The sequence below is a fragment of the Alicyclobacillus sp. SP_1 genome (assembly GCF_024706985.1).
Taxonomy (GTDB): Bacteria; Bacillota; Bacilli; order Alicyclobacillales; family Alicyclobacillaceae; genus Alicyclobacillus_I.
In genome coordinates this window covers 1-57,671 of record NZ_JAMCCX010000028.1, presented here as the reverse complement: position 1 = coordinate 57,671, position 57,671 = coordinate 1, and the positions used below count along the sequence as shown (strand labels likewise).

Here is a 57,671-nt window from a genome sequence, read left to right as displayed (position 1 = left end):
GCACGGTGATTGGATGCAAAGACTGGAACAGACGCTGAAAAGTGACTTCCAAACTGTCCGCCATCTCCGTCTCTTTCTCGGTCATAGATTTCTTTAGGAGTTCGACAGTTCCACGCACTTGATAGGCTCTCCTCGCCAAGTTCGACTGCTCAGTGACGAACGTGCGATAACGCTCGCTTGTCTGCGCAATTTCCAACAGATAATGCGCTCTGCTACCTGGAATAATGCCTGCTTTGGGAGCGGCCATCGAAGGAGAAGTGCGTGGCGACCGCCAGTCCACATTGCACTTTTCACGCAAGCGATCGAGGATTGCCAAATAGAGAATATCCGTCCCTGCGTCCCGAAACTGACTCGCAATGGTTCCGTATACTGGCATTTTCTCAATGGGAGTTTGGTAGTCATTTCGGTTTCTCTGAAGTTGCTTCCGAACATGCCGCAAGGCATCTTCGGAACCCCGACGTTCAAACTTGTTGATAGCAACGAGATCGGCATAATCCAGCATTTCAATTTTTTCCAACTGTGACGGAGCGCCAAATTCGGCCGTCATCACATAGATGGAGACGTCCGCAATATCAACAATTTGCGCATCGCCCTGACCAATACCGCTGGTCTCGACGATGACAAAATCAAACCCAGCGGCTCGTGCCACTGTCACTGCTTCCTCGATAGAGGCGGAAAGTTCAGTCTGAGAAGAACGGGTAGCCAAGGACCTCATAAAGACCCGAGGATGATGAATGCTGTTCATGCGAATCCGATCTCCGAGAAGTGCACCACCGGTCCGCTGCTTCGATGGATCGACCGAAAAAATGGCGAGTGTTTTATCTGGGAAGTCATCAAGAAAACGGCGGACCAACTCATCCGTAAGAGACGACTTTCCTGCTCCACCAGTTCCCGTGATGCCAAGTACTGGGGCATGGTGTGCGCGTAATCGCAATTTTTCCAATGTCTCTGCTGTAAATCCTGCAGTGGCACCTTCTTCCGCCTTGGTCACCCAGGCGGAGACTTCATCCATCCGGTCCACTGAGAGATGACTGATATCAAGCGCCTGTTGCACTGCGCGTGGGGGTACATCACACTCCCGCAACATGCAGTTGATCATGCCCTGTAGGCCTAAACGCCGGCCATCATCGGGAGAAAATATTTTTGCTACACCGTAGTCTTCAAGGAGCTTGATTTCCGATGGGATAATTACGCCTCCACCGCCGCCATAAACGCGAATGTGACTCGCGCCATGTTTTCTGAGCAAATCGATGACGTACTTAAAATACTCCACATGGCCACCTTGGTAAGAGGAAATGGCGACTCCTTGAACATCTTCCTGGATGGCGGCTCGAACGATTTCTTCAACAGAACGGTTGTGTCCCAAATGAATGACCTCAGCGCCCGAAGACTGCAAGATTCGACGCATGATGTTAATTGAAGCATCGTGCCCGTCAAACAGACTAGAAGCGGTTAAAAACCGCACCGGGTGAACCGGACGATAAGGTACTGTCTCCTGCTGATCGATAGAAGAAGGCACGTCGTTTTCTGTCTCTTGTTTAGACTTGATTTCCATAGCCACACAGCATTCCTCCTTCAGATAGACGAACAGACGTCGAAACAGGTAGACGAACAGACGTCGAAACGGGTAGACGAACAGACGTCGAAAAACGAGTGAACACCCATGATAGCCCAATGGACTGTTATAATTTTATTTCCACTTTCGTCAGTCTGTTGTGGAGTGAACCGACGCCAAAAATGCATTGACCTGTGTGTTCAGAACCGACTCTGTCGATTTTTGCTTCCATGCCCATCGGCGGAAGGCCAGCATCTGGCCCATGACCACAGCATTTTCCGCGAGAACCGGAATGTCCTTTTCTTCGACAAGGATAGATTGGTCAGCAAGTCCTTCTCGAAGCAATTGTTCAAAGACCGCAACCACTTGCTGCTCCTCGCTGAGCACCTCGTGAAGGTACAGCCGCGGAAGAGACTTGCTCTCTTGATAGATGAGCAAAATCTCGTCTTGCATCGAGAGGACCAGTTCCCCAAAACGACACAGTGCATGACGTAGTCGTTTGGCGGCTGAACCGGGCTCCGTCAAAGTGCTGGCAAGCCGATTTCGAACTTCTCGATGAATATGACGACACACCAAGTAGAGCACGTCTTCTTTTGACTGCACGTATTCGTACAACGCTCCATTGGAAAGACCACTTGCCTTCGCAATCTCGCGAGTTGTCGTCTTGTGAAATCCCTTTTCTGTAAACAGTCGAACCGATGCCTGAACAATTTGCTCTCTCCGAAGACGCACTCGCTCAGGATCTTTCACTTGAGTCGAAACATCCAAAGGCAACCTCATCACCTCCGACTGAGCGCCCGCTCATTATCATTATAGTCAAGTCAAGTCACAGTGACAACCAACCGCGGGTTATCCTACTGCTCCCTCTCCACATCCATAAAGGCACGCGACTGGTTCCACGGGACCAATCTCGAGTCAGACGATATGCTCGTCTCCGGCACCATCAACACGCCTTTCGGGCTGTGACTCGTTGTCCTCCCGGCGAAATAGCAGTCGAGCAATCGACGTGCCAGGGGTACCGCTGCGTCACTTCTGCCGGCCGAGCCCGGGACCATAACCGCGATCGCCACTTGTGGATGGTTGACTGGTGCATACCCAATAAATAGGGAAATGTCGGTTTTCTCACCGAACTGACTGATTTCCGCAGTTCCTGTCTTTCCGGCCAAGGCATACGATGTGCCTTTAAAGAAGCGACTGGCAGTACCTTCCGGTTTTCTCACGGCATCTTCAAGTCCCTTATGCACCACATCAAGACCACCCGCTGGAATGTGAACAGTTCTGCGGGTTGGTGTGAGTGTCTTCACGACGGATCGGCCGTCGGCTGTGAGAATGGCGTCGACCACGTGCGGCTGAATAAATGTCCCGCCATTGGCAAGCATGAGCGTCGACTCGGCCAATTGTAGCGGAGTGAACTCTTGCATTTGACCGATTGCCGCAAATGCATTGTCGTACAAAAGTCCATTGTTTTCGTAATGCCCGGACCCTTGCAAGGCCTGCTCTGAGCGCTCTAAATGATATTGCACCACGGACCGAGAAGTGGTGTCATTCGTGTAATAGCGACCAGATACCTCGCCTGGCAAGTCGATCCCGGTTTTTGGACCTAACCCAAATTTCGCTTCCCAGCCAAATAGCGTGTTCAGTCCCCGCAGCCGGTCGGTACGATACCACTTCGCGAAACTCTCCCCCACCGGCGGTCCATCGTGCCAGCGAGCAAGCCACATCCCGACATCATACATAAACGTGTCGCAAGAGACCGCGATGGCTCGGGCCGGTCCGACCTGTCCGTGACCATCCAGTTTCCAGTCATGCGCTTCGTACGTGCCTACCATGACACTACCGTGATCGTCAATGTGAGTGTCCGGACCGATGACCTTTCCTGCAAATCCTGCAATGATGTTCACGGGCTTCACGGTTGAACCTGGATAGCGCGGACTCGTGAGAACGTGATTAATGGTTGGTGTGAGGATGCGGCTGTTGAGATAGTGAGCGTGCTTTTGATAACTGCTCGCATCAGTGAACCAGTTGGGATCGTAGTATGGATAAGACACCATACACAGCACCCCACCGGTGTGAACATCGAGCATCACGGCCTCGGCGTCGCGAATTTGCTGACCGTGACGAGACTCCTGCTCTCGAACCGTCTCCGAAACCAATTCTTCCGCGCTCGCTTGTAAAGGGGCATCAATTGTCAAACGCAGACTTTGTCCGGACCGCGGGACTGGCTGAACACCCATGTTGCGCATAGGGAGTCCGCGAAAATTCATCTGCCACACTTCGTACCCAACTTTGCCTTGAAGCACACGCTCATACGCTTCCTCCACGCCAGTAATGCCCACGCGCTGACTGGGCAAATAATTCTCGTGAGCATATTGTTCTACGGTTTCAGGAGACTGCGCATGGACATAGCCAAGCAGGTGACCAGCGAGTGGTCCATTCGGATACATGCGCCGCGAGTCTTCGAGTACGCGAACTCCCGGAAGCAAACTTTGATGCTCAAAAACATAGGAAATTTGTTTGGGAGTCGCCGATTCTAAAAGAATGACGGGATTGTCGTAGGCACGGTGTTGTTCGAGTTGAGACACAAGCTTCGCCGAACTTTGCTTCAAGAGTGGTGACAGCACTCGGGCGACTGCTTCCGGATGCTGGTCAGGGGAATCCAAGGTCACGTAGACAATGCTGTAAGTCGGCTCATTATAGGCAAGAAGGCGCATGTGCTGGTCGTAGATGTAACCGCGCTTCGGCAGAATCGGAATGCGCGCATACTGTACTTGGCCCGCTTCCGCGCGGTATTCTGCACTGTGCACAATTTGTAGGTAGCCGAGCCTCAAGATGAGGGCGGCCATGGCGCTAAAAGCAATCCCGTATATGTAGGAAAGTCGTTTCAAACGCGGATTTTCTTCCTCGTCCACTTTCCATCCCCCTTGCGTCCAATCTCCTCGTACAGAGGATTACCTGGAATGCACAGGAACATGAGTAAAAGACGCCACAAAAATGAGTGACTTTGCAGAACAGCGGTAATCCGTTATGCTAAGAGAACAAAATGACAATGACGAGGAGTTATGGACGAAGATGGACAAGCCCATTTTGCTGGGAGCCAATGTTTCGGTTGCAAAGACCGGATTGACCGCAGCTGTCGAAGAGACCATCCGTTACGGTGCGAATACATTTATGATATACACGCGAAGCAATCGTGGAGGAAAGGCCCGCCCCATCACAGAGTTCCATCGAGATGAAGCTCTTGCTCAAATGGCAGAACATCATATTGTCGATCCGGTCGTACATCTCTCTTATTTAGTCAACTTAGCCAGTCCCAAAGAAGACACCTGGGAGTATGGGATATCGGTTTTGCGCGAAGAAATAGAGCGCGTGGAATACCTTGGTTTTCAGTACATCGTCATGCACCCAGGTTCTCATGTCGGCGAAGGGCGTGACTATGCCATTACGAGAATTGTGGAAGGCTTAAATCAAGTATTAACAGGCGACGAACAATTGTTTGTCTGTCTAGAAACGATGGCGGGAGACGGGTCGAAAGTCGGAAACTCCTTGGAGGACATCGCTGAAATTATCGAACGCGTCGACCATCCAGAGGTCCTCGGCGTCTGTATCGACACGTGTCACAATTTTAGTTACGGATATGATATTGTGGCAGACTTTGATGGATTTCTCGACAAATTCGAGCAGACCATTGGGCTAAAGCGTTTGAAAGTCGCGCACATCAACGATTCGAAGAATCCATTTGATTCCCGCAAAGACCGGCACGCCAACATTGGTGACGGATATATTGGAACTGAGGCGTTGAAAACAATTGTGCATCACGAAGCACTTCGCGGCATTCCACAAATTTTGGAGACGCCAAACGGACGGTACAAAGAGGAAATCGACCTTCTTCTCGACCGCGCTGCACCGCAGTCTTAGACAACGGCTTGCCTGTCTCAGGCAAGCTTTCTATTCAAAACAGTTAGAAGCATCGACACAGTGTGCGAAGTCTACAAGTATCCTCCGGATAAGCCGAAAGCCTGTGCAGTCTTAGGCCGGAAGCATCGACACAGTGTGCGAAGTCTACAAGTATCCTCTCTCTTGAAGCTTGGCGATGTGCCGTTCAATCTCATCGGACATATCAAAGCCATAGATATCTTCAATCACAAACATCATGGATGTAGCGGTCTGCGCCACATCCAGCAGCTCGGACACAATGGCCCGCGCTACATCTGCCTCTTCCATCGAAGAACGTTCGCCGGACAAACCGCGAAACTTGCCCATGGCTTGAGCCAACTCGCCTACTTCCTCCATGATTTTCAGCATCGTGGATTCCATCGTTGGCGTTAAACCCGTGAGACGCGGCAGAGAAATCGTCTTTCGCTCCATGTTGCCCCTCCTCTACGCGGAGATTATACCACGGTGTGAAAACGCTGGAACAGACTCGAGGAGTACCGCGTGGGCCAATCTTCCTGAGCGGCCCGCAGTACTCCTCCATCCATCCTATTCGAAAGGCTTGACCGTCCCCATCTGACGAGACAGCGAACCCCTCCTACGCCAAATACTTCTCGGCATCAATAACCCGCTTTGCAATGCGTCTCTTCAATTCTACGCTGTTCACTGGCTGGAACCGAGTCAACTTGCGTAAAATCGACAACTGCGTTCTTAGCGAGTCTCCCTCTTCCATCGTCGCCAAAATATTACGGGCGGTCGATTCCACACGTACTAATGCTTCCTCGCTATAGATCGTCGCCATATCAATCTTGTTTGCGGCATCCGCACCACTGTCCAAAGCTTTCTTCGCTCTCAAGAGCGCGCTTTCGACTGCATACGTTTCAATTGCAATATCTGCTAACCAGGCCAATATTTCTTGCTCATCTTTCATAGATTGCATGTACTTTTGCACCGCTTGGCCACCAACGAACAAGAAGATTTTTTTCATCATTGACAAAGTGTGAAATTGAGCGCTCAACGGTTGCATTTCGTCCGCTGGCTGAATTACGCCCATAAGTTCCTGTTGCAAAGCCTGCGCCGCTTGCAACAAAGGTAGTTCGCCTTTCATCGCCTTTCGAAACAGGGTATTCGGAATAATCATCCGGTTGACTTCATTGGTCCCTTCAAAAATGCGGTTAATTCGCGAGTCACGGTACATCCGCTCAATCGGGTACTCTTGAATAAAACCTGCTCCACCATGAATTTGTACACCTTCATCGACCACGAAATCGAGTGCTTCTGAAGCATACACTTTATCCACAGAGCACTCCAACGCATATTCCTCGATGGCTTGGGCCACAACGCGACCGTCCGTCGTCTTCCCCAAATGTTCCAACTGCCGGTCAATCTCGCCCGTCGTTCGATACGACATGCTTTCGGCAACATACGTGGCAATGTTCATTTCAGCCAATTTTTTTTGAATCAGCGGGAAGTTTGCAATGGCTGTCCCGAACTGTTTGCGTTCTTTCGCATACTTGACGGAGGTCGCAATCGCCGATTTCATGCCACCGACGGCACCAACCGCCAATTTATAACGGCCGATATTCAAAATGTTGAAGGCAATCACATGTCCTCTACCGACTTCACCGAGCAAGTTTTCTACCGGCACATGCACATCTTCCAAAATGAGTTGGCGCGTGGAAGACGCTTTAATACCCATCTTCTTTTCCTCTGGCCCCGTTGAAACACCCTCATACTGACGTTCCACGATGAATGCAGAGAATTTTTCTCCATCAATTTTGGCGTAGACGACGAAAATGTCTGCAAAGCCCGAGTTAGTAATATATTGTTTCGTACCATTCAACACATAATACTTTCCATCTGCAGAGAGCGCGGCGACCGTTTTTGCACCAAGTGCATCCGACCCCGATCCAGGCTCTGTCAGTGCATATGCTGCGATAAGCGTACCAGCGGCAAGCTTAGGAAGATACTTCTTTTTTTGCTCCTCACTTCCGAAGAAGACAATCGGTAGCGATCCGATCCCAACATGTGCTCCATGGCTCAGAGCAAACGAGCCGCCGCGAGTAATTTCCTCGGTAATTAGCGCGGAGGTCACCTTATCTGCTCCAAGTCCTTCATAGTCTTCTGGAACGTCGGCCGCCAACAGTCCCAGTTCTCCAGCCTTCTGCAACAGTTTCACCGTCAAGTCCCAGTCCTGGTGTTCTAAGCGCTCTTGATTGGGCAAAATCTCGCCTTGTACAAATGCGCGAGTCGTCTCGGCAATCATCTGATGCTCTTGTGTAAAGTCTTCCGGCGTAAATATATCTTCGGCATTCACATCTTCAATGAGATATGCTGCCCCGCGACTCGTCTTTTGATCCGTTGTCATGACAATTCCTCCCCATTTTTTCATTCGCTTCGTTCTCGCGTGCCATTCCACGTCTTATGCAGGTCGCTCAAACACCGCTGCGGCACCCATGCCGCCACCGATACACATGGTCACCAACCCGTACCTCTTTCCCCGGCGGGCGAGTTCATGCAACATGCTCACCGTCAATCGGGAGCCCGTACACCCCATAGGATGGCCGAGTGCAATCGCACCCCCGTTGACATTGACTATGTCTTGGTTCATCTCCAAAGTACGAATCACCTGCAGAGCCTGGGAAGCAAAAGCTTCGTTAAGTTCAATTAAGTCCATGTCAGCCAAGCTCAGTCCAGCCTTTGCCAGTGCTTTCGGCACAGCGGCAATGGGTCCAACGCCCATAATGTCGGGGTCTACCCCAGCTACTGCGAACGAGCGAAAAATGCCTATCGGCTGAAGACCAAGTTGTTGTGCTCGCTCTGAAGACATCACGAGTACGGCCGCCGCGCCATCGCTGGTTTGAGATGAATTTCCAGCCGTGACTGACCCTTTTACGTGAAACGCCGGCCGCAACTTAGACAAAGCTTCCATCGAAGTGTCTCGACGAGGTCCTTCGTCGACCGCAAAAGTGATATCTTTCGATATCACACGGTTATCATTCCCGACGACAGCCGTTTTGACTGTCAGTGGAACAATCTCGTCTCGAAAGCGTCCCGCGTCAATGGCCTGGATGGCACGTTGGTGACTTTGTAAAGCAAAAGCATCCTGGTCTTCACGAGAAACTTGGAAGCGTTGCGCAACTTCTTCGGCCGTGTGTCCCATGGACATGTACACTTCCGGAAAGGTATCAACCAAGGAAGGATTAGGGGAAATGTTGAACCCCCCCATCGGCACCATGCTCATGGTCTCGGTTCCTCCAGCAATCACGCAGTCCATCATGCCCGTCATAACCGCTTGCGCAGCCATAGCGATGGTCTGGAGGCCAGAGGAGCAAAACCGATTGACAGTCACACCCGGCACAGAAGTTGGCAGTCCAGCCCGCATGGCAATCACACGAGCCACATTCATCCCCTGCTCTGCCTCTGGAATGGCACAGCCAAAGAGAACATCTTCTATCTCTTCCTTCGACACTTGGGGGACTCTCGCTAAAAGTTCACTCACCACAGCTGCCCCCATATCATCCGGACGAAAGTTTCTGAGCGTGCCTTTGGGGGCTTTACCAATAGCCGTCCGCACGCCAGCCACAATCACTGCATCACGCACACGAATTCCTCCTCACTCTATCGTTAGTTCCGAAGTGGTTTCCCGGTTTGAAGCATATGCTGCATGCGAGCTTGAGTCTTTGGCTCTCCAACGAGACTCAAGAACGCCTCTCGTTCTAAGTCCAACAAGTACTGTTCTGTCACCAGAGTACCTCGAGGTACAGAACCCCCGGTCAAGACGTCAGCCAATTTACCAGCAATTTTGGCATCGTGATCGGAAATCTGTCCGGCAATACGCATACCATAGACACCGGTCTTTAAAACAGCTGCCCCCGCCTCCCCAACGACGGGAATTCGTCTTTCTTGCGGCGGGATATATCCAGAGTCAGCCAAGCTGCGTGCCACTACTTTTGCGTCATGAAGGAGGTAATCGCGATTGACACTGATACCGTCCGCTGCACGCAAGAAACCATTAGCACGGGCTTCCTTAGCGCTGGTGGAGACTTTAGCCATCGCAATCGTCTCGAAAACAGAACGAACATATCCATCGAGACGATCCGTTAGTACACTTGGCACTCCTTCCAAGCTGCGAATCAGCAACTCCTTGTTGCCACCGCCGCCTGGAATTAACCCAACTCCAACTTCGACTAAACCCATGTACGTCTCGGCCGATGCTTGTATGCGATCCGCTGGGAAGCAGACTTCTGCCCCCCCGCCCAACGACAGGGAAAATGGTGCCGCAACAACGGGTTTCGCGAGATACTTGAGTCGGTACAACGCTTGTTGAAACTGCTGTACTGCTAAGTTTAAGTCGTCCCAGTTTTCATCTTGAGCCTCAATCAGCATCATCATCAAATTGGCTCCGACACAAAAATTCGCAGCTTCATTACCGATGACGAGTCCATCCCAATTGACCGACACCTCTTGCACAGCATAGTCAATCATCTGAGTGACATCGGTCCCGATGGCCTGCTTCAATGAGTGAAATTCAAGACACGCAATGCCATCTCCCAAGTCAATGAGACTTGCACCGCTGTTTTTGCGAATGACTTTCCCTTGTTCCTTCAGAGATTTTAGCGAAATATGCTCCGGAGCCACTTCCAACTCTTTGTAGTGGCGAGTCAGAACATAAAACTCCTTCGGTTGACCGGCCGACGTTTTATAGAATGACGTATGCCCAGCGGCAAGAAATTCCTCAATCCACGCTGGTATTGTTTCTCCATCCTGTCGCATTCTCTCGACAGACTTTTCAACCCCTAAAACATCCCATGTCTCATAGGGCCCCAGTTCCCAGTTGAAGCCCCACTTCATGGCGTTATCGACTGCAACGATGTTGTCCGCAATTTCCTCTTGCTTACTCGCAGTGTATAGCAGAACTTTCTTGAGGATTTCCCAGACGAACGCAGATACGGCGTCCTTGCCATACACAAGATGATTTAACTTCTGCTCCAGTGTGTCCGCTGACCGTGCTGCATCAAAGGAAGAAGATGTCACGCGTTTACGAGCACCATATTCCATAGAGGTGAGATTCAATGCAAGAATTTCTCTTCCAGACGATGTCTTTTCTCGTTTAAAGAATCCTTGGCCCGTTTTCTCACCGAGCCACCCTCGAGAGACCATCTCGCGCAAATAATCCGGAATTTGAAAAGCGATTTTTTCGTCTTCCCCAGACACAGACGATTGCACATTTTCAGCAACATGAACAAATGTGTCCAGTCCTACAACATCCAAGGTGCGGAACGTTGCACTCTTGGGTCTGCCCATCAAAGGTCCCGTGATTGCATCAACCTCGTCCACGCCAAACCCATGCCGTTGCATCGCGTCAAGCGTTGCAATGAGTCCGTAGGTGCCAATTCGATTGGCAATAAAATTCGGCGTATCCTTCGCTACCACAACACCTTTTCCAAGAACACGCTCGCCAAAACGAACCATATCTTCTACGACGTTCGGCAAAGTTTCTGGTCCAGGAATAACCTCTAGAAGCTTCATATATCTTGGTGGATTGAAAAAGTGTGTCCCCAGGAACCTCTTTCGAAAACTAGGCTCACACAACTCCGACATAGCCGCAATCGAAATTCCGGACGTGTTAGAGGAAACAATGGCGTCGGCACGTACGGCACTTTGCACTTGATGCAGCAAGTTTCGTTTGATTTCCAAGTTTTCGACAACCACTTCAATAACCCAGTCGCATTCCTTTAACCGACTCAAATCATCACTAAAATTCCCAACTTCAATTCGGGATGCGTCCTCAAGCGAATAAAAGGGACTTGGTTTCGATTTTTTTGCCGCTTCCAATCCCTGAGTTGCTAACTTGTTTCTGACTTGAGGAGACTCCAAAGTCAGTCCCGCTGCAATTTCCTTCTCCGTCAACTTGGGTGGTACCATGTCAAGTAACAGAACAGGTATCCCGACATTGGAAAGATGTGCCGCAATCGCGGCCCCCATCACTCCAGAGCCCAATACCGCCGCTTTACGCACTTGGAAAGTCACCAGAAAGTCCTCCTCCTTAGGCTCTTCAAGGCTAACCGAGCCCCAGACCGACCAGTCGGTAGATTGCCCGTGTCCATCATATCACAGAGGCACGAGAAACGGTAGTACTTCACAGAAAGTCTCAAAAGTAACGCTATCTCCGCCGAAAGCTCATTCCGCCTGCGCGATACTGCGTAGGCGATACTGCGTAGCGTATAAAACAAGCATCCTCTATAATAGAGAGGAGCTTGTGCGAGCCCAAAATGAATCTTACAGTTGAAGTTGAAAAGACCACAGGCCATGCGGAGGTGATTATCACGGACTGCCTTTTTTGTGAAATGGTTGAAGGAACCATACCTTGCGACAAAGTTTTTGAAAATGACTTTGTCCTAGCTTTTCGCGACATTCGACCGCAAGCTCCTGTGCACATCTTGGTTATTCCCAAGATACATATCCCTTCCGCCCAGGCACTGACTCCGGAGTATGGACAGTCCGTTTCAGAAATTTGGCTGTGCATCCCACAGATTGCGCAACAAGAACAGATAGATGCAAATGGCTATCGAGTGGTTACCAATGTTGGTCATCACGGTCAGCAAACGGTTGCCCATTTGCACTTTCACTTGCTCGGTGGTCGGCAACTCGGGTGGCCTCCCGGTTAATCCGGGAGACCTTCCTCTACCACATCCAGGGGAGCAACTTCCTTCCCGTTCAACACGAGATGTGGAATAATGGATGCGTTTAGAGACGCGCTCGCTGAGCAATATTTTTCTTCACTGAGATGAATGGCTCGCCAAGCTTTTGCAGGCTGGAGGTCCCCTTCCAAGTGATATGTCAGGTGAATTTCCGTGAACGACTGCGGACGCTCGTCACGGCGCTGGCCAACAGCCTCAATTTTCATATGCGAGAGTGGTTGCCGCATTCTCTCCAAAATCATGCTGATATCAATTCCTGTGCAACCTACGAGTCCCATCAATAAAAGTTCCATGGGTCGATTGCCTTGACCTGTTCCCCCGTCTTGTCTTCCTGCATCCATATAAACGGTATTTCCAGATGGTCCTTCCGCCTGAAAATGACGAGAGCCGAGCCACTTTGCCTCCACTTTCATGTCCAACGCAATACCTCCTCACTAGTCTCATCTTACTTCAGTGCCATGTTGAGAGCCAGAGGTGACGACAGAATTGTTCTTGATTCCTCATAACCAACCAGAATCATTTTGAGGAGTGCTCAGGAGGAGAGACTCGTAACACTCCTCTTAATCCTGCCTCCGGTTGTCCACCCGCATCAGAATAAAATGGAAAGGCCCCGGATTTTTCTGGAGAAAAGGAAACATCTGTAGAAGTTCCAGGGGGCAAATTGGAAGTAAATACATAAAAGGCAGGGACGACAAAATTATGAACCTTGCCCCCCTCGTTGACGATATGCAAATGCAATGGCTGTGACCGTGTGGCTTGAATGATTGCTGGCCGTATCGTTGCGTCACGAAGCACAATCTGGACAGAAGTTGCGTCATTTGCCTGTAGAGGAATACCACCGATAGGCCAAATTCCTATGGTAGCAAGAGACATCGACAAGACACTGGCAAGGCCAATTTCCAACAAGTACGAATCACACCTTTCTGTTACCCATACGATGGTCAAGAAAAGCATAATTCATGTATTACGCATCCCGACTCGGTCCATTTTCGACAAGTGCTAGACCACAAAGATACACCAACTAAAAAACAGGGCCACACACATTCCGACCGATAGTCCAGCAATAATGTCCGTAACAAAGTGAAGACCCACGTACATTCGCGAAATAACCAACAAAAGAGCTAACGCGAACAGAATTACCCAGTAATCGGAAACGAACAGAAACGGGACAGCTAGAGCAAAAGCGCCCGTCGCGTGATTACTCGGAAACGAGTCTCCCCGCTCGTGAGAGACGAGCGGGGAAAAAGACATCGCTTCGAAAGGGCGCAGTCGTTGAATCAGTCGTCCGACTGGCTCGTTGGTAACCCTACCGATAAAAGCGCTGAAAATAGAAATACCAGCAGCTATCCAAACACTCGACATCTGGACATGATGTGCTCCAAATCCGAGCGTGAATAGAAAGATGACCACAAGCATCAACGTTGGATTCCACTCGGCAACAACCATCATCCAAGCATCGAAAAAAACGAACTTTCCCCACTGATGGGTAAGCCATTCCATGAAGCGATGATCCAACACTTCCGTGCAACTTCGGGACAAACCGGCCCGTAAGGTCCGAGCAAAACCACCCTGGTGCAAATGCTACCATCCGCCTTCTTTAGTATGTCTCCTCGATGTAGCGCTATCTGTTCCGCGACCCATCTGCTCATCTAAATTTTCCTCCAGAGAATGAGCAAATTCGGGCATATTACGCAGTTCTACATCCGCTTCGTGATTTTTAAGATAAGCCTGATGACTGAAATTTGCACTCCCAATCAAAAAGATTTCCCCTCCATCAACATCCAAAATTTTAGCATGCATCAGTTCACCCGCATAGGGTCGATAGTATCGAACAACGGCACCCGTATCGAGCAACGAACGTGCTGGCTTGCGACTAAAGTACTCTGTAGGGTCGAGCAATATCTTCACTGAAACACCCCGTGTCAACGCCTCACGAAGTGCGTCTACCACACCTCGGTCAGATAGATCAAATGCTTCCATATTGATAGAATGTCTTGCACTTTGAATCGCTTGAATCACGGCAGGTTCAATCGAGCGGTCATATAACAAAAGCGGAGCCGTGACAGGAGCTTCAGCAGGAATACCCGTTGCTCTAGATTCGTCCCACAGAAACAAGGATTCAAATTGGCGCCCAGCATTAGGAAAATAGACAGAGGCATCGTTATTTTGCCACGAGTGTGCTCCAAAATTCATGCCACCGATCAAAACATGATTGCCGCATATCAGCATTTTAATATGAGATATGCCGCCAGGAATGTCGAGTACGGATACAGGAATACCAGCGTCCCGCAATGTAGGAATAGCGACCCTTTGAGAGTGCACTTCAGTCGCATCCACAATGACTTGAACCGAGACTCCGCGGCGCTTTGCTGATATGAGAGCCTGCATAATATCTGAGTCTGACAGTTCATACATGTCTAAATAGCAAAAAGAGGAGGCGGAATTTATCATCTGCAATGCCTGCGACTTAATGTTTTCTCCCCATTCCAAGGTCTTGCCAGCCTCGGAAACATTAGAAATAAGCGTATCTGAGGAAGACTGCGGTGACGAACATCCGCTCACCGTACATATTGTCAAAAACACTGCAAGAAGACTAGTGACTTTAGATATTCTTTTCATAACTCCAGAATGTACTTGAGTGGACAAAGGAAGCCTCACTTTACGACTGGCCAGACGTGAAAATTTGCGCACTGATACATTCCACAAACGCCCTTCGCCACCTGTTTACAATACGATCATTTCCACAATTTAATTGAATTTAAGCATGAACATGTTCCATTCAACATTTCTTGATACTCATATTTCTGAACCTCTCATTAAGGTCCATATGGTCGACACCATGACATTCGGTCGATTCCCCCCTCTCCTCTGCAAAATCCCTCTCAATCCAACCATTCGACCGCGAGGAGTGAACAAAACCCCTCCGGATTTTTGATATACCGAATGAAACATCGTTGCATCAACAATCCCTGTCTCATCTTCTACCGTAAAGAAAACCACAGTCTGCCCGCTCTTCGTCGGTGGCCGATGTGGTCTGACCACAAGCCCTGCAATTTGAACCATAGCCCCATCCCCTAAAGAATCCAGAGACTCTATGAACAAGTACCCTCGCCCTGCTAATTTGGGTCGATACAGTGTCATCCAATGACCTGAAAAGCCATTTCCCAACAAGCTGTACTCATCAAGAATTTGTATTTCTGAATTTTTTACAGCAATCTCTTCGTTGTGAGTTGCACTATCACTCCATGCAACTTTTTCCCCAATATTTTCCTGTATGTACCTTTCGTCAACTGGCACCATAGCTTTGTTCAGCCGTCCCAATGGAGACATATTCCACTCACGATAAGCCAGCCACTCTGGCAATTTCCAGAGAATTTCTTCGCGAGTTTTCCTCATCACACCATCAAATGCTCCTGCTCGAATCATGTTTTCCAACATCCACCGATTGATTTCAGGAACTCTCTGTATAAAATCTTGGACACCTGCAAACCGACCGCTTGCATTACGAATTCTGACAATCTGCTCCGAAAGTGCTCTAGGCATTCCTTTGAGTTGCATCCACCCAAATCGAACAGTAGTTTGATTTGTCGCCATACATTCACATTCACTCTCATTAACATCCAGTCCCAAAACTGCTACTCCACGGCGTTTAGCCTCCGAGCAGAGCACATGAATCGGATAATAGCCCATTGGAGATTGATTAATGATCGACGCAAAAAATTCCGCCGGGTAATGCTTCACTAAGTAGGCAGTCTTGTACGCCAGTGTCCCAAAAGCTGCAGCGTGAGCTTCGCAAAAGCCATAGCCTGCATAGCCTTGAACGTAATGAAATATGTCTTCTGCCGTCTTCACATCTACCCCCGATTGAACTGCTCTATCTATAAATGTTTCACCTATCTTTTTGATTTCATGGGCGGATCTCGCCTTGCTCATGACGCGTCTCAATTGATCTGCCTCTCCTGGTGTAAAATGTGCAATGGCTGTAGCGATTTCAATCACTTGTTCTTGAAAGAGGACAACCCCATAAGTTTTTCTTAAGATGGGTTCCAACTTTGGATGAAGATACAATATAGGAGATTTGCCGTGCCGACGTTCTAAAAACGGATCGACCATATTGCCTTGAATTGGGCCCGGACGAATGAGCGCAACACTCGCAATAATGTCCTCCATACGATCCGCCCGAAGTCTGCTCTGCAATGCTCTTTGTGCGGGACTTTCCAATTGAAACACGCCAATGGTTTCCCCTTGTCGAATCATCTCAAACGTTGGCTCGTCGTCTAATGGGATCTTTCCAAAATCGATTTGTCCAGAGGTTACTTCGCTAAGCTTTACAGTTCCTTCCACGGCGGAGAGTGTACGAAGAGAAAGTAAATCCAATTTCATCAAACCCACTGCCTCTACACCCTCTTTATCGAAGGCCGTCATCCACTCTCCTTTCCCAGAGGGTTGGAGAGACGTGAATTCATACAATGGCTTAGCACTGATGACAACCCCACCAACATGCATCCCAAAATGCCTGGGAAAACCAGCGATTTGACTTGCCATATTCCATAACAGCTGAACCTGTTTGTAGAAGGCAGAATACGCTCTCAATTCCGGAACATTTTGAAGCAGCGACTCCAATCCATCGGCACTTGCCATACCAGGAATTCTTTTTGCCAAATCATCGATGAAAGCTTCTGGCAAACCAAGAGCAGCACCAATGGCCCGAACTGCCATCCGCCCCCGGAATGTTTGATAAGTAGCAATTCTCGCCACCCGCTCAAATCCGTATGAATCGTAAACATATTGCATCAATTCGTCTCGTCTGTCCGCCTCGACATCGACATCAATATCGGGACGTTCAGCGCGTTCTATGCTTAAAAAGCGTTCAAACAGTAAGCCTCTCGAAATAGAATCAACATCGGTAATGAAAAGACAGAAAGCCACCGCCGAGTCAGCTGCAGAACCTCTTCCCGAGCAGCGAATTCCTTTGGAGCGAGCAAATCTCACGACATCCCATACAATCAAGAAATAATCTTCATAGCCTAAGTTTTGTATAATTTCTAATTCGTATTCCAGCCGAAAGCGTATCTTATCTGTCAACGTGCTATAACGCTCTTGGGCTCCTTGATACACCAATTCTTTTAAGGACAGCTGTTGATGACTAGAGCTGCATTTCGAAAACTCAGGAAAGGTCGTTTCTCCAATTCTAAGAACTACTTCACACATTTCCGATATTTTATAAGTGTTACTTATAGCTTCTGGATATTCGGAAAACCGATGACACGCTTCCTCGGAGGAATACAACCATTGACGATCATTCAGTGGACGAATTGCGCTCGGCACCCACACGTGCTGAGGTACACCCATGCAGCGTAATAAATCATGAATAGGGTAATCGTGCCGGTCGACATAATGGACATTTCCGGTCGCACATAGAGGAACCCCCACATGTTCTGAAAGGTGTTTCATAAGTGCTAACAAAACATGCTCTCCAGGAAACCCATTGCATTGCATTTCCAGATAAATATTTTCTGCAAAATGTTTTTTTAACCACGCCATCCACTCCTCAGCGTCTCGATATCTCTTAGCTAGCAAAAGTTGCACCAATCGACTACGCCGACACCCTGTCAAAACAATCAAACCTTCTTTATTTTGAAACAATGACTCCATGGTAACGTACGGATTCTTTCGTTTGGACAAACTCACTTTCCTGTAGACTGAATTTATGTTCCAAGGCGCAGGTCCTCCATAAGCGGAGGTTAATATTTTACACAAATTCGAATACCCACTTTTATTCTTTGCAATGACTGTAATATGGGAACCATCTTCTAAAGTCAATTCTGCCCCCGAAATCGGCTTAATTCCATATATATTACACCACTGGTGAAATTCAGGTAATCCAGTAATGGTGTTGTGATCCGTCAGAGCCAAGGACGACATTCCATGCAAAGCAGCTGTCGCAACCAACGATTCAATTCGTGCTGCACCATCAAAAAACGAATAGATAGAATGACAATGCAAGTGAATGAACATCTGTTTCCCTCTCAATCCCATATTCGATAAATAGACCAAATGCCGTCTACGCACTCGATATCCATCCACTGCAATTCAGAGGTCTCAATGCGTATCATTCGACGCGTTCCTTCACCTTCCCACCAAGCCCCCATTTCCCACCATTCGTCTATGATGCGTTCCACCAAATGTTGTTCTTTACCATCCCAAAACGACTTTGGTCTCTCTCTATTCCATTCTGTCACGGCGATGGAGCGAGTGACGATTCGACTCATATCTCTTGCAGTACAGAATGAAACAACAACTCTCGATACGAAGGTCGAATCCCCTTGTGTAGTTTTCCAGGAAAACGTTTTTCTATATTGTCAATCGCAAAACAAAGATTCTCTTTATAAAATTTTTCTTCAACTTGAATGGAATGCAAACAACTTTGAAGACCTGATTCCCGTGAAAAATCTGGTATCGACAATTTTAAGCGCTCCAATGTCGTTCCTCGGATTTTAGACAAACAACTTTTTATTTGAGGCAGAAGGATATCCGCTTGAGATGTTGGATTTTTTAAATGAATTTCAAAGCACCCGGAAGCAGCATTCGATTTCCATGATATTAAAACTCTCTGAGCAAAAACTTCCCTCCGCAGAAGTTCCCGAGAAGCCCGTTGGCATATCCGCCCGATAATGCTAAGAGCATGCTCCATAGTAGGCTCTTCAAACATCGTAGCTTCCCAAGAAAAATGAAGCTGATTCGTTGGGTAATTGACGTGTATTCTCCCGGAATGCGATAGCCAACCGAGCAATTCCGTTGAAAAATCTGAACCAAACTGACTTTTTACATCTGCAATCGGATGAGACAATAACTGCCCCAGTCGATGAATTCCTAAAGAGCGCAGACGCACCCTGTCTGACTCACTCAATCTCGACAGAGCATGAAGAGGAAAATGTAGAAACCATTCCGGAATGGATACGGACTCTGGACAAAACAACCTCCTGCTAGAGTGGCATTCCCTTGATTTACTTTCAGACTTATCAGCTTCTTTAGAATCGGACGACCTTAATAACCCTGGAGAGACCAAAAACAAATTGCCATTCAAATACTTCTCCAATGAATTGGGTATTTTTTCATGAGATCTCCACCATAGCATCGAGCGCGCTAAAGATGCCGTCTCTGCTAAAGAAACTACAACTCGCTGCTGACTGGTTAGTAAAGCACAGATCTCTTTAAAAATATCTAATGATTCCTTCAATGGCGGTTTTTTTCCAGACAATTCGGCAGCCAGTGTTCGCCAACCAAATGTTTGAACCCAAGGAGTCCTTTGAAACACCACTCTTCGTATCTTTTCAATCCATTCGTCGGTTGTCTCATCTGCTTCGATATGCTGTAGTTCGGGAACTAACAGCTTCGCTTGGTCAAGTAAAAGCCCCCTTCGAATACCTTTTTTATACGCAAGCACGGTCCAATCAACTACCTGACGATAGCGAATGGCTACACAACTCCCGTGGCAATTCGGTAACATCCACCCTTGGCCATGTACGTAAAGTCCATAACGCATATTTTACCCCCCTAAACAAGAACGTGTGTTCTTTTATTATATACGATTTGCAGCAAAATACAAACGTATGTTCTTTTTTGTTTTGTAAATTCTGGGATGAGGATACTCTTGAAGGAGGCCTCGCTGGTCATCGAACAATCATTACTGACCAAACGTCCGTTGAGCATCAATATCCAGAACTAAAGGAGTGCACTCAAATGGAGACCACTTGACGAGACACTACCATCCGAAGTACTTTTGTGAGGAGTAGGAAAGGAGGTTTACAAACATGGGCATTGGTTTTGTCGTCACCATTGTACTCTTGGCTATTGTCCTCGGCATTTTTTCCAAACAAGCATTGAAGACTCCAGACAACAAGTCCTCTCGTTTCACTGCAGCTGACTCATCCACTGTATTTATCGAGGAAACAGACGAAGAATCGGACGAAAACCGTACTCCAGCCATTTAAAGTCTCTAAATTCAAAGAACACGAATTCGTGAATTAAAACTCAATCGCCACTGGAAATCCACAGGACACCACCGTAGGTAGCTCATTCCCACTATCTCGAAGATGAAAAATCCGTATTCTTTAAGAGGTTGCTCCAATATTCCATCTTTGTGGAATCTAATACGGGAGCAAATCGTCTCCCTGACTGACTAACAGAACTTGAAATTTCTTTTTCGTTGAACTTGCCGATGGAGATTTGCTCACAAAGTTCTTCCTTTGCATCCTGTTGGTTCTGCACATGTCGATGGGCCGACCAGTATTTTTGTGCAATAGAATGAATGGAGTCTAGCAAAGTCAACGGATTGCATCCAAGCCATTGTAAAGACAATAAAGGATTTTCCTCCATATCCCACATAACCTTCAACAGAGCAGAGACGACGTGTCGACAAAGCGGATCGACATCAGCACACGTACAACTAGCTGTTTGTTTCCAATCGAGGACAATGGACTCCGTTGGAAATACGGCAACGTTTATTGCGGAAATATGTTGCAAAAAAATTTCGTCCCACTCCCCAGAAATCAGGCTGGCAAGCCAATCAGGATGCTGCGCCAGCCATCGCGCGATGACCGAACTCACTGGTCTCCAATCCGAAATAGCGCGTAACTGAAACGCTTCTATGCGCCGGACACTGGAGGTATTCGAACATTCCCCCTGCCAGTATCCATCAACGAATTTCATATGCACGATATCTCCTTGTCGTGCCGAAGTTCTCGCTCTGCGCAGTCTGCCTGGCTCTACTGCTGACAAAAAAGGCTTCCACATAGCTTCTACAGTCCACACTTTTGAACGACGACGCATCACGCATCCTCCTCTATTTCCACGCTGGCATCCAGTTGAAATAATTCGCGAAGCATATGATTGTCCAATTCCGTCACCCAAGCTTCCGATGTTCCTACCACGGATTGAGATAACTCTCTCTTTGCAGATAAAAGTTCATCGATCCGTTCTTCTAACGTCCCCGCACAAATTAATTTGTGAACTTGAACATCTCTCGTCTGCCCCATTCGAAAAGCACGATCTGTAGCTTGATCTTCTACTGCAGGATTCCACCATCGATCGAAATGGAACACGTGATTAGCCCTTGTCAAATTCAAGCCAACCCCACCTGCACGGAGTGATAGAACAAAAAACGGCGATACTTCTGCACCATGTTGATAGGCATGCACCATCTCTCCGCGCATGCGGGCAGAAAGTCCTCCATGTAGAAAAAGTGGTTTCTGACCAAAGCGCAATTCGATGGCTTCCGTCAATAGATGTCCCATCTCTCGAAATTGCGTAAAGATGAGCGCAGCATCTAGATTAGAATCGACTTCATCCAGCAACTCCAGAAGAAGCTTCAATTTCCCAGAACGACTGATGTCTAGTTTTCCACCTGCAACCAATCCGGGATAGTCACAAATTTGTTTCAGACGCACCAGTGAAGCGAGAATCTGGCCACGTCGTGACATATCTGTGGAATTTTCCAGATGTCCAAAAAGCCTATCTACTACGGACTGGTACAACGCAGCCTGCTCGACGGTAAGCGAAGCGTATGACCTCGTCTCCCATTTTTCAGGAAGTTCCATTCGTATCGACGGTTCCGACTTTCTACGTCGCAACAGAACAGGCTTCAACAGGGCACGAAGTCGATGACCAGCAGGATGGCTTGCATCTTCTCCTATAGGCAACTCAAATTGATTTCTAAACCAGCTTTGTGTTCCGAGGTATCCTGGATTGACGAAAGACAAAATTGACCAGAGTTCCTCCAGACGATTCTCAACAGGCGTGCCTGTCAAAGCGATACGATGCTTTGCAGTCAGTCGCATGGCTGCCTTCGATTGCTTCGTTTGAATGTTTTTGATGTTTTGTGCTTCATCGACGACCACTACGTCAAAGTTCAGATTCGTCAACTGTTCTTCATCCCGAACCAAAATGGCATACGTCGTAAGAATAATGTCCACCTTTGACAATGCTTCTTCTAATACGCTCCAGCCACTTTCTTGAACATCGTTCCGATTCGGACCATGATGAAGGTGTACACGCAGTTCCGGAGCAAACCGAGCCAGTTCTGACCTCCAATTTTGAATCAATGAGGTGGGACACACCAATAAATGGGGTGCCTCATTGAGTCGTTGTTCATGAATGTATTGCAAATAAGCGATCACTTGAACAGTCTTACCCAACCCCATGTCATCTGCCAAACAAGCTCCGCAGTGCAAATTGCGCAAGTGGACCATCCATGAAAATCCGAGTTTTTGATACGGCCGCAATTCTCCAACAAAACCTTGTGGCGTATTGACCTCTGGCGGGCTTCCAGCACTTATCATCGAACGAATCAGTTGCTCTGCTTCTCTCGCATCCTCTGTATATGAGAAATCCACTGAAAGGTCATCCGTCGCTTCTTGAAGCAACAAGCTTCGGGACAAGCGCAAAGCCGATATGGAATGACTTTCTGTCGACAATCCTAATCCAATAGACTCCATTTTACGCAAAATATCACCTAAAGAAACCAGTTTCCATGAACCGTTTATCTCCACTAAATTTTGTTTCTCAGCAACCATGTCCATAAACTGCTCTTGTGTTAATTCCTGATTGTCGATAACTACCGTCCAGTCGAACTCTACCAACGGAATGCTTGCCAATCGCCCAGACGAGATGCTACTTCGGGGCATAGAAGACTCTCTACGGAACTTGCTCGATTTGACTTGTACGCGAATTTTCACGTCAGCCGGCGCATCCGACCATGCTGGTGTTTGGACTGAAAATCCAGCCGCATGCAGCTTTGGCAGTGACTCCTCCATCCACTCCATCAAACCTTTTGCCGCTAATTCGGCAGAAACAGGTACCGGATGATGCAGTGATTCAGCAATGGCAGTATCCATTCGAGATGCTACCAACAACCGCTCCAATATCCATACATCCGCCCCAACTAAAATATCCGAACCCGTTCTTAAGCAGCGTATTTCACTGTTCCACCAAGCACCTAGAGGAATACGCGTTCCAAAGTACCGATGAACCAATTCGTACTTCAATGTCCATGGATTCGTTGCTACTTCCGGGGCACAAAGAGAAAAACCCAATTGATAAAACGTCTTGCCAGTCCAATCCGTCAGGTCAGGAGAAATCCATCCGGTCGCAGTTAATTCCTGGCGTAGAGCTCGACCAATAAGCCACCCATCCGCAGCAAATTCTTGCTTCCTGCTTTTTTTCAATGCATGGAACCATGCCTTCAAAATCTCCTCTTCTCCACGGTACAGAACTCGATAAGACGGCTTTGCCACCGCTTCGTTCATTTCCAGGACCTCGTTGCACAGCTGGTCCATCCAAATGGAAATCCAGTCCGTCACGAGACTATCCACTACAGTTGCCGTCTCTTCGACAGAAGAAATATCGAATGTTTTCGTCGTGCTTTCCAAGAAAAGGCTTACCAACCGTCGACGAATTGCACGGAAGGAGGGATTGCTCCAGGCTGGTAACCACATAGCGATAAACGGAGAAGGAGTGAACAGCACTGACGGAATGGTATCGTTGGTGGTATCCGACAGCGTCCGGGCCATCTTTTGCACTTCTAACGAAGATAGATGACTCGGGGCCGCAAACCCGATGACATCTCCTGTTTGTACCATTTCAAAAGCCAATACAGCAGATTCATACAGCCAATCCGGTGCTCCTGGCTTCAAAGCACTTGGAGACTCAGAAAAAATCTCCTGCAAACATTCTTCTAGCGATACACACTGCTCGCTAAGATGACCAGATACAGAACTTTCCCTCATAAGAATTCCGATGTCCCGACAAGTGATGGCTGGGATATAACGCAGATTCACCCCTGTACAAGCACCTGTACGGAAATCGTTCATTTGCCGCGTAGCCATCCCGACCTCTCTGTGAAAGCTGATTTCTCCATCATATCATGAGCTTGCTACTCTGTCAGGCGAGTGAGACAATGCTCACTTCGAACGATTTCTATAGTCTAGTCTTTCGTATCCATTCGTACAGATAAAGGGACAGGCGTCGATTTCGAAAACACACAAAGGTTGGATGCACATGTCCATCATTGCGACTTGGATTGTAGACTTCTTCATTTCTATGGGGCTCGTCGTCGGAGGAAGTTTGTTTGGAGGGCTCGCGACCGTATTAACTCATACTCGCCCACCTATGACAACAATGCTTAATCTTGCTGGACAATTGAAGATTTGGGCGATGGTAGCCACTCTAGGCGGCACTATGGATACGTTGCGCGTTCTGGAAGTGAGCCTGTTTGGTTTGGACCTAGGTCCACTGGCACGTCAGGCCACCTACTTATTTGCAGCGTTGCTTGGATGTCAAGCTGGCTTCCTGCTGATTAAGTGGCTTGCTGGAAGCGAGGTCTTTTGAAATGGACCGTAAAGCGGTATCTCTCTATCTGCTCGGCGCACTGTCGGGAGCCATTGCGATGTTCACTATTCAAGGGCAGGAGTTAAACCGCTTGTATCTTGTGTCCGCAAAGTCTAACATCATCATAGAAGATTTGAAGGCGGAGAATGCACGGCTATATGTTCAACTGCACAATCCATCTCAGACATTGATTGAAACTATCCGCGTGGAGTGTACGGTTGCGGGAGGAAATGAACGAGTTGCAGAAGCGGGATCGAAATATGCAAAAGAGCAACTTGCGTTTCTGATTGGCCGCGAATTGGACGTGCTTCTCCGTCATCCAGAAATCCCTGAACAGATACTGAACGGTCAACTCTTCACCGCCGACGGCCGAAATTATCGCCTTCGAGTCCAATTGGTCGTCCTCGGAGAAACCTTGTACGTGCGAATTCGAGCGAATCCAATTCCATGAATCCTATAAAGGAGGCCGAACCTTGGCTCTCTACAGCGAAATGACTCTCGATGAATTAAAAGAAGAAATGAAAAGCCTCCAAGAATTAGGAAGGAACGCATTAGAGGACAAACGCTGGAATGAGTATGAAATACATATGACGAAATGGTATTTGGCCAAGTCTTATGAAATTCTTCCTTCGCACTCCATTGAAGTGGGGCGACGCTATGCTATTGCAGAAGAGGAGCAAGAGTACTTTACCGTCACCGGATTAGAAGGAATCATGGCTTGGGGATTTCGAGAGTCGACTGGTGAGACCGACTCTCTGCCCATTGCTCGTCTCGAAGAGGCCCCCAATTAGACCTTAAGAATAACCTGCTCTAAGTCTTTTGGCGCCGCATTGAGAACATCGCTTCCATCTGGAGCGATGGCGACCAAGTCTTCAATACGAATTCCAAACTGCCCTGGAATATAAATCCCTGGTTCTACACTCAGCACCATACCTGGCTGTAGAACTTCCAGATTACCCTCTACTACAAACGGATCTTCATGAATATCGAGTCCTACTCCATGCCCAGTCCGGTGTGTGAAGTACTTGCCGTACCCCGCTTCCTCAATCACTCGCCGGACTGCCCGGTCGACCGACTGCAACGTCGCTCCAGGGCGAGCAGCAGAAATACCTTCCTTTTGAGCGGCGAGCAGGACTTTATAAACTCTCACCATCTCGTCTGTCGGCTCGCCAAGAAGGTATGTCCTCGTGATGTCGCTGCAATAATGTTCGTAAATTCCACCAGTATCGACAATGACTGTTGAGGCTACAAGAGGTGATGTATCTGGTTCATGATGCGGAGCAGAGCTGTTCACACCACTGGCAACGATGGCTGGAAAAGACATGCCGGAAGCTCCTGCTTCTTGCCACAAATCGGCGAGGCGATTGGCAATTGCCCGCTCTGTTTGACCGACGCAGAGATGAGTTTTGATGGCCTGTACCACTTCGTCTGCCAGATGAGACGCATGGGCAAGTGACGCCATTTCAGCTACGGACTTGCGCGACCGTAGAAATGCCGCATGCTGCTGTAGTGGCATGCAGTGAAGATTTTTCCCTGCCTCTTGCAGCCCCAAGAGATGAGCCGCACTCCAGGCACCATCTACTGCCACCCTTCCTGTAGGTCCGAGCAAAGACATCAACATAAGATAAGGGTCGTCACCGTCTCGATAGAAAGAAGTTGAGACATATGCTTTCTCGACTTCTCGTTGAAACATTTCATGAGCAATGAACATGGCATCCCCATTTTCTTTTAGCACCAACGCTGCCATCCGTTCTCCAGTCTCAAGCCAAACCCCCGCAAAATAAAACAGATTGGCCGGCGACGTAATAATCGCTCCGTGAATCTGCTGACCGACGAAACGCTGACACAGAGCCTTTCTGCGCACCTCTGTCTCTTCGAAACTAGGCACTTTTCATCTCTCCTTATAGGGTGGGTCTCTTTAATTCGAACAAATCTGTAGCACGAGCATATGTATCACCAGCCATCCGTGCAACGGGTGCAAGTTCCTCCAAAATAATTTTACCTTCCCGATAAACCGAATCTTCTACATGCATTCGCACCACTTCACCCAATACTAGCGCGCCAGCTCCAGCTCCACTTCCAAACTTTAGAATATTAACTTTTTTACATTCCATCTGAATTTTACTCTCCGCCACTCTTGGCGGCTTCACCACCACACTTGCAATCGGAGTAAGTTTTGCAACATCAAATTCATCCACTTCAAAGTCATACTCCGGAGCTGTTCGATTCATCTGCTCAACAATCGACTCTGACACAATATTGACTACAAACTCGTCGGTTTCTTCGATGTTTTTCAGCGTATCTTTCGGCCCTCCATTCGCCGTTTTGAACATTGGTGCAAAGGATATGATAAATGGCTTAGGGCAGACACCATTGAAAAAGGAAAATGCCGCTAAATTCCGAATTCCCTCTCGACTCTCTGTCGAGACAAATGCAATCGGTCGAGGAACAATGGACCCTATAAGCAATTTGTAATTTTCAATCCAGGACTGACCTTGTGGATTCAATTCCATTGGAAGATTACCTCCCTCAACGAGTTTTTCATCCCCTAATTGCCGGACATGCTGGTTCATCGATCCGGTCATCGGCAACTCTTGACAGTTCAACCCTTAAGCACTCATTTCCGAGGCGCTCGCCATTCAACGCCCTCGATATATAGGCTTCCTCTTCTCCGAGAATGCTTGCATACCCTCCGCTACATCTTCCGTAGCAAAACAGGCTTTGATAGATGTAAACTCCTGTCGCAATTGAGACCGCAGGTCTGTGTCAAAGCTCGCGTGGAGAAGTCGCTTGGTGTATGTCAAAGCAAGGGGTGCCTGGTCCGCGATGTCATATGCAATCCTTAGTACATGCGGCATAAACTCCCCATCCGCATAGACTTCATCCACCAGCCCAGCCTGCTCTGCTTCAAAAGCAGCAATGTCTTGACCTGTAAACAGCCACTTGGCGGCGCGATTGGGACCGACTAAGCGCGGCAAAAAATAACTCATCCCCGCATCAGGTGACAATGCTCTCCGTATATACCCTGTGGTCACACGAGCTGACGCTGCCATGTATCTCATGTCCGCTGCGAGCGCCAGCGATAATCCTGCACCTGCCGCAATGCCGTTCATCGCCGCTATCACAGGCTTGTCGCATTCGGAAATCGCCAAGGCAAGACGCCCAACCCATCCATATTCGTCGAGCGCTTGAAACCGCGAGGATTGTTCTCCAATGGAGTCGACCGTTGTTAAGTCCAGCCCACTACAAAATCCTTTCCCGGCTCCGTTCAGCACAACAACGCGAACTTCATCGTCTTCAGATGCCATATGGAACGCTCGTATTAGTGCAGAGGACAGTTCTTCGTTGAGAGAATTTAAGCTCTTCGGGCGGTTCATGGTCATTAACTGAACTCCGCGAATGGTCTCGATTTCTAGAACAGGCATGAAAAATACCTCCTTCTGGCCATTCTTCTTTTCATTAAACCATGGCAATGCTTCAACGTAAATGTAGAGGACCGCAACTGGCAGGTATTTTCACGGCATGCATACCATGCACAAAACCTCTGTAAGCTATTTTCTCAACGTATAATTGACAGAGAAAATAAAACGTTTGATTTATTGACACATCGCCATTAAAATAAAGAACATCCATTCCGCATACAGTCTAATATTCCGAACATTTGCGGCAAGGATTTTGTCGAAAGGAGGAAAATAGATTCGACGAGAAGCGCCGCACCCAAAAAGTCATTTGAAGTAATAGGTCGTTGGAGAATGTGTTGCGCAGACATCGAGACTCTCGATTTTGACGAACGATTGGTTTCTGAACTTATTTTATTCGTAGTGCAGAAATTTCCGTGTGTGCTCTCAGAAAGAAACAAAGGTATCAGCAGACACAAGAGAAGACCATGAAAGGAGTTTTGCGGGTGAGTAACAAAGAAGGCTTAAAGCGAGAACTTTCCCTTCTTGACCTGACGATGGCCTCCCTTGGCGGCATCATTGGCTCAGGCTGGCTTTTTGGAGCACTTTACGCGGCACAAGATGCGGGTCCATCCTCCATTTTATCCTGGATTATTGGAGGCATCGCCGTTCTATTGATTGGCTTTGTCTACGCAGAATTGGGTTCTATGTTACCGGAATCCGGCTCCATCGTCCGCTATCCTCACTATACGCATGGCCACCTTACAAGCTTTATCATGGGCTGGGCCGCGTGGATTGCATACTCATCCGTTCCAGCGGTCGAAGCAGAAGGAGTCATGCAGTACGCTTCTCACTGGTTGCCAGGTTTATGGAACTCAAAAACAAGTCTTTTGACGGGAGAAGGCTTGCTCTTAGCTGCCATCCTGATGTTCGTCTTTTTCCTCATCAACTACTTTGGTGTCCGGATTTTTGCCAAAGTCAACACCTTCGTCACCATCCTTAAGTTCATCATGCCAGCGGCTACAATCATCATCTTTTTCATAGTGGGATTGCATTGGAGTAACCTGAGCCACTTTGGAGGATTTGCTCCCGATGGTAGCTCCGGTGTCTTGGTTGCTATCGCCACTTCCGGTGTGGTCTTTTCTTACCTTGGATTTCGTCAGGCCGTCGATTTGGCTGGAGAAGCTCGGAATCCACAGCGTGATGTGCCAAGAGCACTCATCATATCGATCATCATTGGCATTTTGCTCTACGTACTTCTGCAGTTGGTTTTCGTTGCCGGTGCACCGGCCAGTGGATTGTCAAAAGGCTGGGCAAACCTGAATTTCAGTGCACCATTTGCTCAGGTAGCCATCAGCCTGAATTTAGGTTGGTTCGCCATCTTGCTCTATGCAGATGCCGTTCTCTCTCCTGCTGGTACAGGAAATGTCTACATTGCATCGACAACACGCGTTCTCTACGCATTGTCAAAAAACCGTTATTTCCCGCGGTTTCTTGGAAAGGTAGATAAGCGCACCGGTATCCCCGTGGGAGCCCTCATTGTGGCTTTCTTGTTAGGGCTCATCTTCCTTTTACCCTTTCCGTCATGGCAGTCGTTGGTTGGATTGGTATCGTCCGCAACCGTCTTCACTTACATCATAGGCCCTGTGGCGTTGGCCGTCATGCGGAAAACTGTGCCGAACGCACACCGACCGTATCGACTCGGTGGTTCTAAAGTTATCGCGCCGATTGCATTCATCATTGGCTCTCTGATTGTCTACTGGACCGGTTGGAAAACCGACTGGAAATTGCTCGTTGCAATTCTCATCGGTATTGTGCTTTACTTCATCTTCTCGCTCATCATGCCCAAACAAATTGAGCGGCCCACAGGGCAGTCCTTGAAGTCTGGTATTTGGTTAATCGTCTACTTACTCTTCATGTTTGCGATGGTCTATCTCGGTTCAGCCAAACTGGGCGAATTGACGGGAATCATCCACTATCCTTGGGACATGGTCGTCGTCATTGTGGGCAGCATCATCTTCTATTACTGGGGTGTGGCGAGCGGCTACAGCACTACCTATTTGACCGACCAGTTGGCGTCGCTCGAAGAAGGAAATGCATCGACTGTTACCACAACCTGATAAGTTGTCATTTTCGATAGCAACTCGCAGACGGAAAATCGTGCAGTATACAGCGGCAAGCATTGTCAAGAAGAGGTCCGGGAAACCATCCCGGACCTCTTCTTGATTGACCTGATGAATCATTTCTTCTCGACTCAAGAGCACATTTTTTAGTGCACCATGCCTCGCAGTACAAAACTGACATTCGCTGGCCGTTCTGCCAGTCGACGCATGAAATATCCATACCAATCGTTTCCGTAAGGCACGTAAATCCGAACAGGATGACCTTCTGAGACCAATTGTTGTTGTAGATTCGCGCGGATTCCATACAACATTTGAAATTCGTACTTGTCCGGAGCTATCTGATGATTCGCGATATACTCTTTGGCGTGATGAATAATTTTTTCATCGTGTGTTGCTATGGCAGTAAATCCCGACGACAGCAGGTGAGCTTCCATCATTTTAATATAATTTGAATCTACATCTGCCTTATCGGGAAATGCTACTTTCTCCGATTCTTTGTAGGCTCCCTTGACAAGTCTCAAAGAAGCACCTTCCCCAGCCAAGCGGAGAACATCATCCAAACTGCGATAGAGGTAGGCTTGAATGACGGTCATGACATTCGGATAGTCCTTTCGTAATTCATCAAAAATATCCAAAGTCACCTGGCAGCGGGTTTCATCTTCCATATCAATGTTGACGACAATACCATAGGCAAGAGCTACATCCAAAATGCTCCGCATATTTTCCATGCATAGGTCACGGCTGATATCTAAACCGACTTGCGTCATCTTAAGCGACAACGTGGACAGAACCTCGTGCTCGTGAATAGCTTTCAAAGCCTCAATGCAGTCAGTCGCGGACTGTCTCGCCTCAGCTTCATCTGCAACAAACTCACCCAGATGGTCAAGCGTGGCAGTCATCCCTATACTGTTTAATTCTTTCACAGCCTGCATGGCATCAGGAATTGTCTCCCCCGCCACAAAACGCTGCGCTCCTAGTCGCAAACCATACCGTTTCGCCCAGCGGTTCGCAGATTGATTTTTGGCCAAGGTCAAGAAGAAGGACCGAAGCATCTCTTCCATTAATAAATCCCCCAGTGATATACCTCAGAATAAATGACTATTTGAACAGCACACCAATTTACGCAACCGCCCACAGTCTCAAGTTAAGACCGAACGGCAGGTAAAATGCGATTCAAATCAACCCTACTGGATGGCTGAACGGTCGTCCCATCTTCCGGACGATAACGTTCAAGAAACTCAATCACTTCTTTGGTGATTGCTGTTGGAGTGGAAGCCCCCGAGGTCACCGCAACCGTAGCAATACCCTCGAGCCACTGAAGATTGAGCTCCCCGATATCCGCAATTCGATAGGCTTTTACATGAGCAATTTCTTCCGAAACTTGTGCCAGACGGTTGGAGTTATTGCTGCGCGGATCACCGACAACTAGGCACAAGTCTGCTTCCGCCACTTGTTCCGCCACGGCCGTCTGACGAAGTTGCGTTGCCATGCAAATTTCATTGTGCACTTCGGCCTGAGGATACTTAGCAACAATTTTGTCGATGAGCCCTTGCGTGTCCCATTGGCTCATCGTGGTCTGGTTGGTGACGACGATCTTATCACCCCACAAGTGCAGCTCCGCAACATCCTGTTCATTTTCTACAAGATGCACGCGATGTGGCGCCACTCCCATCGCTCCCTCTGGCTCCGGATGCCCCTTCCGTCCTATATATACGATGTCATAGCCAGCCGACACTTTTTCCTCAATCAGTCGATGCGTTTTGGTTACATCCGGACAGGTAGCATCTAAAACGTGCAATCCACGGGCTTTCGCTTTGACTTTTACCTCCGGTGAGACTCCATGTGCAGTGAAAATGACTGTCCCAGATGAAATCTTCTCCAAAAGTTCAAGTCGATTTGCTCCATCAAGTGTCTGAATTCCCAACTCGCGGAACGCTTCGACCACATGCGCATTGTGCACAATCATGCCAAGAATATAAATAGGACGAGGCAGTGACGCGTCATCTGCGGCTTGCCGCGCCAAAACCATCGCATCGACAACGCCGTAGCAATACCCTCGCGGACTGACCTTCAAAACCCGCATTGGTCCAAACTCCTCTCTCTGACGCAATCCTATGTTTCAACCCTTTTGCTCGTTCAATTGGAACGGTTCATATCTCTCTTACCGATGCAGATATACTACGCACGAACTTCACTAAGCAAGTCTTGTTTTAAGTCCCACAATTTCTTCGACAGATCTACATGATATTCGTGAGGGTTCACATGACGCAACGTCTCTGATGAAAATTGCTGCAACCCTCGCTCCACATGCGTTCGAATTTCTCGCAAATCCGGTAAAACATAAACAAGCTCCCCTGCTCGTACAATCGGTTGCAATAAATTTTCTATTTGAAAATCGACGATCGTCTTACGTTTATACGTGTGAACTGGATGAAACACCGTGAGTTGCTTACTGCCATCGAACTCTTCTTCATCGAGCGCAATCAAGTCTGCCACCGCTTTACCCTCTTTCGATAAGCGGAGCACCTTTTTCTTCCCTGGATTAGTCACTTTTTCTGGATTCTCGGAAATTTTGATGCAAGGAGTCCACCTGCCTTCTACTTCGTGCGCTACTAATTTGTAGACGCCACCGAGGGCAGGACAGTCATAGGACGTAATGAGGCTAGTTCCAACACCGTAACTCGTAATTTCCGCACCTTGCAGGGCCAATTCCCGAATAGTCCATTCATCTAAATCGGAAGAAGCAACAATCCCGCAATCGGTCAGTCCAGCCGCATCCAGCATCTTGCGAGCACGCTTCGACAGATACGCTAAGTCACCGCTGTCGATGCGGATAGCGTGTAGTTTCTTCCCCTTTTCTTTCAACTCTCGACCGACGACAATGGCATTTTGTATCCCACTATTCAAGACATCGTAAGTGTCCACGAGCAGTACCGTATGGTCTGGAAACGTGTCTGCATAAGCCCTAAAAGCCTCAAGTTCTGAAGGGAAGCTCTGAATCCAACTGTGTCCCTGCGTCCCTGATACAGGAATACCAAACGACTGGCCCGCCAGTACATTGCTCGTTGACGTACATCCACCAATGAAGGCAGCACGCGCACCAAATACAGCCGCATCAACATTTTGTGCTCTGCGCAGACCCATCTCAATGACCGGAGCTTCAGGGGACTTCGGGTTGGACTTAGCAGCGTCAACAATCCTCTGCGCTTTCGTGGCAATGAGACTCTGATGGTTAACAAACGATAGAACCGCAGATTCAATCAACTGAACTTCGAACATCGGCCCCTCAAAGCGCAGAAGTGGCTCTCCTGGGAAAACAATGGTCCCTTCCGGTACCGCATACAAGTCTCCGCTGAAGTGAAAGTGATGTAGAGCTTGTAGGAAGTCTTCTCCAAACAGACCTAATGAGCGAAGGTAATCGAGATCTTCTAAAGAAAACTGCACATGCTGCAAATACCATACGACCTGTTCCAGTCCCGCTGCAACAACGTACCCATTGCCACAAGGATTCTTTCGATAAAACATATCAAACACCACACGCTGCTCATGGCGCCCCGCACGAAAATGTCCATACATCATAGTCAATTGGTATAAATCTGTTAATAATTCCGTCGGGCGGTTACGGTATACCGGCAGACCGGAGATCTCTAAAATGCGTTCGGTCGCCTTGCGCGCGACAAGAGAAGACGGTTCTTTCAATGTCTACACCTCAACGATGCTCGCTCGCCGAATTTTCAGCGGTCATGAACGTTTGCAATACAGAACGAATATCCGATGCCAACATCTCGTGACTGGCTGCCACCACGTGGCGCGAACGAAGCGAAAATGAATTTCCTTCAGAATCCTGAACAATGCCACCAGCCATCTGTATCAAAAACACGCCAGCAGCCAAGTCCCATGAATTTAAGTCAAACTCCCAAAATGCGTCCAATCTGCCTGCAGCGACATAGGCAAGGTGCAACGCAGCCGCACCTAACGCACGAAAGCTTTTCACCTGACAAGCGATCTCAGTTGCCGCTTCGGTCAACCGGCGCTGCGGCGCTATCCGGACAGGCATACCCGTCGCCACGACCGCATGCTGGAATACTTCTACATCCGACACATGCATTGCCTGACCAGGCAATGTTTCTAATTCAGACGCGCTTTCTATTTGCAGCCAACGCTCCACTGCGACACGTTTGGCCAGAAATGCTCCCTCGCCTTCCAGTGCAAAAAAGACTTCCTCCCGGTACGGGTCGTAGACACATCCGAATGTCACTTTACCTGCCCGTGCACAGGCAATCGAGACCACAGACAAAGGAATCGAAGAGACAAAATTCGTGGTGCCATCCAACGGATCGACAATCCACAATGAGTCCGCATCCCAAACGGCATCAATGGCTGTGGTAGACGCTTCGCGACCGGGACCGACACTTTCTTCACCGAGTATTGTGTCCCGAGGAAACTCCGCTTGAATCATCTCACGAATCAATTGCTCACAGAGTCCATCCACCTCTGTCACCACATCGGACAGAGAGGTCTTCGTCCGCACTTGCAACTCCGACCCGAGCCGGGATGAAAACGTCTGACCTGCTGCGAGAGCGGCCCTCAAGCCGACCTTCAGACAGCGGCGCCGTTCTTTCAGTTCCACGCCATTCCCTCCTCTGCACTCCGACTGAGAGCCGACCAAACTGTCCCGCCCTGATTTTTGCACTGCTCTTTCATCCATGTACAGCATAACACACAGATCCATCGGAGACGGTATGGTAAAAGCTCACACAGACGAAACTGGAAACGAACGCACGCCAAGGAAAGGAGCTCTCTCTGTGCCACCGAACACTCGCACGGTCCACGACTCACTCGGAACCCTTCAAGTTCCAGCAGATGCATACTACGGTGCTCAAACCGCTCGAGCCATGTACAACTTTCCTATTAGCGGACTCCATTTCCCACACCAGTTCATTCAGGCTCAAGCACTGATTAAATGGGCCGCGGCCAAAGCTCACCGGGAACTTGGGGTCATGCAAGGACTGGTGTCGGATGCCATCTGCCAAGCTGCCGACGAAGTCATTGCTGGACGCTTTTCCAACTGGTTTCCAATCGACATCTATCAAGCGGGCGCTGGAACTTCGCAAAATATGAATGTCAATGAAGTTATTGCCACCCGTGCTACCGAAATTCTTCACAACTCGGGCGCGACAGGCGACGATATCCATCCGAACGACCATGTCAACCAATCTCAATCCACCAACGATACTTTTCATGCCGCCATCAACATCGCCGGAGTCGATGCTTTAGCGACCCAACTCGACCCATCTCTCGCAGAATTGGAGAAAGCACTCGCGCGCCTTGCAACTGAGACGGAGAATGTCATCAAGTCTGGACGCACTCATTTACAGGATGCAGTCCCGATGCGTCTGGGCGATGAATTTCTCGGGTATGCCGAAAACATCCGACGTCAGCGTCGATGGCTGGAACAGGCCGCATCTCAACTGCTCTTTCTCGGACTGGGTGGAAATGCAGTGGGCACTGGCATCAACACACCTCCAGGGTTTGGTGGACTAGCGATTCACTTTCTTGCACAGCGCACCGGTTATGCCTTCACTCTGGCACCGAATGCCTTCACTTTCAATCAGAACCCGGACGAAGTCGTCTACGTGAGTGGCGTTTTGCGCTCCGTTGCCGGGGCGCTTGGAAGAATCGCCAACGATTTGAGGCTGCTCTCCTCCGGTCCGCGAACCGGTCTAGGAGAGTTAGAGTTTCCTGCTGTTCAACCCGGATCTTCCATAATGCCTGGTAAGGTCAACCCAGTCCTTGCGGAAATGCTGAACATGGTTGTATTTCAGGTCAACGGTTGCTGTCAAACAGTTAGCGATGCTGGTGGAGCCGGACAACTGGAGCTGAATGTGATGATGCCCGTTATGACCTCTAATTTTCTCCATGCAATCCACATTCTCGCTAATGCCACTCGTCAATTTTCCCGTCTCGCACTTCAGGATTTGCACATAAACGTGACCGCATGTCGACAACACGCAGAGACTTCTCTCTCCCTGGCGACGGCTCTCAACACGGCCATTGGCTATGAATCGGCTGCAAAAGTCGTCAAACACGCTCTGGAAAACCATCTGTCACTGCTTGACGCCTGCCGTCAACTCGGGGTGGAAGAAGCGACCGCTGTCCGCGCACTTGACGTAGACCACCTTGCCCGCCCCGTTTCGCAACACTGGCCTCCGTTCGAAAGTAAGCAGACATCGGTTCCAATGAGCGGTTCAGGGACAGGCGCGCAAGAGCCTCTTGGCTCGCCGATTGTGGGCCTTGCCGCCTCTACCAGGCCAAAGCAGACTGCTACCGAGGGCAATGACTAATGTCTGAGAAGAGCACCTGTCGTCGCCTGAAGTCGTGTCTGCAGCACTAAGGACATCCCGTCACTCCACGGAGCTTAGAGCATCCATTCTGGGGTAGTCTGCAAGATTTCGGCGGCTAAGGTTTCTAACTCGTCACTCAAGGAGACATCGGCAACCGTTGGCGGTACGATGGAACGGACCCATTCCAGTGCCTGACGCGTTGCCAATGCCATTTGAGATTCTGCACCTTGCAACGCGATGGCTTGGGACGCAGCCGCCAACTCAATGGCCACCACGCGGGCCGTATTGCCGACCATTTGTCGAACTTGACGGGCCGCGATGGTCCCCATGGAGACATGGTCTTCCTGATTGGCGGAAGACGGAATGGAATCTACCGACGCAGGATGAGCCAGCACCTTGTTTTCCGAAACAAGAGCAGCCGCCACGTACTGGACAATCATGAGACCGGATTCGAGGCCTGCATTTTTCGCTAGAAAAGGAGCAAGGCCGGATAGTTGTGGGTTGACAAGCCGTTCCGTCCGGCGTTCGGAAATACTCGCCCACTCCGCGACTGCGAGTTTCAAAAAGTCAAAAGAAAGGGCCATGGGTTGACCATGAAAATGTCCGCCGGACAAGACCCGGCCATCTTCCAGCACAATCGGATTGTCGGTTACCGCGTTCATCTCGATGGTCACTTGCTTCTGCACGTAATCCCACGCCTGCCAACTGGCGCCATGCACTTGTGGAGCACAGCGAATCGAGTATGCGTCTTGGACGCGAACCTCACCTTGCCGGGTAATCCGCGTGCTGCCGTCCAAATAGCGGAGTACACGCTCCGCCACAACCCCCTGGTGAAGGTGCGGGCGCGTAGCGTGAAGATTGGGTAAGAATGCATCCCCAATCGAACAGAGAGCCTCCATGGTCAAGCTCAGCGCAGCATCCGCAAACCGCCCCACGCGCTCAGCCTCGAGTGTCGCTAGCGCACCGACCGACGTCATGGCCTGTGTACCATTTATGAGCGCCAAGCCCTCTTTCGCGCCAAGGCGTACAGGCGTGAGCCCCGCTTTTTGTAAAGCAGCCCCACCAGGCATGATTTCCCCGGAAAACTCCGCGCGCCCCTCCCCAATCAAGACCAAAGCCATGTGAGCCAAAGGAGCGAGATCGCCCGATGCTCCAAGCGAACCCTGACTCGGAATGACTGGATGGACGCCGCGATTGAGACATGCCTGCAAAAGCTGCAAGGTCTCTTTGCGAATGCCCGAAAACCCTTTGACCAACGCATTCAGTCTCAAGGCCAGCAACGCGCGAACCGCATCGCGCGGAAGCGGCGCACCTACGCCCATCGCATGCGAACGCAGCAAATTGATTTGCAGTGAAGCTACTTGATTGGCAGGAATGGGCACGTCAGCAAGCTTCCCGAATCCGGTCGTCACGCCATATACAACATCTCCTGCCGCTATCCTCTGTTCGATCCGTTCGCGACTCACTTCCACTCGCCGCCAAGTATCTTCCGTGATTTCGACAGGAATATCTTGCCGAGCAATCTTCTCCAAATCAGACAATGTGAGTGACTCACCATTCAAAACAATTGCGGATTTCATGGAAACGACCTCCTTCTATCTCTCCCACGCTATTGCTTTACCATGAGAAAGGGCGACCCAGCGGGCCGCCCTTTGTTTTGATTGCTACTCTATTTGGATGAAATGTCCATAAGGATTGCAATCGTCTCATTCCTCCATCTCGTGCTAACCATACTATCTAGCATGGACCATTATGACTTGAAATAGCGCCAATCCAACTTTGAATCTCCAAGCATATCCGCAAACGACGCCTCTTCGTCCTCCACCGGATCAAACAATTCCGCAAATGACGCATCCGGTTGTTCGGACAACTTCTCTGCTGCCGACTTAGCGGTGCGCGGCTTCGGGGACTCTGCCCGGCGCGTGGAGTCAACCTGCTTGGTACTTGGCGCTTCATGCTGTTCCATGGACGTTTTCAATGCTTTCAATCGCTGTAAGGCATTGGCGTGAAGAAACTCTTCCACTCGTGCATTTTGCTCCGGGACAACCTCCGCCTTTGGCTTGGCGGCCGTCTCTCGTTGCATTCGGTCCATCGCGTAATCTGGCTTGTCTTCGAGGATGCCCTCTCGACTAGAGCGCCTTGCTCGGTTCTTTTTGCTCACGCTCCGTCCCTCCACACACCAGCTTTTGGTACACCTCGCGGCGACGTATCCACCATCAGGATGCTCTCATCTTAACGCAATTGAGCGCATTCTGCACGCTTCAGCAAAAGCCTACGTTGTTTGAGCTGCACGGGCGCACAAGCCAAGCTCTACTCTAATCCGGAAGACGAGCGTCGATGAATTCAAACAACGCCTTTAGCCGGGCGAAGCGCAAAGAGGGTTTACCAGACCTCGACAAGTCGTGATTGGCATTGGGGATGCGAAGCAATTCTACGTCGCGCGACAACCGCTTCAATACGGAATAAAACTGCTCGGCCTGTTCAATGGGGCAACGATAATCCTGTTCCGAATGAAGCAGGAGCAGTGGTGTGCGCACCGCTTCTGCATAGGCTAGAGGCGACTGTTTCCATAGCTTCTCGACATCTGCCGGCACGGCCCCGCCAATTTCCAGTTCCGTAAAGAAGGGCCCTATATCGCTGACACCGTAGAATGAGACAAAATTGCTGATGGAGCGCTGTGAGACGGCAGCAAAGAAGCGGTCTGTGTGGCCAACCAGCCAATTGGTCATAAATCCACCATAGCTTCCTCCGGTCACTGCCACTCGTTGCTCATCCAGTTGTCGATACTTTTCGAGTGCCGCATCTAGGCCCGCCAACACATCCAGAGAATCTTTTTGCCCATACTCGCCGCAAACGGAGTGCGCAAATTCCTGCCCATACCCTACGCTACCTCGGGGATTCACAAAGACAACGGCATACCCTTGTGCCGCGATGTACTGAAATTCGTGAAAAAACGAGTAACCGTAGCCCAGGTGCGGTCCGCCATGTACTTCAAGTACGACTGGCACTTTGCCCGATTTCAATTTGGACTGCGTGGTTGGCAACATGACAAACCCTTGCATTCTCCAACCATCGATTGACGTGTACCAAAACGGCTCGACATTAGCCACTTGATGGCCTTCTAACCACTCATTGTGCACGTCTAAGCGGCGCTCCGTCGTCGGAAACGGCGGGCAAGGATGTTCATGCATGGGCTCTTTCAACGCACGCTCTGGAAACACCTCAACGCTTTGAGACAGGACGGCCATGGCTAAACGCCCCGGCTGACCAAAATCTGTATAGCAGTAGACTGCAGTATCTTTGCCGTCGTAGTCAAAGCCGTAAATTTCGCGGTCTCCTCCGGCCACTCGCTCCGGCTGATGAGCACCCACTTGCCAACGGATGATTTCGGTCCGCCCTTCACGCGTAGCGAGTACCAAGAGACTCTGTCCATCCTTCGACCAGAGTGGCCCCGGCGTATGTTCATGCGCGCGCATATCACTCATCCCAGCATTCCCAAGTGTATCTGGAAAATGCTCGGTCACATGAATCAGCGACGACGACTCTAGGTTGTACAAATACAGTTGCAGGTGACTAGCGTTCCCAAACTTCTTTTGGTCTCCAAAGAGCGCCAAATGTTTTCCATCGGGAGACACGCTCACTTGCGATACGTCCACTTCGTTCGTGACAAGGGTTAATTCACCCCCTGCCGCCGGAAGGCGATACAGGTCAGACCACAACTCCAACTCAGCATGTTGGCGTCGATTCGAAGGAATGTAGATGGTTTCTCCATCCGGAGACATGGCTGGTTCTCCAACATGGTATGGCCCATCTGTCAACTGTTCGACGGCGCCCGTTTCGACATGAATCCGCACTAACTGGCGATAGACATCAGGCAGTAACCCCGTTCCATCCGCCTTGTAATAGAGTCTGCGAAAGCGCTTGGGACCGTCCATCCACGCTTTGTCCCTATCTTCTATTTTCTTGACGGCATCTGCAGCGGACCAGTCGTCCTCCCACTGCTCCACCGTTTTTCCCTCAGGCACTGCCACAGTGCCGTAAATCCACTTCCCCGACGGGTGAAACAGCAAATTCGAGACAGGCCGACAAAGGCGCGTCAGGCGCCTTGCCTCCCCGCCCATTCGCGGCATCAGCCAGACTTGTGACCCACCTTCACGATTGGATAGAAATGCTATGTTTTTGCCTAGCGGATCGAACACGGGTGATGCGTTTTGTGTGCCCACATGCGTCCACTGTTTTATCTCACCACTTTCTACGTGCACTGCATGTAAGTGCCTGACGTATCCATCAGCTGCCAGGTCGCCCGTCGTCACCTCGTAGACAACCGTTAAACCATCTGGAGAAATTTTCGGATTCGCCGGCAACTCAAAACGGACCATATCTGTCACATCTAGAGCCTTTTTTGCGAAACTCATCAGTCAGACCCTCCTTCTGACGGCAGACGTCCGTCTTGTTGAAATCGACCAAGAACTTCCTTTTCGTTACTGACCAACTGCGGTGTAGCCAAAAGAAATTCGCGCAAGACCCGCTCTTCTGCTTGGTCATTCCAATCTCGGGGCGTGTCCAGTTCAGGCAGCGGCGCCAGTTTTCGGTCATACAGCAAAGTCCACTCTTCCGCCCCTTGCAGCAAGCTCCGTTGCAAGACCTGCATACGAACTCCTCGGTCTTGTTCGCGCTCCGAATCTACGTCCACGTACATGTACATCTCATAGTCGTCCCACTGGTGCGTCCAATCGAGCGGATCGAACCGTGTCAAGTGGTTATCCTCCTCATCGCAAAAGTCAGTGCCTCGATACTCGGGCGATGGTCTTTTGCAAGATGCAATGGACTCAATGCAACTCATTATAGAAGTGTCGGAGAGTTGGGTCAAAGAGCGATGAACCCGGAGCCCAAGTCTTTGCCACGATGCGTGCGTCCCAGAAAGCAATCTGGTACAATAGGCTTGAAAATTCGCGGCGTTGGACCGCGAGACCAGGAAAACAGGTCGACGACCGGAGCGCTATGGTTTGGAGGAGGTTGAAACATGCGGCGTTTCTTTGAAATTTTATTTGTCATCGCCATTATCATTGTCGGAATTGAGACGTTTCGGCCGCAAGCTCCATACCCATATAACGCAAGCAATGGATATGTGGCTGGAGTGGTCTCAACGGTATTCACCCCATCTCACTAGGCTTCCCTCAGAAAGTGCAGACACCTTGAAGTTCATCGAGCACAAACACCACCCAAAAAGACAGCGGCGCGACGGAGCCCCTGTCTTTTTGGGCGGCTGGTCCATCCATGACTTGTGGACGATCCGCTACAACAAAAACAGGCAGAGTGCGACATCTCTCTGCCTACCAATCTCTGCCTACCAATCTCTGCCTACCAATCGAGCATCCGCCTTACAGCGGTCATTTTCATTTCATGAGACATCCAAGCGCTACGTCACAGGTTACGCCAATGCTTTCTTCAACTCGCTCGTCAACATCGGTACTACGTCAAACAAATCGCCCACAATGCCATAGTCGGCTACTTGGAAAATCGGGGCTTCCGGGTCTTTATTGATGGCGACGATGACCTTGGAAGAAGACATTCCCGCCAAGTGTTGAATAGCCCCGGAAATACCGCACGCGATATACAAGTCGGGAGTGACTACTTTCCCTGTCTGCCCAATTTGCATCGAGTAGTCGCAGTATCCAGCATCGCACGCTCCGCGCGAAGCTCCAACAGCAGCTCCGAGCGTCTCTGCTAACTCTTTGAGCGGAGCAAACCCTTCCGCACTCTTGACTCCCCGGCCGCCAGAAACAATGATTTTCGCTTCGGTCAAATCGACACCGACGGAAGCCTTTTGGATGATTTCCTTGACCATGGTCGCCAAGTCTTGTGTCTCAAACGCAACGGACAAGGTTTCGACAGTTCCCGGTTTTCCTGCTTTATCCGCTAATGCTGCAATGTTATTGGGACGAATGGTGGCAACCACGACGTCACTCTTTACCTGAACCCGGGTAAACGCCTTGCCTGCATATATGGGTCTTGTAAAGAAGAGCGCTGCACCATCCACTTCCACCTGAATGGCGTCCGATACCTGACCGGCTCCAAGCCGCTGGCTGACAAGCGGCGCAAGGTCCTTTCCAATGGCCGAATGAGACATGAAAATGACATTCGGTGAAAATTGGCGATAAGCCTCCATGAACGCCTTGCGATACGCAGTGGGCGTATACTTTTCTAACTCTGGAGCATCGACCACAAAAACTTTGTCTGCCCCGGCATCGCCCGCTCCGACTGCTAAATCCTGCACTCCATGTCCGAGAAGCAGCAGTAGGACTTCCCCGCCCTCTGCAATGTGATTGGCGGCACCGAGCATCTCGTACGTTACATTGCGCAATTTTCCATGACGAATGTCCGCAAGAACCAGAACTTTACGACTCACCTTCATCACCCTCCAAACATCACACTGTGTATGTTAACCAATGACTTTGTCGACACTTTTTAACGATTGAACTAATTCTGCGACTTGTGCAGCGAGATCTCCCTGAAGAATTTTGCCTCCGGTCTTCGGTTCAGGTAAGAACGTGCTGACAATAGCACTTTTAGCTCCAATCGACGACTTATCGAGCCCCAAATCTGCCAAAGTGACATGCGTCAGAGGTTTTTTGCCTGCCTTGCGTATACCAATCAACGACGGGTAGCGTGGGTCGTTCAATCCCTGCTGGGCTGTGACCAAGACTGGCAATTTGGCCGTCACCACTTCTTCATCACCTTCGGCGTCCCGATGCCCTACAACTTCGTCGCCGTTGACCTCTAATTGGGTTAAAGTAGAAATATGAGCGATGGACAGCTCTTCAGCCAATCGGACGGCTACTTGGCCAGACCCGTCGTCGACCGCCTGGTTGCCTGCCAAAATTAAATCATAGTTGCCTTGACGTGCGATGGCAGCCAAGACTTTCGCCGCCGTATACTCATCGCCGAACAGCTCTGGGTCGTCTGCTAAAATAGCTTCGTCAGCTCCCATAGCCAATGCGGTGCGAAGTGCTTCTTCACTCCGAGATGGTCCCAATGAGACAACAACAACTTCTGCGTCATTCGCCTCTTTAATCCGGATAGCCTCTTCTATGGCATACTCATCATACGGATTGATGACGAAACGAACGCCGTCTTCTTTGATTTGCCCATTCTCTACTTGAATCTTTTCTTCCGTGTCAAACGTCTGTTTCATGAGTACTAGAATCTTCATGGCTCAAACTCCCTTCTGACATCGCGTTTTCCTCTGCATTCACGGCCACTAATCCGTGCAGAAGCACATCCACAACATCATCCACCTGACTGACGAGTGAATACTTACTTCCGGTCAAAACCCACGCCGTAACCGTCTCGTCCATGGTTCCAAAAATCATACGGCGAGCAATCCGTCTGTCCATTTTCGAACGAAACTTTCCTTCCTGCATTCCTGCCACTATCAATTCGTCCACAACACTATAAAATGGTTTCATGATATCTCCAATTTCGCGGCGAATGTTAGCGTCCACTTGTCGAAGATAGACCTGTGTCACCATCGCCAACGCCGGATTGTCCCCGAGATCTGCAAAATAAACGCGTATCAACGCCGCCAATTTGTCATCCGTCGTCTGACACGCTGCAAGTTGTCGAGAACATTCCTGCACAACACGGCCAATGGCCATGCGTAAAATGGAGACCAGAATGTCTTCTTTGTTCTTGAAATAGAGATAGACAGTACCATCAGCAACGCCTGCCGCGCGTGCAATTCGAGAAATCTGAGCCCCATGATAGCCGTACTGAGACATAACTTCAACCGCGGCCCTCAAAATTGCAACGTGCTTCGCATCATCTCGTTCCTTAGCGATGGCCCTCCCTCCCACAATGAATGAATAGTCATTCACCGTGACAAGCGTACCGCAGGTTGCTACCGTCTGTCAACCTCCACGAGGAATCTTCTATTGCGACATGGCAACATGCATTGCCTTCTTACTCCAGTTGGCGATGCTGCGGATTGTCGGTATACTAAATGGAGAATCCTATTCGAACGACGCGCGAAGGGAAGGTAACTTCATCATGGAAGCAACACATTCCTCGGAAGACTGGAGTCAAGCACACATTCAGGTCAATGACCAATTGAATCACTTGCTCCATGGAATGAGGGACTATGGGTACAATCCAAGCCTTCATATCTCCTATGACAAAGAGGAACATCATCTTCAGGTCGATCCAGTGGTTATCAGCAAGCACAGCGACTTAAAACGCATTTACTTAGAGTATTTGGAAGCCTGTAAAGCTCGGGACGCCGCAGTTCATCGCATACAGTCGTTGCCCAAATTGGATTTGGGATTTAGCGACCCGTCCGAAGTCTAAACAAAAAAGCGAACGCGGGCGCCAACCAGTTCTCAGGCTGGAGCTCCGCGTTCATATTCTGACTCACGTGTCGTCGATTCTGCGGCGACCCATGAAGCAGCGGGTTGTTCTAACACATCCGCTAAAGTGAGACTGTCCAAGGCCGAAATGACCGCCTCCATGACGCGCACCCAGACTCCTCGTGTATGACAGCCGGAAAAGAGGTCGCAGGAGTCAGACAGGTCAATTCCTTCCTCGGACACACACGCCATCGGCGACAGCGACCCTTCCAAGACACGCACGAGCGACCCAATGGATATCTCTGTCGCAGGCCGACTGAGCAAATATCCCCCACTAGCTCCCCGGACACTCTGTACAAAATCCGCACGCCGCAACTGTGCCACAATTTGGTCCAAAAACTGCTCTGGAATGCCCTCTTCTTCTGCGATGAGCGACAGCGGCACTGGCGCACTTCCCTGATGCAAAGCCAGTGCGACCATCGCGCGCAAACCGTACTCTGTTCGTTTCGATACTTTCAACGCGATCTCCCCCATTCAGGGACGTCAATCCACGTCCACGTAAACCATCCCGTCACGTATCTCCACCGGAAACGTCTGTAGCGGAATGACACACGGAAATGCCACTGCCGCTCCCGTACGAACGTCGAATTTGCCACCGTGCTTCGGGCAAGCCACAATGCATCCGTCGAGCCGCCCGCGCGACAACTGCTCAGACGCGTGGGTGCACACATCGGACGTGGCATAAACACCGTCCGATGTGTGATAAATCGCCACATCCTCCAGACCTACTTCAACATGCTGCATCGTACCTTCAGGAATGTCTTCCAACTTCGCGATTTTTTCCATTGCCATGAGTGAACATGAACCTCCTGACAGAAAACTCAACCAATGGAGCCTTCCATTTCAAACTTGATCAAGCGATTCATCTCGACGGCGTATTCCATCGGCAGCTCTCGTGTGAATGGCTCGATAAAGCCCATCACAATCATTCTTGTCGCTTCTTCTTCCGACAGACCTCGGCTCATCAGGTAGAACAGTTGCTCTTCGCTCACCTTAGAGACGGAAGCTTCGTGCTCCAAGGTGACATCCGCATTCATGATTTCGTTATAGGGAATTGTGTCTGACGTCGAATCATCATCCAGAATCAGCGTGTCGCACTTGATATTCGCCTTGCTTCCTAATGCATTCGGGGCAAACGACGCCAGACCCCGATACGTGGTCTTACCACCATGCTTGGAAATCGATTTCGAGACAATCGTCGATGTTGTGTTCGGGGCATTGTGAACCACTTTTGCTCCGGCATCCTGATGTTGTCCACGTCCGCCTACCGCGATGGACAGCACCATCGCCTTTGCGCCTTCTCCGACCATATAAACCGACGGATATTTCATGGTCAATTTCGATCCGATATTACCATCGACCCACTCCATCGTGGCATCGCGATGTGCGACGGCTCGTTTGGTCACGAGGTTATAGATGTTAGGAGCCCAGTTTTGAATAGTCGTGTAGCGGCAACGGGCTCGGTCTTTGACAATGATCTCGACCACCGCGCTGTGCAACGAATTGGTACTGTAGACTGGCGCAGTACACCCTTCCACATAGTGGACGAATGAGTCGTCGTCGGCGATGATGAGCGTTCTCTCAAACTGACCCATGTTCTCCGAGTTGATTCGGAAATACGCTTGCAACGGAACTTCGCAGCGCACTCCCTTCGGCACGTAGATGAAACTCCCGCCACTCCATACAGCTGAATTTAATGCTGCAAATTTGTTGTCTTCAGGCGGGATGACCGTGCCAAAATACTGCTTGAAAATTTCCGGATGTTCACGCAAAGCAGTATCGGTATCCGAAAAAATGACGCCCAGTTCTTCTAAATCTTTTCGCATCGAGTGGTACACTACCTCTGATTCATATTGAGCAGACACGCCAGCCAGAAACTTCTGCTCCGCCTCAGGAATCCCCAGACGATCAAACGTATTTTTGATTTCGAGAGGCACTTCGTCCCATGTCTTGCCTTGACCTTCCGATGGTTTAACGTAATACGTGATGTCATTGAAATCGAGCTGAGACAGATCGCCACCCCAGCGAGGCATGCCTTTTTCGAAAAACAGTTCAAGAGAGCGCAAGCGAAAATCGGTCATCCAACCAGGCTCATTCTTCATCATAGAGATTTCCTCTACGGTCTTTTTACTCAATCCCTTTTGGAATTTGACAATCGAGACGTCCTTATCGCGAAACCCATATTGATATTCTTCCATTTCCGGTAGAGCTTTTGCCACGACCATCAACCTCCTCGGAGTGTCCCTCCAACCATTCGAAAAACCACGCTCTAGCAAACTTCTACCTTCTGTATCATCGACGACGACTTCACGAAGAGTGATTCGATGCGTCTACATTTCGACTGGCTCGCTCCAGTGCTTGCCAAGCGAGTGTGGCACACTTAATTCGCGCGGGAAATTTCGAAACACCCTGAAGCGCTTCTAAATCTCCAAGTTCCTCCGTGTCAACAGACTCTCCGCGCATCATGGCGCGAAACTTCTCGGCGAGCACAATCGCTTCCTCGACAGTTTTGCCTTGAATCGCTTCCGACATCATGGATGCCGAAGCCATGGAGATAGAGCAACCACTGCCCTTGAATCGCACATCCGTCACCACATCGTCTTGCACGACCATCTGTAGAGTAATTTCATCGCCGCAAGACGGATTTCGTAAGTCGACAGAGAGCGCTCCATCCTCCAGTTCTCCTTGATTGCGAGGATGTTGATAGTGGTCCATAATGACTTGCCGATACAACTCATCCAATTGCATGGGCAAAAAACTCCTTTGCAGACTGCAGACTCGCCACTAACGCGTCGATATCAGACTCTGTGTTGTAAAAGTAGAAACTTGCACGCGCAGTGGACGGAACGCCTAAATGTCTCATCAGCGGCTGTGCGCAGTGATGTCCAGCGCGAATGGCAATCCCTTCAGAATCTAAGACGGTAGACACGTCATGCGGATGAATGCCTTTAAGATTGAATGTCACAAGACCTGCTCGAGTCTCTCCAAGAGATGGTCCATATATCTCCAATCCGTCGACAACTGAAAGTTTTTCCATAGCGTAAGACGCTAACTGGAGGTCATGCTCATGGATGGCCTCCATTCCGACTTGATGTAAATAGTCGATGGCCACCCCCAGTCCAATTGCTCCAGCGATAATCGGGGTGCCCCCCTCAAACTTCCAAGGCGTTTCCTTCCACGTGGACTCTTGCAGTTCCACGATGTCGATCATTTCGCCGCCAAAGTATGTCGGCTCCATCGCATCAAGCCACGTGCGTTTCCCGTATAAGACCCCAACTCCTGTTGGACCACACATCTTGTGCCCGGAGAACGCTAGAAAGTCACAGTCCAAATCCTTGACATCCACTGGCATATGCGGAACACTCTGAGCCCCATCGACCACCACCAACGCGCCAACCTCATGGGCCAACCGCGCAATGTCTCGAACCGGGTGAATGGTACCCAGAACATTCGAGACGTGTTGAATAGCTACCAGTTTCGTTTTAGAGGACAGGGTCGCACGAACGTCGTCTAAATCCAGTACCCCGCTCTTGTCCATAGGGAGATATGTCAAAGTAGCTCCAGTCACGCGAGCTACTTGTTGCCAAGGAACCAAATTACTATGATGCTCTGCGACGGTCAGAACGATTTCATCGCCCGCATGCAACTGATGTCGAGCAAATCCGTATGCCACCATGTTGATCGACTCTGTCGTGCCGCGAGTGAAGACAATTTGCTCTGGACTTTCGGCACCGATAAAATCGGCAACTTTCTCGCGCGCCTGCTCGTACGCCTCTGTCGCACGGCTACCAAGCGTATGCACACCGCGATGGACATTCGCATTATCGGTCTCATAGTACCGTTGCAACGCCTTCAAGACACTGACCGGCTTCTGAGAAGTGGCCGCACTGTCCAAATAAACCAGTGGATGACCGTTAATCTCTTGCTCTAAGATTGGGAAATCACGTTTCAGTTCAAGAGGGTTCATCCCACCAACCCCTTTTCAACGCGACCCACCAGCAAGTCCCGAAGTGCTTCTGGAGCTGGCATTTCAGCCACGGTTTGCTCCAAGTATCCCCAGATAATCATTTTCAACGCCTGCTTCTCGGGAATACCTCGAGACATCAGATAATACACCTGAATGGGGTCAATTTTCCCTACACTCGCCGCGTGTCCACAACGCTTGACATCATTCTCGTCAATCAAGAGCATGGGGATAGCATCAGCACGGGCAGAACTATCCAAAACAATCATTCGGTCATGTTGCTCACTTCCTGCATCGACCGCACCTTTGACAATCTCTGTACAAGAGCGGAACACGGCATTGGAACGCCCCCGTAACACGCCGTGCATCACAATATCACTTTCAGTCGACCTTCCTTGATGGACCATCTTCGCAGTCAAATCATGATGCATACGTCCAACGGAAGTCCCAAGAATGCGCATCGTCGACCGCGCACCAGCTCCCTTGAGAACCGTCTGCAGCGAAGACCAGGCAAAACCATCGCCAGTCGATGCGAAAACCCAATCGACGCTCGCGTCCTTGTCCACGACAGCTCGGCGTTCATGGAAATGTGCGGGTCCATCGAGAATTTCGTCCACAATGCCTATCTTCCAATGAGCATCTGCTTTTGCAATCACTTCCACAACAGACGTTGTTGCTTCCTTCGAAGGCGTTCCCGGAGCTCGAAAAAACACTTCAGTTACTGCTCCAGAGGACTGAACATCTCCAACTACCAGTGTTCTTGGATACGCTCCTGCATGCACCGACGTCTGCGCCCGAATGATGACGACCGGACGGTCTAAGACTACGTGTTCAGGCACATATAGGAAGACTCCTCCACGAAAAGCTGCAGCGTTCATCGCCGCCCACTTAGATTCCGTATGAGAGACGGCCGAAAAGAGGTGTTTTTGCACTATTTTTTCGTGCTTAGAGGCACACGCATGCAAATCCCCAAAGATGACCCCCGCTTCCAACACTTCCACGGGAGCGTCCACAAACTGTAGAACTCCATCTACAACCAAAGCCTTTGGCCCGTCCAACTGGTCATACAGAGCTTTCGCTGCTTCGTGAACCCTTGCCTCTGGCCCGTCCAGCCAGTCAAAGCCACGCCGACGCAGATCCGTTTTTTCAAGCCAAGGAATTTCAGCCGACTGAAAGAACTGAAGAGCCTCTTCCCGCAAACCAGAGAGCCATCCTGGTTCACCTAATTTCCCCGACAACGCACGTCCAGCGAAAGTATCCATCATCTGCTCTGCCACGTTCCGCCCTCCTCAGATGCCGACCTCAACAGTTTCGTCTTCAATACCCAACTCTGCCTTGAGGCCATCGTAACCGTGGGCTTCCAAATACTCAGCCAATTCTCTTCCGCCAGACTTGACGATTCTTCCTTGCATCATCACGTGAACGTGGTCTGGTACGATGTAATTCAACAACCGCTGATAGTGCGTGATGATGAGAAAGCCCGTTTCCGGAGACCGCAAGGTATTGACCCCTTCCGCGACAATTTTCAGGGCATCAATATCCAATCCTGAATCGATTTCATCCAGAATCGCTACTTTCGGCTCCAACATGCTCATCTGAAGAATCTCGTTGCGTTTCTTTTCTCCGCCAGAAAAGCCCTCATTCAAGTAGCGGTCTGCAAAGCTTTCGTCCACGTTCAATTTTTTCATTCGGTCTTGCAGTTGACGGTGGAATTTCAACACAGGCATCTCATGCCCTTCACCAAGCTTTGCATTGAGTGCTTGCCGCATAAAATTGGCATTGGATACGCCTGAAACTTCTGCAGGATACTGCATCGCCAAGAACAAACCAGCGCGCGCCCGCTCGTCTACAGACATATCCAATACATTTTCACCGTTCAACAGAACTTGCCCGCGCACGACTTCATATCTAGGATGCCCCATCAAAGCCGAGGCCAACGTGCTCTTTCCAGTCCCGTTCGGTCCCATAATCGCGTGGATTTCGCCACCACAAATCGTCAAGTCCAATCCCTTGACAATCTCCTTACCATCAATGGCAACATGGAGACCTTGAATCTCCAGTTTGAGTTCCGACATTTTCATCCACCTTCCAAAGTCGTGGCGTTCTTCGGTCATGGAGAACTGCAAATCTGAAGCTCTCCCTCTATCGCCGCTTATTGTTGACTAATTTAGTCATGATTCATTCTTACTCTAACACATTTTGTGAAGAAATCAAATGTAGCGAGGTCCCGTTCGAGAAATTGGATTTCGCCCAAAACAACTGCCTCGCACTGCAGGCGAGAGCTGTCCTTCCTATCTCAGACAGAGACAGGCGCTACTCTCAAACTCGAGTAGCGCCTGTCCGTGCGTATCTTGTCCGATGTTAAAAACCCGGCACGCTTGATGTCCAGACAATGGACCTTCGAAACCGTTAGAATAGATACTTAAACACCAGTTTCGCTTCGTCTGACATCATCTCTTTGTCCCAAGGTGGGTCAAAGGTCAGCTCAATTTCGACCTCTTCGACTCCTTCTAGAGACAAGACCGTGTCTTCGATTTGCTCTTTCAACTCATCGTACGCGGGGCAGCCCATGGCAGTCAATGTCATGGTCACCTTAACCTTGCGCCCATCTTCCAACACATCAACTCCGTACACCATACCTAAGTTGACGATGTCGATTTGAATTTCCGGATCGAGCACATCCATTAGCATACCGCGCACGATTTCTTCGGTAACCACGCTCATTCTCCTCTCAGGATACAAGTTTCTCCAAAGGCGTATAGGGCAATTGAAGTGAGTTTGCAACTGCTCCGTAAGTCACGTGACCCTGGTACACGTTGACTCCCTTCGCGAGGGCAGCATTTTGACGAATGGCCGACTCCGTACCCAGTGACGCGAGCTGGACAGCGTATGGCATGGTGACGTTGGTGAGAGCCAAAGTGGAAGTGCGCGGCACAGCACCCGGCATATTCGCGACAGAATAATGCAAGACCCCGTACTTTTCATAGACGGGATTGTCATGGGTCGTAATGCGGTCGATGGTTTCAATACTTCCACCCTGGTCAATCGCCACATCGACGATGACACTCCCCGCATTCATTCCTTGCACCATCTGTGCGCTGACCAACTTGGGCGCACGCGAACCCGGAATTAAGACAGACCCAACCAACAAGTCGCATCCTTCAATTTGAGCCCGCAGATTATAAGCATTGGACATCACGGTCCGCAGGCGACCAGCAAAAACGTCATCTAAATAGCGCAGGCGGGACAAATTGGTATCGAGTATCGTCACAGAAGCACCGAGTCCGAGCGCCATTCGGGCAGCATTCGTTCCGACGATCCCGCCACCCACCACGACAACTCGCGACGGAGGCACCCCCGGTACGCCGCCGAGCAACTCTCCACGACCTCCATGGGCCTTTTCAAGAAAATGGGCACCAATCTGAATGGACATCCGTCCAGCCACTTCACTCATCGGCGTGAGCAACGGCAAGCTCCCATCCGGTAGTTGCACGGTCTCATAGGCGATAGCGATGCAACCGCTTTCCAGCAATGCTTTGGTGAGTTCAGGCTCCGGCGCCAAATGGAGATAAGTAAAAAGTGTCAAGTCTGAGCGGAAATACGAATACTCCTCTGGAAGTGGCTCTTTGACTTTCATCACCATTGAAGCCTGTCCCCACGCATCCGCAGCCGTCGGCACGATGGATGCACCAGCCTCCCGGTAGTCATCATCCGCAAAGCCACTACCTTCACCAGCGGTCGACTGAATCACAACCTGATGGCCTGCACTGACCAGCGCGTGCACTCCCGCTGGAGTGATGGCCACGCGATTTTCATTGTTTTTAATCTCTTTCGGGACGCCTACAATCACTTGCCCTAATCCCCCTTTTGCTGTGCTCTGACAGACTGAGCCAGCTTGCGACTTCAGTGTAAATCAGCCATCCCCCGAAACGCAATCTAAGGCCTTTGATCTCGCCAGAGTCATGGGATGATGGCTCCATTAAAGGGGATAGCTCCATTGAAGAGGTTCTTATTCGTTTTTCAAAACGATACGCTTGATCACCCGGCGCTTTGGTTCAACGGCACGTACTCCGCAGGTGTCTTCAGACTGTCGTTGCTCAATCATTGCCTGAATGCGCTTGACATCACTCGGAGAAATGCGCCACAAGCGGACTCCTTCTCCGAAGGAAAACGACTCTGCAGTGAGTTCTCCACGGTCAGAAAGTGTATCGACTGCCCATCGCACATCATCGACTGAACAATGCAACATCGTCGCTAACTCCGCCAAACTAAACCTCGTGGTCACGCAGGCACCTCCGCTCGTTCATGTTTTACTTTGTTCATCTTCGGCTGTTTTTTCACCAAACCCTCAGAAGAAAGAACACGCGCTGGCGTGACTACGGCGTTTGAATCACGACGACATGCGGAACCATGCTGAAATAATCGGAGGACTTGCCACCAATGACGTGAAAAGAAACTTCTAACGATTGGTGCGGCGCGATGCTTGTTGCTACAGGACTGTAGATATTGTCCATGAACCGTTCCGTCTTGTCAGATACGAACGACGTGCCCGGCTCGTTCGAGAACCAGATGAGAGCAACCAAGTGAGACAACGGGACTGAAGACGAAGAGTCGTTTTGCAACATCACATCGACCGTAACTGCCTGACCGACTGCCACGGCCTCGCCTGGATGGACAAACACATTCGTAGCACGAACATCAGTACCCCGCCACACAACGGGTGCCGTGGCACTAGATGTCAAGCGAGCTTGGTAAAAGACCAGATGGGGAGATTGAATGAGTGCGCCGGACGCATTGGCTGGCGCGCCAACTGGATGAAATGACCAAGTCACTGTAGCGCCTGGCGCGATAACTCGAGGCCCGTTCACGAAACTCATAAAATCGTCGTGAGTCAATCCAGAATTAGCGCCAGAAAAGGATAGGACGCCAAAGACATCGTGCCGTGTTAGGGTCTCCGCCGAAGTGTTGGTGACCGACGCGAAGACAACGGATCCACTAGGCCAACCATTCGATGCGCCCGTCCATAGCCGATTGACCCGCAAGGCGGAAGGAATCAGACCGAAGGGTGGCCGCAGAGGAGCCTGCATCAAGCCATTGCTTGCCGTAGACGAAGCCATCGAGGAAGAAGCAGGCCCCACCTTCTCGACTCCTGTTTTTGAGGTGTGACTCCAGATAGCACCTGCGACTACCAGCACCACGGCCACGGCGATACCGCTCGAAATCAAAGTTCTTGTCCGCTGCCACCATCGCCGCGAACGCGCCTCCGACGGACGATGGGTTGACTTTTTTTCGGAATGATCCCGCTTCATAGTGCTTTCCAACTGAGCTTTTGCCTGCTCCAAAATTTTAGCCTTTAATGTTTCCGGGAAAGGAACGTCTGCTGCATCCGCAAACAGAGACTTGAGTTTCTCCTCATCAGTATTCCGTTCCATCCCAAACACCTTCTTTCACCAATTCCTCTTTCAACAAGATACGTGCCCGGTGTAATCGCGTCCGTACGGAAGGTTCGCTGATTGCCAAGATATCCGCAATTTGCTGACTACTCAGTTCCCGTTGATAATACAACACCAGTACTTCTCGATATTTCATCGGTATTTTCTTTATCGTTTTCCACAACTCATCTTTCATCAAACGAGCGACTGTCTCTGACTCTACCTCATGAGAACTTTGTCGTTGCAGCAATTCCACATCCTGTGTGGTTTCATGTCGCACTTTCGCCGACCTAAGAAAGTCGCGGCAAGAATTAGCGGTAATCGCCAAGAGCCAAGTCCGTGGCGAACTTTCGTTGCGAAAATTATCCATTGCCGACAGTGCTTTCAAAAATACCTCTTGAGCAATATCTTCAGACTGATGATAATCATGCAGATATGAGTAAGCAAAGCGGATGACGTCGGAACCATAAAGCTCCATCCACTCTTCTAACTGCTGCAGCATATTCTCTTGCATGGAGTCGAGATGGTTGCGCATGGGCGCTGAATTCACCCTTTCGGCCACCCGCCTCACCAAAGTAGACGGAGAAGAGACCCGGAATGTGACAAGAATTTCGCAAGGTAATTCAAACCAGTCCTAGTCTACCCGGTTTTCCTACAATACGTAAAGGATGCTAAACTGTCGCCAAAGGCAGTGATGGCCAGATTGGCCAGTCGGCGTGGAGGTTGACTACCGAATGTACAAATTAGCTCGAGGTCTCCTGTTTCGCTTAGATGCAGAACTGGCCCACCACCTCACACTGGGCGTCTTAACGCGATTTCCAGCCGCTGCAGGTTTGATGGCCAAACCCGTACCTGAGTCGAAGCGATTGCAAACAACGCTTCACCACTTGCAATTTCCACACCCTATCGGTCTAGCTGCTGGCTTGGACAAAGACGGCGTTGCGCTCCAAGGGCTAGCCCGCTGCGGATTTTCATTCATTGAAGTCGGTACGGTGACGCCAAGGCCTCAGCCGGGCAATCCAACTCCGCGACTGTTTCGGTTGAAGGAGGATGAAGCCCTCATTAATCGAATGGGATTCAACAATCGTGGAGCCAACGAACTTCAGCGGCGATTGCGAGACCGGCCTCTCCGAATACCCATTGGCGTCAACCTCGGAAAAAACAAGGACACCCCCAATGCGCTGGCAGTGGACGATTACATTCATGGCGTCGAGATGTTCGCAGGCGTGGCGGACTATCTCGTCATCAATGTGTCTTCCCCGAATACGCCGCTCCTGCGCGACTTACAGTCCGAAGCGGAGTTAATTCCATTGGTCCAATCCGTCGTGGCGGCGCGAAACAAAGCTTGCCAACAACGGCCGACGGCTCCGCCCGTTTTGGTCAAAATTGCGCCGGACTTAAGCGATGACGCCATTCCGGCTCTAGCTTATGCCTTAGCAGAAGCGGGTTGCCAGGGGTTTATTGCAACGAATACAACCATCACTCGAAACGGGCTGATAAGCGAATGGAAGGCAGAATCCGGAGGACTCAGCGGACGCCCACTGCGCGCGCGCTCGACAGACGTCATCAGACTCATCCATCAATCCATCGAAGGCCGACTGCCCATTATCGGCAGTGGCGGTGTATTCAGTGCAAGCGATGCCTATGAAAAAATAAAGGCAGGATGTACGTTGGTTGAAATCTATACAGCCTTTATCTACAAAGGGCCTGCACTGATAGCAAAAATGGTCGAGGAATTGGACAAGTTGCTCGCGAAAGACGGCTTTGAGCGAATGAGCGATGCCGTTGGCAGCGAATCGAACATGGAAAAGAAGAGTGGGTTAAGGTAAACTAGGGTAGTACGCAAATAATCTGTCGCACTACATAGGAGGGATTGGCATGACTCATCAACTACCGCCGCTTCCATATGCGTTTAACGCATTGGAACCGCACATTGATGCAATGACCATGGAAATCCATCATGACCGACATCACGGTACTTACGTCAACAATTTAAATGCTGCACTGGAAGGCCACGCAGATCTTCAGGCAAAAAGTCTACACGATTTGATTTCCAACCTGCATGCCGTGCCAGAGAATATCCGCACTGCGGTACGTAACAATGGTGGTGGACATGCAAACCACAGCATGTTCTGGGAGACCCTCAGTCCAACGGGCGGCGGCCAGCCAAGCGGTCCGATTGCGGATGCCATTCATTCGACGTTCGGGTCTTACGAGAAATTCCAAGAAGAATTCACCAAAGCCGCGACGACTCGATTTGGCAGCGGCTGGGCTTGGTTGGTCATGGATGGCGGCAAGCTCTCCATCATGAGCACAGCGAACCAAGACAATCCTCTGATGGAAGGTAAAAAGCCTATACTTGGTCTTGATGTGTGGGAGCATGCCTACTACCTCAAGTATCAAAACAAGCGCCCAGACTACATCAAGGCGTTCTGGAACCTCATCAATTGGGCGGAAGTTAACAAATTGTACGAAGCTGCGAAGTAAAATTCCGCAAATACAACGCAGACAGATGGCGGCACGTGGGTTGTTAACAAACAGCCACGTGCCGCTCGATTTTTTGTATAAAGAGCATCTGGACGAAGACAAAGTGACCTAGGTCGGAGATGACAAACTACTTCAATCTCGGTATTTCCCTGCAGTCGCTAAGGCTCGGTTCATCTCATGAGTCTCAGTTCCATCTGCGTCGACAATCTCGTTGCGTTCATTGACAAGAACAACCACTGGCCGATGAACATGCGCTTCGGCCTCTGTCATTTGCGCATAAGACATTAAAATCACAATATCTCCTGGCTGCACGAGACGAGCAGCGGCTCCATTCAGTTCAATCGCTCGACTGCCGCGGACACCTTTCAGAACATACGTCTCAAAACGCTCCCCATTGTTGCAGTTGACGACTTGAATTCGTTCATGTTCCAGCAAATCCGCGGCGTCCATCAGGTCTTCATCAATGGTGATACTACCCACGTAATTTAAATTAGCGCCCGTGACGGTCGCTCGATGAATTTTCGATTTCAACATAGTTCGTTCCATATGGACGCGCCTCCCCTGACGATTATACAACGTTTTGAGCGATCCGCTGAATGTCGAATTGTGGTAACCTAAAGACAAGCACACGACGGTGCGGATGCATCCGACGAACTACCTCCAACATGCCAAAGGGGCGCAACCTCATGCCAGATAAATCTTTTTCGAACACCCTTCGTTTCATCCGCAAAGTACTGCCCGCAACCGCATCTCTCTTGACGTCTTGCGGCATTTTATACGGCGCTTATTCGGTCTATCATAGGAACGATACACCATCCTTACCACCCTCGCCAACCACCGCACTTCCGAATACCGGGGCTGTAAGCCCAATGCTGTCAACTTAGGATGGTATGAATTGGTGTTCCCTCTGGTTATTCGAAATCTGGGTCCACAGAGTGGGGC

General features: G+C 49.8%; 55 protein-coding genes (1 of these 55 running past the window's edge). 12 read left to right on the top strand and 43 right to left on the bottom strand.

Going from position 1 to position 57,671, the window contains the following annotated elements:
* The 3 genes from icmF to M4I36_RS08495 all read right to left on the bottom strand — a co-directional run.
* On the bottom strand, positions 1 to 1,555 hold the start of the coding sequence (gene icmF / locus M4I36_RS08505) for a fused isobutyryl-CoA mutase/GTPase IcmF (protein ID WP_258111530.1). It extends 1,760 nt beyond the left edge of the window; only the first 1,555 of its 3,315 coding nucleotides appear in the window; it begins with the start codon at positions 1,553 to 1,555; its stop codon lies beyond the left edge, outside the window.
* A gap of 150 nt (positions 1,556 to 1,705) precedes the next feature.
* A complete protein-coding gene (locus M4I36_RS08500) occupies positions 1,706 to 2,329 on the bottom strand; it encodes a TetR/AcrR family transcriptional regulator (RefSeq protein WP_258111312.1) in 624 nt (207 codons plus the stop codon).
* A gap of 80 nt (positions 2,330 to 2,409) precedes the next feature.
* Positions 2,410 to 4,464, bottom strand: coding sequence for a peptidoglycan D,D-transpeptidase FtsI family protein (locus M4I36_RS08495; RefSeq protein ID WP_258111311.1), 2,055 nt, complete (start codon positions 4,462 to 4,464; stop codon positions 2,410 to 2,412).
* A 160-nt stretch (positions 4,465 to 4,624) separates the two neighbouring features.
* Here M4I36_RS08495 and M4I36_RS08490 point away from each other — a divergent pair, with 160 nt between their 5' ends.
* Positions 4,625 to 5,470: a deoxyribonuclease IV gene (locus tag M4I36_RS08490; protein WP_258111310.1), complete on the top strand. Its 846-nt coding sequence runs from the start codon at positions 4,625 to 4,627 to the stop codon at positions 5,468 to 5,470.
* 144 nt (positions 5,471 to 5,614) lie between these two features.
* Here M4I36_RS08490 and M4I36_RS08485 read toward each other — a convergent pair whose 3' ends face one another.
* From M4I36_RS08485 to M4I36_RS08470, 4 genes are all read right to left on the bottom strand, one after another.
* Complete coding sequence (locus tag M4I36_RS08485; protein ID WP_258111309.1) at positions 5,615 to 5,920, bottom strand: MazG-like family protein; 306 nt, start codon at positions 5,918 to 5,920, stop codon at positions 5,615 to 5,617.
* Positions 5,921 to 6,083: 163 nt separating this feature from the next.
* A complete protein-coding gene (locus M4I36_RS08480; RefSeq protein ID WP_258111308.1) occupies positions 6,084 to 7,853 on the bottom strand; it encodes an acyl-CoA dehydrogenase family protein in 1,770 nt (589 codons plus the stop codon).
* A gap of 54 nt (positions 7,854 to 7,907) precedes the next feature.
* Positions 7,908 to 9,089, bottom strand: coding sequence for an acetyl-CoA C-acyltransferase (locus tag M4I36_RS08475; protein WP_258111307.1), 1,182 nt, complete (start codon positions 9,087 to 9,089; stop codon positions 7,908 to 7,910).
* A gap of 23 nt (positions 9,090 to 9,112) precedes the next feature.
* Positions 9,113 to 11,518, bottom strand: coding sequence for a 3-hydroxyacyl-CoA dehydrogenase/enoyl-CoA hydratase family protein (locus M4I36_RS08470; protein WP_258111306.1), 2,406 nt, complete (start codon positions 11,516 to 11,518; stop codon positions 9,113 to 9,115).
* 242 nt (positions 11,519 to 11,760) lie between these two features.
* Here M4I36_RS08470 and M4I36_RS08465 point away from each other — a divergent pair, with 242 nt between their 5' ends.
* On the top strand, positions 11,761 to 12,156 hold the full coding sequence (locus M4I36_RS08465) for a histidine triad nucleotide-binding protein (protein ID WP_258111305.1): 396 nt from the start codon (positions 11,761 to 11,763) through the stop codon (positions 12,154 to 12,156).
* Here M4I36_RS08465 and M4I36_RS08460 read toward each other — a convergent pair.
* The 7 genes from M4I36_RS08460 to M4I36_RS08430 all read right to left on the bottom strand — a co-directional run bounded on the left by M4I36_RS08460 (position 12,153) and on the right by M4I36_RS08430 (position 19,735).
* Positions 12,153 to 12,602 (bottom strand): OsmC family protein, encoded by a 450-nt coding sequence (locus M4I36_RS08460; protein WP_374985924.1) that lies wholly within the window; start codon positions 12,600 to 12,602, stop codon positions 12,153 to 12,155. The genes M4I36_RS08465 and M4I36_RS08460 overlap by 4 nt on opposite strands.
* Before the next feature lie 103 nt (positions 12,603 to 12,705).
* The gene (locus tag M4I36_RS08455) at positions 12,706 to 13,095 is read right to left on the bottom strand and encodes a cupredoxin domain-containing protein (RefSeq protein ID WP_258111303.1); all 390 of its coding nucleotides are present in this window, start codon (positions 13,093 to 13,095) and stop codon (positions 12,706 to 12,708) included.
* A 93-nt stretch (positions 13,096 to 13,188) separates the two neighbouring features.
* Complete coding sequence (locus M4I36_RS08450; protein ID WP_258111302.1) at positions 13,189 to 13,689, bottom strand: phosphatase PAP2 family protein; 501 nt, start codon at positions 13,687 to 13,689, stop codon at positions 13,189 to 13,191.
* 81 nt (positions 13,690 to 13,770) lie between these two features.
* Positions 13,771 to 14,880, bottom strand: a complete 1,110-nt coding sequence (locus M4I36_RS08445; RefSeq protein ID WP_258111301.1) for a phospholipase D-like domain-containing protein — start codon at positions 14,878 to 14,880, stop codon at positions 13,771 to 13,773.
* 105 nt (positions 14,881 to 14,985) lie between these two features.
* Complete coding sequence (locus M4I36_RS08440; protein ID WP_258111300.1) at positions 14,986 to 18,207, bottom strand: DNA polymerase III subunit alpha; 3,222 nt, start codon at positions 18,205 to 18,207, stop codon at positions 14,986 to 14,988.
* An 11-nt stretch (positions 18,208 to 18,218) separates the two neighbouring features.
* Positions 18,219 to 18,461: a hypothetical protein gene (locus M4I36_RS08435; protein ID WP_258111299.1), complete on the bottom strand. Its 243-nt coding sequence runs from the start codon at positions 18,459 to 18,461 to the stop codon at positions 18,219 to 18,221.
* Positions 18,458 to 19,735, bottom strand: a complete 1,278-nt coding sequence (locus M4I36_RS08430) for a DNA polymerase Y subunit UmuC family protein (protein WP_258111298.1) — start codon at positions 19,733 to 19,735, stop codon at positions 18,458 to 18,460. The genes M4I36_RS08435 and M4I36_RS08430 overlap by 4 nt, the downstream gene beginning before the upstream one ends.
* Before the next feature lie 268 nt (positions 19,736 to 20,003).
* Between M4I36_RS08430 and M4I36_RS08425 the strand changes: the two genes are divergently transcribed.
* A complete protein-coding gene (locus M4I36_RS08425; RefSeq protein WP_258111297.1) occupies positions 20,004 to 20,183 on the top strand; it encodes a hypothetical protein in 180 nt (59 codons plus the stop codon).
* Positions 20,184 to 20,274: 91 nt separating this feature from the next.
* Here M4I36_RS08425 and M4I36_RS08420 read toward each other — a convergent pair whose 3' ends face one another.
* Together M4I36_RS08420 and M4I36_RS08415 are read right to left on the bottom strand one after the other, a co-directional pair.
* Positions 20,275 to 21,021 carry a hypothetical protein gene (locus tag M4I36_RS08420; RefSeq protein WP_258111296.1) on the bottom strand — a complete coding sequence of 249 codons (747 nt, stop codon included), beginning with the start codon at positions 21,019 to 21,021 and terminating at the stop codon, positions 20,275 to 20,277.
* Entirely contained in the window at positions 21,021 to 24,026 is a 3,006-nt protein-coding gene (locus tag M4I36_RS08415; RefSeq protein WP_258111295.1) for a DEAD/DEAH box helicase, read from the bottom strand. The genes M4I36_RS08420 and M4I36_RS08415 overlap by 1 nt, the downstream gene beginning before the upstream one ends.
* A gap of 220 nt (positions 24,027 to 24,246) precedes the next feature.
* Between M4I36_RS08415 and M4I36_RS08410 the strand changes: the two genes are divergently transcribed.
* Genes M4I36_RS08410 through M4I36_RS08400 form a run of 3 tightly spaced genes read left to right on the top strand, consistent with a single transcriptional unit; the run spans position 24,247 to position 25,367 of the window.
* The gene (locus tag M4I36_RS08410) at positions 24,247 to 24,576 is read left to right on the top strand and encodes a YtrH family sporulation protein (protein ID WP_258111294.1); all 330 of its coding nucleotides are present in this window, start codon (positions 24,247 to 24,249) and stop codon (positions 24,574 to 24,576) included.
* Between the two features lies 1 nt (position 24,577).
* Positions 24,578 to 25,027, top strand: a complete 450-nt coding sequence (locus tag M4I36_RS08405) for a sporulation membrane protein YtrI (protein WP_258111293.1) — start codon at positions 24,578 to 24,580, stop codon at positions 25,025 to 25,027.
* Between the two features lie 22 nt (positions 25,028 to 25,049).
* The gene (locus tag M4I36_RS08400) at positions 25,050 to 25,367 is read left to right on the top strand and encodes a YfhH family protein (RefSeq protein WP_258111292.1); all 318 of its coding nucleotides are present in this window, start codon (positions 25,050 to 25,052) and stop codon (positions 25,365 to 25,367) included.
* On the opposite strand, the gene M4I36_RS08395 is transcribed toward M4I36_RS08400, so the two are convergent.
* The 3 genes from M4I36_RS08395 to M4I36_RS08385 are packed head-to-tail and all read right to left on the bottom strand — an operon-like array spanning position 25,364 to position 28,001.
* Positions 25,364 to 26,464 (bottom strand): M24 family metallopeptidase, encoded by a 1,101-nt coding sequence (locus tag M4I36_RS08395; protein WP_258111291.1) that lies wholly within the window; start codon positions 26,462 to 26,464, stop codon positions 25,364 to 25,366. The genes M4I36_RS08400 and M4I36_RS08395 overlap by 4 nt on opposite strands.
* A 13-nt stretch (positions 26,465 to 26,477) precedes the next feature.
* Positions 26,478 to 27,161, bottom strand: coding sequence for a flavin reductase family protein (locus M4I36_RS08390; protein WP_308661150.1), 684 nt, complete (start codon positions 27,159 to 27,161; stop codon positions 26,478 to 26,480).
* A gap of 54 nt (positions 27,162 to 27,215) precedes the next feature.
* Positions 27,216 to 28,001, bottom strand: coding sequence for an enoyl-CoA hydratase/isomerase family protein (locus tag M4I36_RS08385; protein WP_258111290.1), 786 nt, complete (start codon positions 27,999 to 28,001; stop codon positions 27,216 to 27,218).
* A gap of 479 nt (positions 28,002 to 28,480) precedes the next feature.
* Here M4I36_RS08385 and M4I36_RS08380 point away from each other — a divergent pair, with 479 nt between their 5' ends.
* Positions 28,481 to 30,094, top strand: a complete 1,614-nt coding sequence (locus M4I36_RS08380; RefSeq protein WP_258111289.1) for an APC family permease — start codon at positions 28,481 to 28,483, stop codon at positions 30,092 to 30,094.
* Between the two features lie 149 nt (positions 30,095 to 30,243).
* Here M4I36_RS08380 and M4I36_RS08375 read toward each other — a convergent pair whose 3' ends face one another.
* The 4 genes from M4I36_RS08375 to M4I36_RS08360 all read right to left on the bottom strand — a co-directional run bounded on the left by M4I36_RS08375 (position 30,244) and on the right by M4I36_RS08360 (position 34,727).
* A complete protein-coding gene (locus tag M4I36_RS08375; RefSeq protein ID WP_258111288.1) occupies positions 30,244 to 31,158 on the bottom strand; it encodes a proline dehydrogenase in 915 nt (304 codons plus the stop codon).
* A gap of 83 nt (positions 31,159 to 31,241) precedes the next feature.
* Positions 31,242 to 32,180 carry a 4-hydroxy-3-methylbut-2-enyl diphosphate reductase gene (locus M4I36_RS08370; protein ID WP_258111287.1) on the bottom strand — a complete coding sequence of 313 codons (939 nt, stop codon included), beginning with the start codon at positions 32,178 to 32,180 and terminating at the stop codon, positions 31,242 to 31,244.
* Between the two features lie 95 nt (positions 32,181 to 32,275).
* Positions 32,276 to 33,796 carry a nicotinate phosphoribosyltransferase gene (locus tag M4I36_RS08365; protein ID WP_258111286.1) on the bottom strand — a complete coding sequence of 507 codons (1,521 nt, stop codon included), beginning with the start codon at positions 33,794 to 33,796 and terminating at the stop codon, positions 32,276 to 32,278.
* 10 nt (positions 33,797 to 33,806) lie between these two features.
* Complete coding sequence (locus M4I36_RS08360; RefSeq protein WP_258111285.1) at positions 33,807 to 34,727, bottom strand: inositol monophosphatase family protein; 921 nt, start codon at positions 34,725 to 34,727, stop codon at positions 33,807 to 33,809.
* Positions 34,728 to 34,902: 175 nt separating this feature from the next.
* On the opposite strand from M4I36_RS08360, the gene M4I36_RS08355 reads away from it, so the two are divergent.
* On the top strand, positions 34,903 to 36,441 hold the full coding sequence (locus M4I36_RS08355) for a class II fumarate hydratase (RefSeq protein ID WP_258111284.1): 1,539 nt from the start codon (positions 34,903 to 34,905) through the stop codon (positions 36,439 to 36,441).
* A gap of 74 nt (positions 36,442 to 36,515) precedes the next feature.
* Here M4I36_RS08355 and hutH read toward each other — a convergent pair whose 3' ends face one another.
* From hutH to M4I36_RS08335, 4 genes are all read right to left on the bottom strand, one after another.
* Positions 36,516 to 38,021, bottom strand: a complete 1,506-nt coding sequence (hutH, locus tag M4I36_RS08350; protein WP_258111283.1) for a histidine ammonia-lyase — start codon at positions 38,019 to 38,021, stop codon at positions 36,516 to 36,518.
* A gap of 170 nt (positions 38,022 to 38,191) precedes the next feature.
* A complete protein-coding gene (locus M4I36_RS08345) occupies positions 38,192 to 38,602 on the bottom strand; it encodes a hypothetical protein (protein WP_258111282.1) in 411 nt (136 codons plus the stop codon).
* A 154-nt stretch (positions 38,603 to 38,756) separates the two neighbouring features.
* Positions 38,757 to 40,856 (bottom strand): S9 family peptidase, encoded by a 2,100-nt coding sequence (locus M4I36_RS08340; protein WP_258111281.1) that lies wholly within the window; start codon positions 40,854 to 40,856, stop codon positions 38,757 to 38,759.
* Positions 40,856 to 41,197: a hypothetical protein gene (locus M4I36_RS08335; protein ID WP_258111280.1), complete on the bottom strand. Its 342-nt coding sequence runs from the start codon at positions 41,195 to 41,197 to the stop codon at positions 40,856 to 40,858. The genes M4I36_RS08340 and M4I36_RS08335 overlap by 1 nt, the downstream gene beginning before the upstream one ends.
* A 267-nt stretch (positions 41,198 to 41,464) precedes the next feature.
* On the opposite strand from M4I36_RS08335, the gene M4I36_RS08330 reads away from it, so the two are divergent.
* Positions 41,465 to 41,611 carry a hypothetical protein gene (locus tag M4I36_RS08330; RefSeq protein ID WP_258111279.1) on the top strand — a complete coding sequence of 49 codons (147 nt, stop codon included), beginning with the start codon at positions 41,465 to 41,467 and terminating at the stop codon, positions 41,609 to 41,611.
* Positions 41,612 to 41,872: 261 nt separating this feature from the next.
* Here the strand turns inward: M4I36_RS08330 and M4I36_RS08325 are convergent, their stop codons facing one another.
* From M4I36_RS08325 to M4I36_RS08315, 3 genes are read right to left on the bottom strand one after another with little or no spacing between them, the layout of a single operon-like run.
* Complete coding sequence (locus M4I36_RS08325; RefSeq protein ID WP_258111278.1) at positions 41,873 to 42,850, bottom strand: electron transfer flavoprotein subunit alpha/FixB family protein; 978 nt, start codon at positions 42,848 to 42,850, stop codon at positions 41,873 to 41,875.
* 33 nt (positions 42,851 to 42,883) lie between these two features.
* Positions 42,884 to 43,654, bottom strand: coding sequence for an electron transfer flavoprotein subunit beta/FixA family protein (locus M4I36_RS08320; protein WP_258111277.1), 771 nt, complete (start codon positions 43,652 to 43,654; stop codon positions 42,884 to 42,886).
* Entirely contained in the window at positions 43,620 to 44,318 is a 699-nt protein-coding gene (locus tag M4I36_RS08315) for a fatty acid metabolism transcriptional regulator FadR (protein WP_258111276.1), read from the bottom strand. The genes M4I36_RS08320 and M4I36_RS08315 overlap by 35 nt, the downstream gene beginning before the upstream one ends.
* Positions 44,319 to 44,490: 172 nt before the next feature.
* Here M4I36_RS08315 and M4I36_RS08310 point away from each other — a divergent pair, with 172 nt between their 5' ends.
* Positions 44,491 to 44,787 (top strand): hypothetical protein, encoded by a 297-nt coding sequence (locus M4I36_RS08310; protein ID WP_258111275.1) that lies wholly within the window; start codon positions 44,491 to 44,493, stop codon positions 44,785 to 44,787.
* A 32-nt stretch (positions 44,788 to 44,819) separates the two neighbouring features.
* Here the strand turns inward: M4I36_RS08310 and M4I36_RS08305 are convergent, their stop codons facing one another.
* From M4I36_RS08305 to M4I36_RS08250, 12 genes are all read right to left on the bottom strand, one after another.
* Positions 44,820 to 45,305 carry an RrF2 family transcriptional regulator gene (locus tag M4I36_RS08305; protein ID WP_258111274.1) on the bottom strand — a complete coding sequence of 162 codons (486 nt, stop codon included), beginning with the start codon at positions 45,303 to 45,305 and terminating at the stop codon, positions 44,820 to 44,822.
* 24 nt (positions 45,306 to 45,329) lie between these two features.
* On the bottom strand, positions 45,330 to 45,638 hold the full coding sequence (locus tag M4I36_RS08300) for a non-heme iron oxygenase ferredoxin subunit (RefSeq protein ID WP_258111273.1): 309 nt from the start codon (positions 45,636 to 45,638) through the stop codon (positions 45,330 to 45,332).
* Positions 45,639 to 45,667: 29 nt separating this feature from the next.
* Positions 45,668 to 47,071, bottom strand: a complete 1,404-nt coding sequence (sufB, locus tag M4I36_RS08295; RefSeq protein WP_258111528.1) for a Fe-S cluster assembly protein SufB — start codon at positions 47,069 to 47,071, stop codon at positions 45,668 to 45,670.
* An 82-nt stretch (positions 47,072 to 47,153) separates the two neighbouring features.
* Positions 47,154 to 47,594 carry a Fe-S cluster assembly sulfur transfer protein SufU gene (gene sufU, locus M4I36_RS08290; protein WP_258111272.1) on the bottom strand — a complete coding sequence of 147 codons (441 nt, stop codon included), beginning with the start codon at positions 47,592 to 47,594 and terminating at the stop codon, positions 47,154 to 47,156.
* Positions 47,581 to 48,813 (bottom strand): cysteine desulfurase, encoded by a 1,233-nt coding sequence (locus M4I36_RS08285; protein ID WP_258111271.1) that lies wholly within the window; start codon positions 48,811 to 48,813, stop codon positions 47,581 to 47,583. Before M4I36_RS08285 ends, sufU begins: the two co-directional genes overlap by 14 nt.
* Positions 48,810 to 50,087 carry a SufB/SufD family protein gene (locus M4I36_RS08280; RefSeq protein WP_258111270.1) on the bottom strand — a complete coding sequence of 426 codons (1,278 nt, stop codon included), beginning with the start codon at positions 50,085 to 50,087 and terminating at the stop codon, positions 48,810 to 48,812. Before M4I36_RS08280 ends, M4I36_RS08285 begins: the two co-directional genes overlap by 4 nt.
* Positions 50,088 to 50,099: 12 nt before the next feature.
* Positions 50,100 to 50,885: a Fe-S cluster assembly ATPase SufC gene (gene sufC, locus M4I36_RS08275; RefSeq protein WP_258111269.1), complete on the bottom strand. Its 786-nt coding sequence runs from the start codon at positions 50,883 to 50,885 to the stop codon at positions 50,100 to 50,102.
* A gap of 334 nt (positions 50,886 to 51,219) precedes the next feature.
* Entirely contained in the window at positions 51,220 to 51,528 is a 309-nt protein-coding gene (locus M4I36_RS08270; protein WP_258111268.1) for a metal-sulfur cluster assembly factor, read from the bottom strand.
* A 13-nt stretch (positions 51,529 to 51,541) separates the two neighbouring features.
* The gene (ald, locus tag M4I36_RS08265; protein WP_258111267.1) at positions 51,542 to 52,660 is read right to left on the bottom strand and encodes an alanine dehydrogenase; all 1,119 of its coding nucleotides are present in this window, start codon (positions 52,658 to 52,660) and stop codon (positions 51,542 to 51,544) included.
* Between the two features lie 159 nt (positions 52,661 to 52,819).
* Positions 52,820 to 53,095, bottom strand: a complete 276-nt coding sequence (locus tag M4I36_RS08260; protein ID WP_258111266.1) for a hypothetical protein — start codon at positions 53,093 to 53,095, stop codon at positions 52,820 to 52,822.
* Positions 53,096 to 53,186: 91 nt separating this feature from the next.
* The gene (locus M4I36_RS08255; protein WP_258111265.1) at positions 53,187 to 54,242 is read right to left on the bottom strand and encodes a hypothetical protein; all 1,056 of its coding nucleotides are present in this window, start codon (positions 54,240 to 54,242) and stop codon (positions 53,187 to 53,189) included.
* Positions 54,226 to 54,792, bottom strand: coding sequence for a sigma-70 family RNA polymerase sigma factor (locus M4I36_RS08250; RefSeq protein WP_258111264.1), 567 nt, complete (start codon positions 54,790 to 54,792; stop codon positions 54,226 to 54,228). The genes M4I36_RS08255 and M4I36_RS08250 overlap by 17 nt, the downstream gene beginning before the upstream one ends.
* Positions 54,793 to 54,976: 184 nt before the next feature.
* Here M4I36_RS08250 and M4I36_RS08245 point away from each other — a divergent pair, with 184 nt between their 5' ends.
* Positions 54,977 to 56,071 (top strand): quinone-dependent dihydroorotate dehydrogenase, encoded by a 1,095-nt coding sequence (locus tag M4I36_RS08245; RefSeq protein ID WP_258111263.1) that lies wholly within the window; start codon positions 54,977 to 54,979, stop codon positions 56,069 to 56,071.
* Positions 56,072 to 56,120: 49 nt separating this feature from the next.
* Positions 56,121 to 56,729 carry a superoxide dismutase gene (locus M4I36_RS08240; protein WP_258111262.1) on the top strand — a complete coding sequence of 203 codons (609 nt, stop codon included), beginning with the start codon at positions 56,121 to 56,123 and terminating at the stop codon, positions 56,727 to 56,729.
* Between the two features lie 132 nt (positions 56,730 to 56,861).
* On the opposite strand, the gene panD is transcribed toward M4I36_RS08240, so the two are convergent.
* Entirely contained in the window at positions 56,862 to 57,275 is a 414-nt protein-coding gene (gene panD / locus M4I36_RS08235; protein ID WP_258111261.1) for an aspartate 1-decarboxylase, read from the bottom strand.
* Between the last annotated feature and the right edge of the window lie 396 nt (positions 57,276 to 57,671).

Bases quoted from the DNA above. Each gene is read 5' to 3' on its own strand.
- M4I36_RS08490 (WP_258111310.1), top strand. From the start codon at position 4,625: ATGGACAAGCCCATTTTGCTGGGAGCCAATGTTTCGGTTGCAAAGACC.
- M4I36_RS08485 (WP_258111309.1), bottom strand. From the start codon at position 5,920: ATGGAGCGAAAGACGATTTCTCTGCCGCGTCTCACGGGTTTAACGCCA.
- M4I36_RS08480 (WP_258111308.1), bottom strand. From the start codon at position 7,853: ATGACAACGGATCAAAAGACGAGTCGCGGGGCAGCATATCTCATTGAA.
- M4I36_RS08465 (WP_258111305.1), top strand. From the start codon at position 11,761: ATGAATCTTACAGTTGAAGTTGAAAAGACCACAGGCCATGCGGAGGTG.
- M4I36_RS08460 (WP_374985924.1), bottom strand. From the start codon at position 12,602: ATGAAAGTGGAGGCAAAGTGGCTCGGCTCTCGTCATTTTCAGGCGGAA.
- M4I36_RS08450 (WP_258111302.1), bottom strand. From the start codon at position 13,689: ATGGAATGGCTTACCCATCAGTGGGGAAAGTTCGTTTTTTTCGATGCT.
- M4I36_RS08440 (WP_258111300.1), bottom strand. From the start codon at position 18,207: ATGTTCATTCACTTGCATTGTCATTCTATCTATTCGTTTTTTGATGGT.
- M4I36_RS08435 (WP_258111299.1), bottom strand. From the start codon at position 18,461: ATGAGTCGAATCGTCACTCGCTCCATCGCCGTGACAGAATGGAATAGA.
- M4I36_RS08430 (WP_258111298.1), bottom strand. From the start codon at position 19,735: ATGCGTTATGGACTTTACGTACATGGCCAAGGGTGGATGTTACCGAAT.
- M4I36_RS08425 (WP_258111297.1), top strand. From the start codon at position 20,004: ATGGGCATTGGTTTTGTCGTCACCATTGTACTCTTGGCTATTGTCCTC.
- M4I36_RS08420 (WP_258111296.1), bottom strand. From the start codon at position 21,021: ATGCGTCGTCGTTCAAAAGTGTGGACTGTAGAAGCTATGTGGAAGCCT.
- M4I36_RS08410 (WP_258111294.1), top strand. From the start codon at position 24,247: ATGTCCATCATTGCGACTTGGATTGTAGACTTCTTCATTTCTATGGGG.
- M4I36_RS08405 (WP_258111293.1), top strand. From the start codon at position 24,578: ATGGACCGTAAAGCGGTATCTCTCTATCTGCTCGGCGCACTGTCGGGA.
- M4I36_RS08390 (WP_308661150.1), bottom strand. From the start codon at position 27,161: ATGACCGGATCGATGAACCAGCATGTCCGGCAATTAGGGGATGAAAAA.
- M4I36_RS08385 (WP_258111290.1), bottom strand. From the start codon at position 28,001: ATGCCTGTTCTAGAAATCGAGACCATTCGCGGAGTTCAGTTAATGACC.
- M4I36_RS08375 (WP_258111288.1), bottom strand. From the start codon at position 31,158: ATGGAAGAGATGCTTCGGTCCTTCTTCTTGACCTTGGCCAAAAATCAA.
- M4I36_RS08370 (WP_258111287.1), bottom strand. From the start codon at position 32,180: ATGCGGGTTTTGAAGGTCAGTCCGCGAGGGTATTGCTACGGCGTTGTC.
- hutH (WP_258111283.1), bottom strand. From the start codon at position 38,021: ATGAAATCCGCAATTGTTTTGAATGGTGAGTCACTCACATTGTCTGAT.
- M4I36_RS08340 (WP_258111281.1), bottom strand. From the start codon at position 40,856: ATGAGTTTCGCAAAAAAGGCTCTAGATGTGACAGATATGGTCCGTTTT.
- M4I36_RS08330 (WP_258111279.1), top strand. From the start codon at position 41,465: ATGCGGCGTTTCTTTGAAATTTTATTTGTCATCGCCATTATCATTGTC.
- M4I36_RS08320 (WP_258111277.1), bottom strand. From the start codon at position 43,654: ATGAAGATTCTAGTACTCATGAAACAGACGTTTGACACGGAAGAAAAG.
- M4I36_RS08310 (WP_258111275.1), top strand. From the start codon at position 44,491: ATGGAAGCAACACATTCCTCGGAAGACTGGAGTCAAGCACACATTCAG.
- M4I36_RS08300 (WP_258111273.1), bottom strand. From the start codon at position 45,638: ATGGCAATGGAAAAAATCGCGAAGTTGGAAGACATTCCTGAAGGTACG.
- sufB (WP_258111528.1), bottom strand. From the start codon at position 47,071: ATGGTCGTGGCAAAAGCTCTACCGGAAATGGAAGAATATCAATATGGG.
- sufU (WP_258111272.1), bottom strand. From the start codon at position 47,594: ATGCAATTGGATGAGTTGTATCGGCAAGTCATTATGGACCACTATCAA.
- M4I36_RS08285 (WP_258111271.1), bottom strand. From the start codon at position 48,813: ATGAACCCTCTTGAACTGAAACGTGATTTCCCAATCTTAGAGCAAGAG.
- sufC (WP_258111269.1), bottom strand. From the start codon at position 50,885: ATGTCGGAACTCAAACTGGAGATTCAAGGTCTCCATGTTGCCATTGAT.
- M4I36_RS08255 (WP_258111265.1), bottom strand. From the start codon at position 54,242: ATGGAACGGAATACTGATGAGGAGAAACTCAAGTCTCTGTTTGCGGAT.
- M4I36_RS08245 (WP_258111263.1), top strand. From the start codon at position 54,977: ATGTACAAATTAGCTCGAGGTCTCCTGTTTCGCTTAGATGCAGAACTG.
- M4I36_RS08240 (WP_258111262.1), top strand. From the start codon at position 56,121: ATGACTCATCAACTACCGCCGCTTCCATATGCGTTTAACGCATTGGAA.
- panD (WP_258111261.1), bottom strand. From the start codon at position 57,275: ATGGAACGAACTATGTTGAAATCGAAAATTCATCGAGCGACCGTCACG.